Raw genomic sequence first — 57671 nt, 5'->3', positions numbered from 1 at the left:
CACCACGCCCAAGGCGCGCCCGAGCTTGATGACCTTCTCGCAGATCTCCCCGGCGTCCTTGCCATGCTCGCGGTGGGAGAACAGCTCTTGGATCTCGTCAATGGACACGATCAGCGGATGCAGCCCGGACCCCTTGAGCGAGGCGAGTTCCGGGGTGACCTTGTTCTCCGGCGCCTTGCCGAGGGCGGCGTAGTGGTCGATCCGCTTGGAACGCCGTTCGCACTCCTTATAGAGCCAGGCCAGCATGGCCGCACAGCGGGCGATCGTCTCATCGTCGAACCCGTTGCCGTACTCGGTGCACACCGGCTCCATGACCTTGAAGTCACCGACGCCCTTGAGCTCATAGACGCGCAGCTCAGCGCGGGGGTCGAGCGCGGCGGCCAGCACGGCCAGCCGCAGAGCGAAGGTCTTGCCCGATCCGGGCTGGCCACCGACCAGCCAGTTACGGAACATCAGGTCACCATGGATCACGTCCATACGCGGGGTGGTCGCGAACGGGAACGGCTTGAATACATCCACCTTGCCGTCCCGCAGGAGAGGCCAGGCGGGCTGGCGCATCTGGCCGGCGGGCTCGTAGCCGACCCACAGCGCGAGCCGTCCGGGGTGGCCGACACCGGGCTCGGGCCAGACCTGATCGAGCGGGAGCCGCATCGCGGACGCCAACCGGCCCCGGCGGGCGATCACGTCAGCGGCCTCCACCCCGAACGGCAGGTCAACGATGGCCATGTGACCGGGGCCGTCGCGGTGGATCTCCTGCGGAAAGCTGATCGCGTTCGGGTCTTTGCTCACTGCTTGGTTGATGCCGGGGATGCCGCAGGCCAGAAGCGCCCGGCGGACCAGTTCCGCGGTCAGCTTGCGGTAACGCTGGCCTTCGGTGACCCGGTCGGTGATCGGCTTGTCCGCCGGACGACCCGCGCGGGCCAGCAGCGGCACCGCACCCGCCAAAGCGGCGAGGCGGACCCACCCGGGCAGGTCAACGGCCAGGAAGACCAGCAGACCGACCAGGGCAAGGATGCTGCCGAACAGCAGGACCGTCCAGCGCCACCGGGACTGGCGCTGACGCTGCTTGTCCAGCTTGAGCCACGTCTCGGGGTCGTTGCGGTCGGCGGCGTACTGGCGCAGCGCCCAATTGCCCTGTTCGGCTGTCGCCCAGGTCAGCAGCCGGCCGCCCGTGGACAGCAGCCCGACCGGGGCATACACCGCGGTCTTGGCCACGTACTTCGGGGACCGCAGGGCGTGGTAGCCAACCAGGTATCCGGCGTCCTTTGCCTTCCACGCTGCCGCGGCGCGAAGCGTCGCCCAGGTCCGCGCCCAGCCGGGGACGATCGGCGGACGCTTGGACGTGGCCTGGGGGCGGTGCGGGGCGGCGGTCTCGTCCGGCGGGTCCACCGGCGGGCCGACGATCCGGCCCGTGATCGCCACCGTCTCGCGGTCGAAGAAGTCGTCACCCTCGTCCGGCTCACCGTTCGGCACGTGAGTCGGCTCGCTATCGGGGACAGCGGGCGGGAGCGGGGCAAGCCGGTCACGTTCGGCGCGGGCGGCGTCGAGCTGGACCACGTCCGCGCCCTGCCCGGTGCTCTGCCCGGCGTCCTGCCCGGCATCGTGGGGCGGCCGGTCGGCGGGGTTCTCGTCGGGTTCGAAGGGGTTGTAAGTCATGCTGTGTGCACCTCGTGTCCATTGACGGTGGCGGGGTGGCAGGGCGCGGCCGTTGTCTTGGCGGATGGGGTCGCGCCCTGCGTGCTGTCGGGAGTGGTCGGGGACGATGCGCGGTCGGACCGCGTCACGTCCGTGCGGGCGGCGTGTGAGTTGCGGGTGGGGATGACGGCGGTCGGACCGTGCGGGCCGTCCGGCCGGTAGTGGAACGGGGCCATGCGGGCGCGGATCTCGGCGCGGACCTTCGGCCCGGTGACCCGCATGCGGATGACGGTGGCCGCGAGCAGGGCCAGATAGGCCAGGGCGATGCAGCCGGCGGCGATGAAGAAGAACATGGCAGGGCGCTCCTTTCGTGGTCAGGCGTGGTCAGGGACCGGCACCGGGTCAGGGGCCGGGGCGGGGATCATCGGGGGTTCGGTCCGCAGTCGGGCCAGCAGCGCCCCGGCGCGGTCGGTCGAGATGGTCTGACCGGTGCCGCGGATCGCATCCCTCAACCGGTCGCGGGTGAGGGTGATCCCGCGCGCCTCGTGGTCGGCGGCGATCGTCCACCCGAGCGGCATCAAGTCGTCCACGTCCGGGACGGCAGCCGTCCGGCGCGGCCGGGCGGGTGCCTTCTTGGTCGCGGACCGGACCGACTTGCGCGCCGTGCTCGGCCGAAGGGCCGGAGCCATCGTGGGCGGGACGGCGGGAGCGAGTGAGCCACTACCGGCCGAATCCGCCACCGGGGCGGCCTCGCTCTCCGCCGCGGTGGGGGCGGACTCGGGGGTGGTGTGGGCGTCGCGGGACAGCAGATGCCCGAGCGCGGCGCCCATGCCGAGCACGAGCACGGGCAGACAGGAAACCAACGTGGTCACGGCCACCGGGGCGTGTTCCTGGTTGAACACTTCCAGCAGGTGATAGGCGACCTGCCCGAGCATGCCGAGCACGAGCGCGCCGATCGCTGACCATTTGGCGAACGCCCGGGTGCCAGGGCTGACCGTGCGAGTGTGTGACAGCCACGCGCCCAGCGCGTAGGCGGCGTAGGTCTCCACCCCGATCGGCAACGTGATCGCGGTGTTGATCTGGAAACCGTCCGCGATACCGGGCAGCGGGGTGACCATGCCGAAACCGGTCTTCTCCCCCAGCCCGACCCAACCGGACCAGGTGGCCACCCCGGCAGGCAGCGCGAGCAGCAGCAGCGGCCACCGGGCCGGAGCGCGGGCCGGCGGATCAGGCGGCGGGTTGGTGGTGTTCATGGCGGGGGTCTCCTCAGACGGCGGGGCGCTTGAAGTAGAGGGCGACGATCATTCGGTCGGTGTCGTAGACGGCGGACACGAGTTCCCACCCCTGCGCACCGAGCTGGTTGAGGTCGGATTCGCTACGGACAGCGCAGACGCGGTACTCCCAGCGGGTCACGCGGCCACCTCCGCGAGGTCGGCGCAGTCCAGGCAAGTGCCCAGGTGGCGGGGCAGCACGTAACCGGCATCCCGCTTGCAGTCGGGGCAGGTCCGGCGGGCGGCGTTCGCCTTGGCCAGCGCGTCGAGCTGTGCCGGCGTGGCGGTCCGCTTCGGCAGGGCCAGGCGCACGTCATACAGGTAGGCGGCGCGCACCCCGCCGGGGGCGCCGTAGCGGCGGGAGCGCCACAACACCTGCGCTTGCACGCCCTGCCCGCCGGGCCGCAACCCGTGGGCGGCCAACTGGCGCAGCGTCATCAGGTGCGGCGGGGCCATCCGCCACGGCCAGGTAGCGATGCCGTACCGGGAACCGGACGGATCCCAGAACGCGGCGCGGATACGGGAGGACATCACTGGCCGTCCCGCTCCTGTGCGTCGTGCCAGGCTTCCTCACGCTCGTGCAGGCGCTGGCTCGCTTCCCGGTACGCGATCCGGCCCGCCTCAACGGCGCCCAGCCCGCTTTTGCGGAGTTCGGCCTTCCTGGCCTTGAGCTTGTCCATTTCGCTGGTCATGAGGGGGGCTCCTGGTCAGAATCCGGACTGGGAACGGGCGAGGCTGCGGCACGGCCGGCAACCGGCCGCGTGGCCGTCACCGTGGACGTGGCAGATCTCCACCTGCCGGCGGGACGTGCCGCAACGCGGGCACCCCGTCGCGGTGGCGTGGTCCCGGTCGCACTCGACGCACTGGAAGCGACGCATCAGGCCACCGCCGTGTTCTGCGGGAACCTGTCGGCCAACTCGCCGATCTCTGCGGCGGTGAAGCCGGCCCACACGCCGCTCTCGGGGCGGATGCGCAGCGAGCGGGCCAGGCACAGCGCCCAGACCGGGCACTCGGCGCACACCTCCTTGGCCACCTGCTCACGCGCCGCGCGGTCGTCGGCAGGCTCGTCGGTGAAGGCGTCCGGGCCGGTGTGCAACTCCGGGTCCGCTCCGCACAACGCGCCCTCGGCCAACTGCACCGAAATGCCATCGGTGACCGAGTCGAGCAGCCGCAACGCAGGATGAAGATCCGGGAGCCGGACAGCCGGGGCGCTCATCGGCACCGCCCGCACTGGCCCGTGCCCTCGCACACGCCGCACTGCTGAGTGGACGTCATCCACCCGCCACCGCCGCAGCAGTGGCACGGATCCCGGCGCACATTGGCCGGGTTGGACCCGTAGGTCATGATGAGAACACCTCTCTCAAGGGGTGCCGGGGCGCGGATCTCGTTTGGCGACTTGGGCCGTGCTCCGGCTTACACCTCCTGGCCAGGTTGGCTAGGCAGGTTGTACAACTCAGATCTTGGCTAACCTGCCTAGGCATGTCAATAGACTTGGCAAAGTTGCCTAGGATTGCTGTTCAGGTGCCAGTACGCTGAAGCCATGAAGCTTGATCCGGACGATCCCCGTGCGCCGTACCTTCAAGTGGCCCATCAGTTGCGGGCTGCGATTCTGACCAGGAAGTTCGCTCCAGGAGAGAAGCTTCCTTCTGGGCCTGAGCTGGCCAAGACGTTTGGCGTGGCTCGGATGACGGTGCAGCAGGCCATTCGGGAACTCCGGGACGAGGGCCTTGTGATCTCTCGTCAGGGAAGCGGTATTTTCGTACGAGAGCGCACCGCGCGGCCGGTAGGGCTACGTCCGCACATTGAGCAAGCGTTTAAGAAGCCCGATGTATCGATCGAGTTCGCAGGATTCTCAGGAGAGACCCTGCAGGGCGCTATTCAGGAACCTCTCGACAGCATCCGCGCCGGCCGCCTAGTGCCCGAGAGCATCACGATCCGCATGCTCGTACCGGATACGAGCCGCCCATGGTCTCTGCCTGCGCGTGTGGACAATCTCGAAGACGAGCCCTTGTTCAGAGAGCGCATGGAGCGAATCTCATCGAGGCATGCTCAGGCCATCGTCGATTCTGTCCAAGAGTTGGGCGACCTCGGACTTGTGAAGACCGCATCCGCAGAGGTCCGGATCAACGGAGAGCCCCCGCGCTTCAAGCTGTACATCCTCAACGGTGAAGAGGCCTTCTTCGGCTTCTATCCGGTCTTCGAGCACACCATCAGACTTGGCGGAGAGCCACAGGCCATGTATGACATGGGCGGGAAAGATGCGGAACTCTTCCACTTCGCGGTAAGCGACGGAGGAGACTCCACCTCAGGACAGTTCGTCAACCAGTCCCGCCTGTGGTTCGACAACGTATGGAACACCGTCGCCCGAGAGATCTCGTGACCGCACGATCAGGGCGGCAAGCAGCACAAGAGGTCATGCAGAGGGCTCAGTATGTGCTGCTCGACTTCGACGGGCCAATCTGCGACGTCTTCTCGGGTTTTCCAGCACCCGAAGTTGCCGCCATTCTCCGCAAGATGCTGAAAGACGCCGGCGTAGATCTGCCTCCGGACATCCAAGAGCAGGATGACCCTATGGAGGTCTTCCGCTTTAGCGCGCAACTTGGTAGCAACCTCAACCACGCAACGCTCAAAACCCTAACCGCTCTCGAAGTTGAGGCCGCGGCAACCGCCGAACCCACACCAGGCGCAATAGAGTTGATTCAGCGATCTCACGCAACGGGCAAGGCGATTGCAGTGGTTAGCAATAATTCGGAAGCTGCAGTGACAGCCTTCATACACACGCATGGACTTCTGCCAACCATAGACCTGATCTCTGCCCGGGTAGAGCCCGATCCGAGCCTTATGAAGCCGAATCCCCACTTGGTGCGCCAAGCCATAGCACAACTTGGCGCAGATGTATCACGGTCGCTCCTGATCGGAGATTCAGTAACCGACATGCAGGCGTCCAAAGCTACAGGCATAACCGCAGTAGGCTATGCCAACAAACCAGGCAAGGCAAAGCTACTCGAAGCCGCTGGAGCCGATTTACTCGTGGCGAGCATAGAAGAACTTCTATAGCTCCTTAAGCCACCATCCCCAAGGACAAGAATCCGGCGCAAGAGCTGCAGCGCCCTACACAGCACACCCCCGATGGGCAGGCGTTGTCACAGAAGCCGCAGTGCTGAGCGTCGGTGCCCGTACGGGCTGAGCAATTCGCAACCGCCGAGCCCGATGTCGTTGTGACACTCATGGGTGGATCTACTCCCCGCGCTGTGAGTTTCCCCGGTGTCCCTGGTGCCCCCAAAGTGGGTTCGACGTGCGGAAGCTCGCCCCAACTTGGGGACACCTCGGGGGACAATCCGCCAATTGCGTCCCGGTGCATGGCCCCCAAGGCTGTGACGACTCAAGGACGACGTGGGTGGCTAGCAGGGGGATCACGATCTAGAGTTGGTTTCGTGACCCCCGAAGCTTCAGGCTCTAACGAAGACCTCTCCACACATGAGCTAATCCTAGCCCAAACAGCCTTTTATCTGGACGAAAAGGGCGATCCCGAAGCAGCCGCACTCCTACTGGAGGCGGAGAGCATCGAAATGGATCCATACGTCGAAGAGTGGGGGTGGACTAATAGGGCTTTCGTAAATGTTCCCGGATGGGCGAAGGAACGATTTACCGATGAGATTATAGATCGCATACATGGGGCACTACGCGCGATCAGCAAGCGTTACGATATCTCAGTAGAATCCGTAATCATCGGTGCAGCACTACCACCCGTCGACAGGGATTGGCGACAGTCGCTCTATGCAAGACTGTCAGGGGATTCCGTCACTAATCATGCTCGACGCGTTAAACCCGACCAACGTCTCAGCCGTGACGGGTTTCTCTTTGAATCGCTAGAAGAAATCAAAGTGTACGACGCCCTCAAACGAGCTCAAGCGACGCTTTCAAACACCAACGCGACTAACACCATAACTATCTTTCCGCTTCCCATGGGGCGCTTGGGAGCTGGAAGCGTCTTAACACCCGACTTTCTTGTTATTCGAGAAGGGAAAGTGGGGTTGATCGAAGTCGATGGCCCCCACCATAGAGGTAGGTACGGTGCCGATGCGACCCGCGATCGCCTCTGGAAATACGGAGGCGTAATACATATCGAGCGAATCTTGGTGGAGGAGACAACTCAAGATGATGAACTAGACCAGCTGATTCGCGCATTCCTGGCCCGTTTGAAGAGGGCGTAAGCTTGGAAGCTCGGGCATCAAGACTTCGTAAGTCGATGCAGAAACCGCCTAATAGTCGCCTCCAGCTCGTCCGCGTTATCTACGTCCTCAACGCCAACGCGCTCTACAATAGACACGCCCGCATCCTCTAGCAGCGATTCCCTGCTTTTGTCGTGATCGCGACGGCCCTTGTGATACTTACTGTCAACTTCGATGATTCCCGCGCGCCCTTTGTAGGTGACCAGGAAGTCAGGGAAAAAAGTGCGCCCTTTAACGCGAACGCCAGGTTGAGGGAAAATACCAATCGTTTCGAGATCTGGCTTATCATCCTGCCATCGTTTGAGAGCCTGATACACCTTCAGCTCCCATTCATTGGTGAAGACTAGGCCGTCCTCAGAAGGGAGCTGAGCAGGAGTCTGTTCGTTTGAGGGGACACGAGCTTGCTCGGTACGTAGTCGTACGGCCTGATTTCCGCCCTCAGCATGCAGGCGTTGCCGTAACTGAATGTGCCAGTCCAGGGGTACATCGACCGGCTGTTTACGGACGCTGAACTGCATCTCGTGAATGTCAATCGGCCTAAATGGGAGCCATTCCGGAAATAGCCTCTCCACCGCCAAGTCAAAGGCAACCGCGATGACTTGCTTGTGCGTGTTTAGGACGTCAAAATCGCCGGGCGGCACGACAATTTCCCAGCAATAGTGCGATGACGCACTGAACGCATCGGCCGTATCCTCTATAACTATTTTCTTGATACGTTCAAGCCGAATGGCAATATCTCTCGCCAAGCTTTCATCCTTCAATGTCTCACCCCCTTCTGTCCACATTATTCTTACGGTTTCACCGAGGATTCGGTGCACGTCGTCGGCGATGGCCTCGTGCACCGGCGGTTCGAACGTGTCTTGGGCGTTGACGCCAGCCCAGACAACGGCATAGCTGCGGCTGGATGCAGGCGTGGAAGGTTGTTCGGACATGATTAGATCTTGCACGATCCATCGAAGGAATCACCAGGATTCCGCTCTATCCGATCAGAGACTGATCTCTTGTTCGTCTCAGTCACGCCCCGCCGGGGCTGTACGTCGACCCTCACGGATCCGTGTCTACAGCTGAGCCCGCGGGGCCGGGGGTGCACCATTCGGGGCTTCCCCCAGCGTGTTACAGCGCCCGTCGATCTCAACTCGCCCCCCTGCCCAAGTGACCAACTGCGTGACAACCACCGCAGACTGCTGCGGACCCGGGCGGACCTTCACACACGCTTGAACAGGTCAACGACCCGGGAGACGGTCAGCTGATGGTGTTGGCGCAGGTGCCAGGCGATCGTGTCGGGGGGCCGGCGTCCAGGCTCTGGTCGGACAGGTGCACGGAGTCGGACGATCAGCCCGACCGTCTCGGCCGTGATCGCGATCGGTGAGGTGTGAGCATGGGAGTTGTGTAGGGAGGCGGTCCACGAGTGTCATTGAGCGTGCTGAACGCCGGCTGGCGGATGAGTCACCAGTTACGACGCCCAATGCGTGCCCCAGCTCAAGGTGTATGCACGACGGATATCGGGTTGTCCCAGGTGAGAGGTAGTGAGCGGACTAGTTGCTGCCTTGACTTCTAATCCGACGGTCGCAGGTTCGAATCCTGCAGGGCGCGCTCACCAGACCAGCCCAGATGCCCTCTGAGCTGGTCTTTTTCGTTGCACGGCTCTCGCCCCACATGCAGCGAGGATCATGTCCACCTGTTCCGACTCGTCCAGCAGAAGGCACCAAGCCGCAAGATCTCGTCGCGCTTACGTCAGATGTCTTGCCTTCCGGACGAGCACCCAGGGCAGTTGGCCGAACGGCTTGCAGGAGCTGAGCACGACGGTCACGATCAGCACGCCGCACGCACCCCCGGAGTCCTTGACCAGCGCGAACGGGTCAGCGAGAGCTCGACCGGCGAGCGCCGTGGCGGCAGCGTCTTCGAGGGTGGGCACAAGGACGAACAGGGCCAGGAGGGTGCGGCCACGGCGGGGACAGCAGAGTCCCGGGCCGCCCACGGAGCTGCCGCGCTCCGACCGTCCCGCGCGCGTCAGGCGGCCTCGACCTGCCGTGGGATGCCTGCGTGCCTTGTCCCCTGTCCACTGGAACTCCCTCTGAGTTGATCGCCGGATTCGGTGGGCCACGCCCGGCCAACCGAACCGTCAGCCGGACGTGCCGTGGGGGCAGGTGACGGTTCAGTCGCCGTTCCAGAAGGCGCAGTCATGCTCGATGGCGAGGTCCACCGGCCGGATGCCGTCCGGCCCGGAAGCGAGCGAGAGTGTGGCGCCACCACCGGAGCGATAGGCCGGCCAACGCGGCAGCCCGGGACCGTTGGGGTCGCCGGTCGCGGCGAAGCGTGTCCAGTAGGCGATCATGCCGCGTGACAGCTCCTGCTTCGCAGGGGTGGTGGGCGGCGTGCCCAGGCCGTCCAGGGGCGTGCCCAGGCCGTCCAGGAGGTAGGGCACGTCGGTGCCGTGCGCGGCGCCGAGCGGGAGGCCGACGATCTGCTGTCCGGAGTCTTCGGCGAACTCGAATTCGTATACCGGCATATGGCGGGCCGCCGCCTCGGCGGCCGGAAGCTGGGAGCAGGCGCCGAGCTTACGGCCCCAGTCGCTCAGGACGGTGGCCAGCGCCAGGCTGGGCGTGGCGAAGCGGCCGAGCGGATAGCGATCGAGCACGGCTCTGGCGTCGTCGCCCATGAGGTCGACGAGGATCCGCAGGTACTGCTGCGCCGTTACGGGCAGACCCTGTGCGTCGAACTGCACGGCGACGAAGGGACGCATTTCATCATGCGTGCCGCCCTGGATCAGCGGCACCCGCGCGGTGCGCGCGCGGCGCAGCGCGTCAAGCGGCTGCAGCGGAAGCGCGGGCGTGCCCGCGGTGAAGATCCACGGCATGTCGCCGATGCGGGCGGTCGCGGTGAAGACCCGGTCGGAGCCGATGGGCAACAGATCCATCACGGGCTTTGCCCGCAGGCAGGCCAGCACCTGCGTCGTACACCCGAGGTCGGAGGCGATCTTCGTGGCCCGTGCCCGGGCCTCCTTGAGGGTGACGAAATCGTTGCCGCAGGGACCGCTCTGCACGATCGCCTTCTGGAACAGCCCTCGTGAGCCCGGCGCTTCGAGATGGGCGCACACGCTGAAGCCGCCGGCCGACTCGCCGAAGATCGTGACGTTGGCGGGGTCACCGCCGAAGGCCGCGATGTTGCTCTTCACCCAGCGCAGCGCGGCCTGCTGGTCCGCAAGCGCGTAGTTGCCCGCGTACGGGTCGCGCAGGTCGGGATGGGCCAGATAGCCCAGAGCTCCCAGCCGGTAGTTGAGGGTCACCGTGATGACCTTGCCCTGCGTGGTCAGTCGGGTCGGGTCGTAGTCGCTGCCCGCGCCCTGCACGAACCCTCCGCCGTGGATCCAGACCATGACGGGAAGCGGCCCGGAGGAGCGCGCAGCGGGCGTGGTGACGTTGAGGAAGAGGCAGTTCTCGTCACCGACCACCTTGGGTGGCTGGCCGGGGGTGCTGCCGTCGAGCTGAGGACAGGGGCTGCCGGGTTTGGTGGCGTCGCGCACCCCCGTCCACACCGGAGCGCGGCCCGGGGGTTGCCAGCGCCGCGCGCCGGTCGGCGGCGCAGCGTAGGGGATGCCGGAGAAGGTCCGGACGTCTGAGGTGACGACACCCCCCAGGGTGCCCTCGGTGGTATGCACGGTGGCCCTTTGGGGATCACCCGACGCCTGCGCATGCGTTGTCCCTGGCAGCAGGGCTACGGCGGCAGCCAAGATCAGCAATGGGAACCTTATTCGCATGGAGACAGCGTTTCGATCCTCCCGCTGTTTCGCGTCGTCTCACCGATGTCCCCGCGACTACACCCCCCGTCGTACGAGTCGGCCGGAGCGAACCGACCCACTTCATCGTCGCGCCATTAGCGTGCTATCAGCCATGGTGACGAGAGGTCACCACGGTCGCTCATGACAGGTTGCAGGTTGCGTTGCAGTGCAGGGGGATCCAGAGCCGTTCAGGATGGATCGCGCATACGCGCTGACCTGCATTTAACCGTCCGGAACAGTGCAAGATCGATCTTTTAATCCGCAGGTTCCGGCGCGGGAGACGTAGATTGCAAGATCCGGAATATGTCCGGAACGCGCCCCCTGGAGGAAGGCCGGGGCACTGCTCGGCCGCAGGTCAGCGAGCTTTTCGATCTCGCAACCGCGACGCCCTGTAGAACCGCCGGCAGTTTCACCCGGTTTCATTGACGTGCCAGTGCGGAAGGCGGCGAGCCGCCCGTCCGCCGACACAGGGCTACGAGGCCCCGCCTCCGCGCAAGTGCGGAATCGTCCAGCTCCGACGTGCAGGTGGTCCCGGGCGAGTCTCCCCGCCGCCGGCGCCGACGCTCGGGGGTCGCGTCTCAGAAGAGCCATGTGGGTCAGCGGCTGGAGAGTGATCGCATGTGGGGAGGCGCAGGACGAAGCGGGCTCCTCGTTCGCTGTCCTGGATGGTCAAGGTGCCCTCGTGTGCTTCGGCGATCTCCCGGGCGATCGCCAGCCCCAACCCGGTCCCTCCCGCGTCCCGGTCGCGTGAGGCGTCCAGCCGGGTGAATCGTTCGAAGACCATCTCGCGGTGTTCGGGGGCGATTCCGGCGCCGTCGTCGAGGACCTCCAGGGTCGCCGTGGGTCCGTCGGCCCGCACGCTGACGGTGATCTGTGAGGTGGCATGGCGTTCGGCGTTGTCGAGCAGGTTGACCAGCACCCGGGTGATCCGCAGCCGGTCACAGTTGATGAAGACGTTCTCGTGTAGATCCTTGACGATCGCCGTCCGGTAGGTCCGCCGGTCGAGCTCGTCGTCGACCAGCCGGCCCAGGTCGGTCGGATGGCGGTTGAGGGGGGCGCGCGCGTCCAGCCGGGCGAGGGTCAGGAGGTCGGTCACGATCGCCTGAAGCCGGTCCACCCCGGCGAGCACCCCCGCGGTCATCTTCGGCCAGTGGGTGTCCTGCGGGTACATGAGCGCCTCCTCGAGCTGAGCCCGGATGGCGGTGATCGGGCTGCGCAGGTCGTGGGAGGCGTCGGAGGTGAAGCGCCGTAGCTGGTGGTAGGCGCCCTCGAGGCGGTCCAGGGTGCCGTTCACCGTTTCGGCCAGTGACTTGAACTCTTTGTACTTCCTGGGTACGGGGACCCGACGATCGAGGCCGGTGGCGGTGATCTCCGCCAGTTCCGCCCGGATGGCGTTCACCGGAGCCATGACCTTAGTCAGATCACGGAATATCCAGGCGGTCATCATCGTGGTCACCAGCAGGGACACGCTGATGGCCAGGAACACCGCTGTGGAGTCCCCGTACCAGGGGACGATCGGGACCGCCGCGTAGAGCAGCCAGATCCCGTCCGGCTGGTAGACCTTCCACGAGAAGACGGTCATGCAGCCTTTCAGCCCGGCCGGAGGGCACAGCACCCGTGTGGTACGCACGTTGCTGCTGGTCGAATGGAAGGTGGCCATCGGCGGCTTGCCCACGAGTTGTGGGGTCGCCGCAACCACCCGGCCTTGTGCGTCCAGGACCTGAATCGCTTCGACCCTGCCACTCCGCAATACAGGCGGGAGGGGGCCCTGCGTGATGAGGGGCACCATACGGTTCCAGGTCCCGATGCTCTTCTCCAGGGCGCGGTCGGCCTCCTTGTTGCCCGCGAACAGGAGGAAGAGCACGCTGACCCCGACGCACACCAGTGCCGCGACGGCGCCGGTCACCGCTGTCCTACGAACCCGAAACGATAGTCGATACCAATTCAGCATCTGCTCCCCGAGCGTGAGGCGCTCACCCCTGTAAGTCAAATAACTGCGATATCCGGCCATAACGTCCCGAAGCTAGGCAAAGCTTTGATGCAGGCCCGGCAAGAGACTGGAGTCTCTGGCGAAGGGCTGACCCGGCGTGACCTGGGTCTCAGAGCCGGCTAGACCAATCCGTGGAGGCGCGCGAGCGTGGCACACCGCCCCGCCCGTCCGGGTCCGGAACGGCCGTCCACCGATGTCCGTGCCATGTCCGTCGAGGTGCGCGCGGAGAATGGTCACCGGTTCCGGCGGCGGAGGCGGGGCAGGCCCTCGCTGGTGGCGAAATAGAAGGCCGGCAGCAGCAGGAACACGCCCAGCGCGATGGCCGGATGCACGAGCCAGCCCAGTGCGCCGCCGAGTACGTAACCGATCACGCCCGCGAATGAGCGCAGCCGGCCATGGCGGATGTAACGCCCATGATCCCCACTCGAGAGAAGGCCGGGATTCCGAGCGAGATGGATGTAGATCCACAACCAGCTCGCGCACATGGCCGCCGCGATGAGCGCGTACAGGACGACAGCGGTACGAGCGTCCGCGCTGGCGATGTCGGATTGCACGGCATCGGAGACGACCGCGGTGGGGAAGGCCAGCGCGGCGGTTGTCAGCAGCAGGGTGAGGTTGGCCGCGTGCAGACGGCGGTCGACGGTGCGAATCCGGGTGAAGGCCTGGTGGTGGTTCAGCCAGATCACCCCGATGTAGGCGAACGAGGTGAGGTATCCCAGGTACACAGGCCACTGGTGCCACAGTGCAGGCAGCAGCCCGCCGCTGGAGTGGTGCGGGGTGCGCATCTCCAGGGCCAGGATCGTCATGGCGATGGCGAACACCGCGTCGCTGAACGCCTCGACCCGGCCGGTGCCCGTGAGCGCGAAGCCTTCGTCACCGTGTCCCGTCGAGGGACCGGTGCTCGGATCGGCGTCAGGCACTTTCCGGCTCGGTTCGGTCGATCGTCATCCGCGTACCTTCTCGACGTCCCGCACGGCCTTCTCCAGCAGTACCCGCATGGCGGTCTCGGCAGCGGTCGCGTTCTGCGCCCGGATCGCCTCCACCACCGCCAGATGGCTCGGTACCGGGTCGTCATGCGGCTCGACGCCGCCGTGCACCAGGCGGTCGCGCTCCGCGAGGCCGGTCTCCATGACGACCTCCATGCGTTCCAGCAACTCGTTGTGCGTGGCGTTCAGCAGCGCCCGATGGAAGCTCAGGTCGGCGGCGACGGCCGCGGCCGGGTCGCCGTTCGCGGCGGCCATCTCGTCCAGCGCGCCGGCCAGCGCGGCCAGGTCGGCTTCGGTGGCCCGGCTCGCGGCCAGCCGGGCGGCGGCCGGCTCGACGATGCTGCGGACCTCGTGCAACTTGTCGAACAGCCGCGGATCGGCGCCCTCGGCGAACTGCCAGCGGATCACGTCACCGTCGAGCAGGTTCCAGTCCGCGCGGGGCCGGACGAACGTGCCGCGCTTCTGCCGGGCGTCCACCATGCCCTTGGCGGAGAGCACCTTGAGCGCCTCCCGCAGCGCGGTGAGGCTGACGTCCAGCTCCTCCTGGAGCGCGGTCATGTTCAGCGTTTCACCCGCGGCGATCTCTCCGGCGAGGATGCGCCGTGCGATGACCTCGACGGTCTGCCCGTGGACGCCGCGGCGGGCATACTGTGCCACTGCTCTTCGCACCCTTCTCGCTCGTCTCTATCGATCTTCAGGCTGAGGCATTCACCGCGGTCCAGCCCTTGTCAGCAGCGTACGCAAGCCGGCCGGGCATCCCGACCAGCGCTCGGAGAAACAAAAGTCGCACCCAGATGAATCATCACCTGGGTGCGACTGTCCGTCGGTTCAGCAGCTGGCGTTCAGACCCGCCCAGTTGGCACGGTCGTTGTAGCCGCCGTCGCCCGCGTCGCCGACGACGAGGTCGAGCATCCGGACGCCGGTCAGGTCGACGTCGACCTGACGGACGTCGTCACGGGTCAGCACCCCGCTGTCGAACAGCACCTGGCCGTCGCCGATGACCTGGAAGGTCGACGTGGCCCCCTCGGGCCCGACGTTGCGCACCGCGTCGTCCAGGCCGATGGTCGCGGTCAGCCGGCTGCACTGGTCGCCGACGTAGTAGCGGACCGTGGACGGTGAGGCGACCCCGAGGCCGGTCGGGTACACCTGGCCGAGCATGCTGATCGGTGACCAGCCGCCGACGCTCGCGTCGACCGTCGGGCTCATCCATCCGCTGGTGGCGCTGATCCAGGTGTGGTGGGACAGGACGACCTCGCCGTCCGGGGGCGCCGGCGCGACGACCAGCGCCGAAGCCGTCGTCTGCTGCACGCGGCCGTGGTTGATCGCGTCGTACGACGTGGTGGCGGTCAGTGCGGCGTTGCCGGCGGCCGAGCCGGCCGGGAGGGTCACGGCGAAGGTGAAGGTGGCGGCCTGGCCGGAGTCCAGCAGTTTCGGCGCCCCGCTGAGCTCACGGACCGTCCATCCGGTGGGTGCCGTCAACCCGACCTTCGGCGAGAAGACCGGCCGCGTGCCGTCGTTGCGCACGGCCACCTCGACCCGCGCCTCGTCGCCACCGGCGACGACGGGCGCCGCGCCGTCCGGAACCGGATCGCCACCGACCTTCGTCACCTGCGGCAGACCGGCGACCACGTGCGGGAGGCCCGGCGCGCCGTAGGCCCGGCCGACCCGGAACAGCGCCGCGCCGTGGGCGGGAACGGCCGCGCTGATGGTGCCGGCGCTCTCGGTGACCTGGTCGGTCCACGCGTTCTTGAGGGTGAACCGGTCCCCGGACAGGCCGACCGAGGACGCCTTCGCGGTCAGGGTCTTCGAGCTGTCGCCCCGGTTGAGCAGCACGACTGCCCGGTCGCCGTTGGCGAGCCGCTTCACCCAGGTCTCCGTCGTACCTGCGGGGCCGACGCGTACGGCCTGCACGCCGGCGGGGTCCTGGTTGATCCCGACGACATCAGGGTCGGTGAGGATGTCCACGGAGGTCTGGCTGAGCTTGCGGACGTCGCTGCCGATCACCAGCGGCGCGGCGGCCACGGACCAGAGCGTCATCTGGGTACGGAATTCCTCGTCGGTCATCCCCATCTCGGGGCCGAGGTAGTCCGGGTCGTTGAAGTGACCGGGCCCGGCGACCTCGGGGTGCCGCGCGTTGGCGTCATAGTTGCGCAGCACGTCCTTGAACTTGATGTCGCCGACGAAGCCCACGTCGGTGTAGGTCCGCCAGGACTGCGCGATCGCCGGGGCGTAGCTCCAGGAGAACGTCGACTGCTGCTCCTCCGGGTAGTTGCCCCAGTCGGGCGAGGTCACCGGGTTGCACAGGTTGAAGATGATCGGCCGGTGACTGGCGTTGTTCCGCAGCGCCTGGGCGAACTCGGTGTAGACGGTCTTCGGGTCCAGGTTCGCGGCGATGCCGCAGAGGAAGTCCACCTTCACCGCGTCGAACTTCCAGGCGGCGAACTGGTCCGCGTCGCGCTGGTAGTAGCCGTGACTGCCGAGCCCGCACCTGCCGGGGATGTACGGCCCGGCGTCGGTGTATATGCCGGCCTTCAGGCCTTTGCTGTGGATGTAGTCCACCAGCGGCTTCAACCCGTTGGGGAAACGGGTCCGGTCGGCCTGCAGGTCGCCGGCGGCCGTCCGCGGCTCCGGGTCCTGCCAGCCGCCGTCCAGCCAGACGATGTCGTAGCCGGCCTTGGCCAGGCCGCGGGAGACGAGCGCGTCGGCGACCTCCTTCACGGACTCCTCCGAGAAGGCGCCGCCGAGGCCGAAGTAGGTGTTCCATCCCTGGTACGGCGTCGGGCTGAGCACCTGCTTCCCAGCCTCCTGCGAGCCTGCCACCCCCGCACCCACGCCGGTACCCGCGTCGGCCTGGGCGGTCGCGGGGGCGACCAGCAGACCTGCCACGAGGGCGGTCACAGCGGCGAGCACATGTCGTTTCACATCGGGTTCCTTTGCTGCCGAGGAATGGCGGACGCCACGATGGGCTACTTGCTTCGTGTTCTGGACCTGCTTGAATTTCCGCCTTCACCTCGCTCCAGCGCCTGCGCGGCTTGCGCGCCGGCGCGGGAGCCCGGGGTGGCACCGTGCGTTCTCACCGACGGTGCCAGGAGCACGTCGGTCGTCCCGCTCACGTCGGCCCGATGGGGAGGCCTCGTTCAAGGTGTCCGACGTGGAGATGGCAGGCCAGCCGACGTGAGCCGCGGCGCACAACGACCCCGAGACCTTCGAGGAACGTCCCCGACCGGCTGCCAGACCCAGTCATGTCCGCACTCCTGAGGTGTTTGTTTCCCAGGATCTTGTATCTCGTTACGGCAGTGTGTCAACAATAATTCGTAATTTATGAGTTCTTGCGTTACCTGGAGGTGAGCTCACGAACCCCGACGTGATCAGGTAGGCGAGACCGGACACCGCAGGGCGGCGAGCGGGCCGATTGGTCGCGGTCGACGGTGCCATGTCACCCGCGGGGCCGCTCAGCCGTGACGCTGGACGGTCAACAGGTGGTGCTGGAGCACCAGTGGGCCGCCGCCGGAGCGACACTGTCCAGGCCGAGCGGGGACTCCTGGCCTGGTGGCGGCCGCACGGCCCATCCGCGGCCGGAACGGCCGCTGACCGCGCCTTCCGGACCAGAACGCCGCTGCCACGCAAGCGGGGGCAGCGGCGTTCGGGGTTGGTTTCACTCCGGCAGGAACGACCGGCGGGGATCCGCCTGCGCCTTGGCCCACCACTCCTCGAAGTGTTGCCGGGTGATCTCCTCGGCCCAGCAGTCATCGCGAGCGGCGAGCTCGACGAGGGGCGGCACGGGTTGCCCGCTCAGCACCAGGTGGCCGATGCCGCCGCTCGTGTCGGCCCACTCCGCGTGCTCGTCGTCGAAGTACGCCACCTTGCGCAGTTCGTGTCCGTCAGCGTCGATCTCGCTGACAGTCTCGTACGGCTCATCGGGTGCGTGATGGCGGTGCCATACCTGCACGTACCACTTCTTCGGCTCAGCCCCCTGCCTTCGGCGCAGTTCGCCGGCGAGTGTCTGCTGAAACGGGCGGTACCGGACGCATTCGCTCCTTTCGGCACGGCAGGTCGGCCAGTCACAGCTGCCGCCGCACGGCCCGGCTGGTGTCCAGCCGAACTCCGCCACGAGCTCGGCCAGTGCCGACCGCGTCGCCTCGAACCTGCCTCTCAGCAGGCCAAGGTGACGGGTGAGCGCCGAAGGATCTGTTTCGGCGCTCACCATGGCCTGCCTGTCAGCCTCCTGCCAGGAACGCTCCTCCTGCGCGAAAGCTGAATCCGACAGCGAAACCGCGGGCACTCCCTGCGCCTTCGCCAGGCTGGCATCGAACCTCTGCCATACCGATTCCGCCGCCAGGTAGGGGGACCTGGGCTTCGGGTAGTACCTCGGCCACCGGGCCTCACTGACGAGGATGGCGACGGACGCCACACTCGACTGCAGGTATACCGGGTGATAGACGTCGCCGAGCTCCCCGCAGGCCTGCCGGTAGTCATCCAGCGCTATCAGCACCGCATCAGGCACCGGACTCCCCGACAGAGAACCTTCGACGACGTCCTCCACCGCGGCCTTGATCGGAGAATCCAGCACGTCGAGCAGCGGCAACGTGCGGATCAGGCAGAACACTCCGCCATGCACGGTCGATTTCTCCACTTTGATCCAGCCCCCATGACGGTTGAGAGCGGCTTACTGTTCCCGCCATATGAAGTCGGTCATGAGTCGTGGCACGTCGTGGGTCAGCCGCAGCGCAGCCAGCCGGTCTCGTGCCGCACCAGTACGCCGGCAGGGACCCACGCCTCCTGTCCGCACAACACGATCTCAACAAGATCCGAGTCGAGTGACTGCTCGAGCCAGTACCACGTGCGGTCGTGCAGCAGCGAAACGGTGCTGAACTCGTCGTGCACCGAAAACGATCATCACATCGTCACCGCCGCCGCCATATGTGAACACCGGTTCGTGATCCGGGACGTACAGACGAGGCAACTCATCGATCGTGACGACCCGGGATGCCGCATACGGCTGATACGTCTCCATCTCGTATGGCACGGGCCGAGCGTAGAACCGCCCTCAGCAACACGCGCCGTGGGCGTACGGACCCGTGTGATCTCGCTGACGCCGTAGGCAGAATCTCTCACAACGAGAGCAGGGCTTCGCCGGCCGACTGGTGGACTGGGCGCGCGATACGCTGCGCACCACCATCGAGATCGTGCGCAAACCCGCCGACCAGCGGGGATTCAACGTCATCTCCCGCAGGTGGGTGATCGAGCGGACCCTGGCCTGGCTCACCACCGGATCAAGCGCTAGCCCGCCGCAGAGAGGTCGCGGAAGATGGACATCAGCTTTTCGGCTCCCTCTGGTGAAAGCTTACTGGTGATGAGCGACTTGTGTATGAACAGGTCTCGCTGACCCCCCTGGACATTGAACTTCTGCGCCTTGATCCTCGCCTTGGCCATGCTGCGGTCTTTTGGGTCTTCCCATCGCTCGACGTCCCGCAGCGCTTTATCCAGGCCGGCCGCCGCATCTCGCAGGATGAAGTAATCAGCGGTGTCCGGGAACCGTTGCATGTCAAGGTCGATTCCTCCCCGAAAGGAGACGTTTCGCATGAGCGCCGTGGAGAAATCATTTCCCTGGTACCTGTTTTTCTCGCGCCCCAATTCAGCGTCTCTCGACCAGGGGTCTGCGGAGAAGGTTACCGATTCAATCCGCCCGGAGAAGACGCAGTCCACGAATTCGGCGTCCATGAAGTTGAGGTTGACAAGGCTCGCGTCCAGGAAGGAGCACGAGATGAATGTGGCTCGGCCGGGATCAAGACCATGGCCTTCGAGAGCGCTTCCATCGAACACGCACTCCGCATATACGCTCGGGCGGAGTCCGCCCCCCAAGCAGCCGTCCGTGGCGCGGATGCCGCGAAAATCACACTTGGTAAGACGGCTGCCGTTCGAAACGGAAATGTAATTGAAAGTCCGCTCAGAATAGTCTGCGCCCTCCAGTTGGGCTCCATCGAGTCTTAGCGCGCCGCTCGCTCTCACTGGCCGACCTCTCTTCACCGACTGATCCCGCATGGCGGTAATCGGCCGCAAGAGAGCCGATACCACGAAGCCTCAGTCACACATCCGTTATTTTACCGCACTTCCTTTCGGGGGAGCCGAAGGCGTGAAAACGCGCCGAAATCCGGGCGCATCCCTGTTGGACGAGCTCTGCATCGGTTAGAGCGCCCAGCTCAAAGCCTGAGACGCTCCCGAACGGAGGTCAGGAGCGTCTCAGGCTTCAATCAGCTAGTGCGTTGGAAGGCGGCCGACGCTATACAGCACGTACGGCACCCGGCTGTACCCTCCCGTCCGACCAAGGTGGTTCGCATAATCCTTGACCGTGGTGAATTCGACCCAGTTCATCAAGCGTTGGTCGTATAGATCGATGCCCCAGCTGGCTTTGTAGGTCCATCGTCCCGGATCTATCCTGTTCAGTTCCTGATGCAGCGCGCGATGATATGCCGTCCCGAAGAATCGGCGCGCACCACGGAAGTTGCCCTCGTCGATCAGTCTGAGATATTCCTCAAGCTCATCGTCTCCGAGAGTCCGGAGAATGTCCCGGGGCCGTTGCGCGAGCTGCTTCGCGGCTTCTTCGACCGCGGCGACGGATTCGGCATAGCGGGCCCGGATTCCGGCGGGAAGCTTCTCATACAGCCGCGTACTGATGACTATTCCACACCGTGAATTCGCATTGTGTACCAGTACCGGTGTGGCACCCGCCAGCACGTAGTAGGTGTGGAGGTCGGCGATGGTCAGGTTGTGGACGCGCTGGTGATGAGCGGTCCACTTCTTGATCGCTGTGATCTGGACGTACGTCCCCGACGAGGTGCGCAGCCACATGCCGGCCTTGAGGTCCTTGGCGTCGACCCATTCGCCGAGTTCCGAAACCCAGAAGGGGTGCCCGTCGGTGGCGGTGATCTTGCCAGTCTTGCCGCCCTTCTTACCGTCGGTGTCGACCGTGATCTCGACCAGGTTCTTGTCGCCCTCACCCTTGATCAGGTCGGTCACGGGCTTGGCCTCGGTCTTGCCGGTCTCGGCATCGGTGGCCAGCACCTTGTCTCCGAGCTCGACCTTGTCGATGTCCTTGGTGGTCCCGTCGGCCATCTGGACCTTCGTGCCGGGCACGAAGCTGTTGGGCGTACATCCGATGGCTCGTGAGAAGGCACCCGCGCCGAAGAGCCTGCCGACCCCGAAGGTAAGCGCACTTATCGCGGCGCCGGAAAGGGTCTCCAGAGCGAAGTCGCCGGCGTTGAAGCTGCGGTTGGGGTCCATGGCGACGTCCACGCCGTAGCTCGCGGAGGCGCCCGCCGCCCCGGCCGCCCCGGCGATCGCCAGCGGGCAGGTCACTCCGGTCTCGGGACACAGCACCGCGAGCGAGCCGACCCCCAATCCGACCAGCAGCCCGGTGCCGAGGGACGCCAGTTCCCTCTTCCAGTCCACCGGCGGGGAGTAGCGCAGGTTGGCGATGGAGTTGCCGGCGGCGAAGCCGTAGCGGTTGCTCGTGGCCGGGTTCAGGCTCAGCCCCTGGTCCGCGCCCGAGTCGTAGCGGGAGTCGGGAGTCAGGAACTGGTGACTGATGGGCTGGTAGTTCCGTGACCCCATCTGGTAGGTGTCCGACACCTGGTCATATCGCCGGGCGTTGAACCAGTACGGGTTGTAGGGCTCCCGGTAGGGATCGGCTTCGTCGGGGGTATCCACACCGCTGACCGCTCCCGGCACGAGGGAACCGAAGGCGCTGTAGCCGTAGGTGGCCCGGTTGTCGCCGGCGTCGGTGGTGAGGATCTCGACATTGCCGCGGGGGTCGTAGCCGTAGACGCTCCGCTCGGCCGTCCCGCCCGCGTCGAACTTCGCCATCGACAACCGCTCGTCCCAGGCCGAGTACTCGTACGAGCGGGTGATCGCTCCGTCGACCTCCTCGTCCAGCACCTCTCCCGACATGCCCAGATAGGAGTAGATGGTCTTCTTACCGCTGTTGTCGGTCGTGGAGGAGGTACGGCCCAGCGGGTCGTAGCCGTAGCGGGTGGTCCGGTTCACACCGTCGACCCCGACCTGCTCGGTCTGGACGGTGTGATCGAACGCGTCGTAGACGTAGGAGGCCGTCGGCGTCCCGGATGCGCCGCCGGTGATCTGCTGGAGCCGGCCGGACGGGTCGTAGCCGTAGTCGGAGGAGCTGGTGCCGGTGGGGTCGGTGGTTTTGACCAGCCGGTTCCAGTCGTACATGAAATGGGTCGGAGTGCCGGCGACGGACTGCCAGATCACGTTGGAGTTGGCGTCGTATTCGTACTCCTCACCCCATCCCGGGCGGTTGTACTCAACCTTCGTGACCCGGTCCCGGGGATCGTAGGAGTAGGTCTTGGTCACATCCGGATACAGGCACTTGAATTCGACGCACTGCACCTTGACGTGGTCGCTGGAGACCTGCAGGTCGGTCTGGTAGTTCAGGGTGTGTTCGGCCTGCACGGCCCCATCGGGCTTCTTCTCGACCGAATGCTGCAGCAACCCGTCCAGGAAGTAGTCGTAGGTCGCGACGTTGCCGTTGGACTTGGTCTCCTGGCGTCGTTCTCCACGCGGGCTGTACTCGAAGGTCGTGTGACGCTCTGTCCCGCCCTCGGTGTTGCGCACCGAGTACATCAGGTCCCGCGCGTCGTAGGTGAAGTCGTCGGTACCCCGGTCGTGCGTGCGATGGATCAGGGCACCGTTCTCGTCATAGCCGTACGAGGTGAGGTTCTTGATGGTCCCGGCAAGACTCTCGGTGACCTTTTCGACCTGGTTGCGCTGGTCGTAGTCGAGAGTCCACAGGTCGATCGTGGCGTCGGCCGTACGGTCCTTGAGCGTCTTGAGGTTCCCGGTGGCGTCGTAGGCGTAGTCGAACGCGGTGAACTCCGGCGGATCGCTCGTGCCGCCGTTGTCGGCTTGGTACTTCAGCTTGCCGTCAGGGTTGTAGTCCCACTGCAGGAACCGCTGGTCGGTGCTGTCGGCGGCGGTGACGGTCCGCTTGGTCTGCTCGCCCAGGTCGTTGTATTCGTAGCTGACGGAGATGCCGAAGGGATCCGTGGACTTCTTGATCCAGCCGTTGTCGTAGTACTCGGTCGTGCTGGTGATGCGCCCCCGGTGGTCGGGGTTGGGGGTGTGATCGGGATCGGGGGGCGGCAACGCCACCGAGGTCAGGCGTGACGCCGCGTCGTAGGAGTACAGCACGCTCTGCGGGGTGCGGTAGGGGTAGTAGGGCGCGCCCTGGGCGTCGTCCTTGTCGAACGGGTAGACCTGCTCGATCGGACGGTTGAGTTTGTCGTAGCGGGTCTCGGTGAGGAAGTCCGCCGGATCGTCGGTTGTCTCCACTCCCCGTGGGCTGATCACCTTGGTCGGGTTGCCGACCTGGTCGTACTCGAACCGGCTGATCGTCTCCTTGAGGTTTCCGTCCACGACCGCATGCGGAGCCCGGGTCTCGACCACCTTGCCCCGCGGGTCGTACACCGTTGTGGTGACGGTGCCGTTCTGGTCGGTGAGGGTGGTTCGCAGCCCGTCCCGGTCGTAGCCAGCGCCCGTGGAGTATCCGCCCGCGTCGGACACCGCTGTCACCTGGTGATTCAGGTCATAACTGATCCTGGCGGTGTAATCGAGCTGGTCCGCGGTGGCGTTCTTACGAGGGTCGATGAGCCAGGACAGGTCGCCCACGCTGTCGTAGATGTATCTGGTCGTGAAGCCCTTGGCGTCGGTCACGCCGGTGAGCTGGTAGATCTCGTCATAGGCGTTGGTCGTGGTGAAGTCGCCCTCGGTGGCCGTCAGGTTCCCGTTGGGCTCGGTGACCGTCACCTGGTTGCCGACCTTGTCGTAGGTGAACGAGGTCTTGCGCTCGGGCGCACCCTCCTGGTCGTCCTTAGGCTTGAGGGTGTAGGTGAGCTGGTCCTTCGCGTCGTAGACCGCCGTGGAGACGGCTCCGTTCGGCGCGGTGGCCCGGGTGATGTTGTCGTTGGCGTCGTAGACCGGCGCGGGCGTGACGATGTTCACGCCGGAGACGTGATCCTTCTGCACCGTGGTCGTCAGTAGCCGTCCGAACAGGTCGTAGGACCGCCAGGCGGCCGTGCCCAAGGGGTTGGTCACCGTCCGCAGGAGACCACGCCAGTCATAGCCGACGTAGGTGGAGTAGCCGTACGGATCGGTGATCGTCTGCGGCTGGCCCGTCGCGTCGTAGTCGCCGAAGGTGGTGGCGTTGCCGTTGGCGTCGGTCGCCCGGATCGCCTGCCCGTAGATGTCGTAGGCGTAGTTGGTGGTGTAGTCCCCCGTGGTCTCGGTGGTGTTGCCGAGGGGATCGGTCACCGACGCCAGGTTGCCCCACGGGTCATAGGTGAAGGTGTAGCGGCGGCCCTCCGGGCTGGTCTGGGCGATCAGATCGGCGATGCGCCCGTTCATCCCGCTCTGGTAGGTGTAGACGGTGGCCGCAGTGCCGTTCTTGTTGGCCTCGGCGTCGGTGGTCCAGAGCAGATACCCGGTATACGGGTCGTAGCTGGAGGTGGTGACGGCGCCGTTGGCCTCCTCGACGCGGACCACGTTGTGGTCGCCGTCCCAGCCGAAGTCGGTGGCGTGGCTCCGGGCGTCGGTGACCCGGGTGGGCCGCCCGTACTCGTCCAGGTGGAATGCGGTCGCGTGGTTCTCCGCGTCGGTGACGGTGGTGTCGATGGTGGAGCCCGTCGCTCCGTCGGGATCCACGTAACCGAACGCGGTGTCGCCGCCGAGCCTGTCGGTGATGGTCTTGACCGACCAGTGGAACCGCGGGTCGTCCCCGGTCTGCGGGTAGTAGTAGGCCAGCTTGGTGTCGTGGCCGCGCGGGTCGGTCACCTCCACCAACTTGGCGTTGTTGTTGCCCTGCGTCATGTCGTAGGCGAACCGGAACGTCTTCGCCTGGGCGTCGCCCGCACCGTCGACCATCTTGGCCATCAGGCCCTTGCCGGTATAGGTGAAGGTGATCTTCCGGCCTTCGATGTCGGTGATGGACTTGACGTGGTCGATGATGAACGGGTTGGTCAGGTTGGTCGCGTTGACCTCCTGCCAGGTGTCGTCGTCGATGTAGGTGTAGCTGTCGCCCTTGGCGTAGTAGTCGACCGTGAGCGTCTGCCGTCCCGCCGGGTCGGTGATGTACTGCAGGAACTTGACCGGCTTGTTGTTCGACTTACGCGAGGCGTAGGTGAAGGCGGCAGTGTTGATCATGCCGTTCTTGTCCTGCGTCGCCGACAGGTAGCCGTCGCAGTCGAAGTAGAACTGGGTGCGGTCCGGCCGGGTCATCACCCACGCCCGCGACTCCTCGGTCTTCGGCCCGCAGGTCACCAGGCGCTGCAGGTACAGGTGCACGCCCTTCGGGCTGACCCACTGGCCGGTGGTGGCGTCCCAGGAGAAGGTGTGGCTGGTTCCGTCCCCATCGGTCAGGGTCACCGTGGTCGGGTTCGCGTTGGGGTGGAAGTCGAGCGGCGAGCCGAGCCGCATCAACGTGGAGGCCTGCAAGGACCAGCCGAATCCCATGGAGCTGTTGGAGGTGTCCTTGGCGTTGTAGGCCAGGCTGACGAACGTGGAGAAGTCGCCGCGGGACGGGTGGGACCAGGGGTCATAGGTCCAGACAGGGTTGCCCGAGTACAGGTTGGTGTGCAACTCGCCGCCGGCGCCGGTGCCCCCTTCCGCGTACTTGTAGAAGGGCTCCAGCCCCAGCTGATTCGAGGTCGGCTTGTCCACCGCCACGGCCTGGTCCAGCGACGGAATCGCCGCGCTGGCCGACAACCAGGTCGCGGTCGTCTTGTTGTACAGATCCGACTGCAGCACATAGGTCGTGCGCTTGTTGCTGTCGTCAGCCGTCACCGGTGCCTTGACCTGCGCCTTGATGGTGACCGTGTCCCCCGGAGCCACGTCCCTGGGCAGCGGGGTCTGCAGCTGGTTGCCCCCATTGGTCACATCGGTGCCGTCCGGCAGCGTCCAGCGATACGACAGCACATAGTCCGACGCCTTCCACGTCGCCGCGGTGGTGTTGGTGATCGTCACATCGGTGGTGGTCTGAGCGCCCTCGGCCACCCGGGTCGCCGTCGACGGCGCGTAGTACGTGCTGTCGGTGGTCGTCTCCAGGTACGTGACGCGTAACTGGGGTCGCAGCTGCAGCTCGTCGGCCTCATCGGACAGGAACAGGACCCGTTCGGCCGGGGACGTCTCGTTGGCCAGCTTGACCAGCATCCCGTGATTCGACGAGGGAGCGGAGACCCAGCTCTGCGCGATCGCGGTGGCGTTCAGGGTCCGCCGATAAGGATCGTTGGAGATCCCGGTGTAGCTGCCGGAGACGGTGGCCGAATAGTCTCCGCCTCCCGTCGTCCATGCCGTCGAGGAGGTGGCCCTGTTCCAGGTGGCCGTCTTCTCGTCGAAGGCGCGGTTCAAGGCGCGCAGCTCGTACGTGGCCGTGCCCGACCCCACCATGGTCACTGCCCACAGATCCAGCGATGCGTCAAGCACGCGGGCGCTCGAGGGGATGGTGGAGACCCCTGGGAACTGGAGCACGGCGCGGGTCTTGCCGTACGTGCCTGAGTTGTTGCCGACCGACAGCCACGGCGCACCCGCCAGCACGTCCTGGTTGGTGTCCGGTTGGGTGCTGGACAGCGTCGTGTCGGGGTTGCCGCCTTGGAAGAACTTGACGATACGGCCGGCCTTCGGCAGTGAGGCGATCTGGGTGGGGCCGGGAGTGATCTGCCCGTCCTTGGTCTTCACGGCGACCATGTAGTAATAGACCTGGCCGAATGGATCCGTGGAGTCGGCCGGAGTGGGTTTGGCCGTCGTGTCCGCAAACGATGTGGTCCCCGACGCCACCGGCGAGACGAGCGTGGCGGCCGACGGGGTGAATGTCTGGTAGACGCTCCGGTGGACCTGGTACTCGACGATGTCATCCGACGTGCTGGTCGAGGGGTCCTTGTACGCAGGCCACGACAGCTCCGCACCCGTGGCGTGGATCGTGGTGAGTGGGTCGAGGGTGACTCCCTGGCGGCCGTACGTCACCACCAGGCGGGGATAGGTCGCGATCTCGCCGCCGTAGGCGTACAGGCTGCCCTCGTACCGCACGCCGCCCTTGTCGAGGGTCTCATCGGCCGCCTTCAGCACGAAGCCGTAGTTGGGGGCGCCGTCGAGCCATGACTGGACGATGCTGCGCACCGCGAACGAATGCCAATGACTGCCGTTGTCCGAGGCAGGCTTCACCTGAGTGGCGTCCTTGGTCAGTCGTACGGCGTCCGCGATCACCCCGACGGAGGCCGAGACGGGGCCGTCGCCCAGGACGACCTTGCCGGTGGTGCCGGCCACGAAGGGGTGGGTGCCCAGCGTCTTCCATAGCCCGTTCGTGGTCGAGGCCGCGTACTGGTTGACCGAATACGCCTTGGTGCCGCCGTTGTAGGTGACGGTGTACGGCGCGGCGGTGGCCCGGTCGGACGCTTCCACGTAGTGGACGTCGACCCGGTAGTCGCCGTCCTCGGTGACACGCGGGACCCAGGTGTAGGTGTCGCCGGGGACGGCGTCCTTGTTGTACAGATAGTCGCCATTGATACCGTTGGCGGCCAGGGTGCTGGTGGACGTCGGCCAGGCGCCGGTGGCCGCGGTCTTGCCGGCGTCGCCGTCATCGACGACTTCGGTGTTGTTGCCCAACTCGCCGGTGAGGTTCTTGGCCGTGTTCCAGGTGGCGGTCGTCTCATCCCAGGCTGCCGTCGCGCGGTGCGCCTCCACGGTGACGTTGTTGGTCGCCCCCGTGCTGGTGTCGATGTCCTGGTCGTAGTAGACCTGGAGCTGCGCCGAGTCGATCTTCGTACCGGATGGTACTCCGGTCAGTACCGGGAACTTCAGCAGCGAACGGGCGACACCGACCGACGACGTACCCGTCGACAGGCGCCAGCTGTCTTCATAGTTGGTGTCCGGAGAGTCCGAGACGATCATGGTGTCCTGCGAGTCGCTGGGTGTCGGCGCGATCTTGATCGTCGGATCGATGATGACCGGGTACTGGCGGGCCGGGTCGGCCAGCCAGGCCCTGTCCGGGGTCACCGTTATGCGCAGCAGTCCGGCCGGGCCGTCCCACTGCATGCTCTGCGACACCTTGTCGCTGAACGCCTTGCCGTAGGGCGAGGAGGCGTCGTCGCGGTCATCGGTCATGTACGGCTTGGGTATCTCCATGACCGGCGTGCCATCGAAGTCACCGCGGTAGAACGCGATCGACCCGTCCGGCCGTTGCCATGCCCGCAGCCCGTCCACCTTCATGGTGAAGGTGTAGGCGGCCTCCTGCGGCGCCGACGCCAGGATGATCTGCTCCTTGGCGCCCTCCGGCGTCACCTGGTAGGACAGCCGCGCTCCGCTCTCGCCGTACCCATAGGTAGCGGTGTTGCCCTTCACCTGTGGCTTGCCGGGCTTCACCTTCTCCGCACCGAGCGTCACCGACACGTCGTCCAGCGCCACATGAAGAATCGAGTCCGGCGTGTCGCCGAAGAAGCTGCTGAATGCATTGGTCTGATTGCCGTACGGGAATCCCGGCCGGTCAGTAGCCGAGATCTTGGTGTCGATCGGCTGCCATTTCCCAGCTTGGTCACGGTAGTTCAGCGGCTCCGCCGACACCTCCGCCTGCTGCCGGCCATCCTCAAGCTGGAACACCCGGCCGTGGGCGGTCCGCTTGCCGGTCAGTTCCTTCACGCGCTTGGCGGGCGGAACATTCTTTCCCTTGGGCACCGGGTCATGCCGCGGCACCGCGTTCACGCCGAGATCACGCGCCTCCGGCTTGTTGTCGCTGCCGGTGAACCAGTCCTTGACGTTGTCCAGCCAGCCGCGTTCGCTGTCCGGCTTCCATCCACCTCGTGCATCCTCCATCGGAGGGGCACTGGACGCGGCAGCCTCCACAGGAGGCTGCGCGCCCAACATGACACCGAGTACCAGAAGGCCGGCCACCAGCCGACGGGGTCTACGCGTTGTCTTACGTCTGAACACTGTCCGGTCTCCAATTCGGCAGGCATGAAATGCAGCACGAAACCAGGGCCGTGGGCATACGGAAATAACATCGCAGCGATAAAGGAATGAAAGGAAACTGCTGAGCCGGACAGCGGCGATCGATAGTCCGAAGAGGGGCCACCTCAGCCGGAAAGTCAAATGCGAACGCCGGCGAACACTCAGTGTCTACACCAGACCTCCAGCCAAACGTTCACGCCCCGCCACCCGCCGGACAGGGACATACGGACGGATCTTGACTCTCTGAAGAATCCCTGTCAATCAAGCAGTCAAAGCGTGATCGCCTCTAGTTGGGCGATCCGAGCTTGGGCTGAACCACCCCCTTGTTACGACGTCGTCGACCCCTGGGGCGTCACACCTACTCGGAAGTAACAACGAAAAAATCACGAATCTCGACAGCCGGTGACAACATAATCACATATTGTAAAGAAATCAGTCAGAGAATAACGATTGGACAACGGATCATGTTGCGCCGGCGCGATACCGCAGGCCTTCCCCTAAAGCGGCGGAATTTGTTAACATCCAGCGGCCTTTAAATGCGTGAAATCTCCGCCACGTGGTGGCATGCATACGAGGAGGCACTCATCGTGTGGGGGAGAGATCAGACAGAGCGCCTGAACGACAGGGCACTACGAGATCAGCTTTACGACCACGGCGAGCCATCCGAAGCGGCCAAGGGCAGATGGGCCGCATCCGCCGACCTGGCCTCCTGCCTCGAGCGCGCCCGGCAAGGCGACGAGGTCGCGTTCGAAGTGCTGTACCTGGACATCCAGCCAAGGCTGTTGCGGTACCTGCGGACCCTCGTCGACAACGACGCCGACGACGTGGCCGCCGAGGCCTGGCTACAGATCGCAACCGCTCTGCCCACCTTCACGGGCGACTCAAGCGCGTTCCGCAGCTGGACCGCCACAATCGCCCGCAACCGTGCCATCGACCACCTGCGCCGACGAAGACGGCGACCCGTCAGCACGTTTCAACTCGAGGCGCTGAACGACATAGCGGGCCGCGACGGCGACCCCGAACGCCTCATCCTCGACAAGGACGCCACCGACGAGGCCCTCGCCCTCATCGGACAACTCCCCCGCGACCAGGCCGATGCCGTTCTCCTGCGCTTCATCGTCGGCCTCGACCCCGAAGAGGCGGCCAGGGTTCTGGGCAAGCGTGCCGGTGCGATTCGCACCGCGACCTATCGGGGCCTGCGCAACCTCGCAGCGCGACTCAGACCCTCGCCTGACGCGGCGCGGCACAGCACCCCGGCACAATGAGGACCGCCATGATCAACGAGCCTCCTGAGAACGACCGAACGACGGCCGAGCAACTGATCCGCGCCGCCGCAGCCGACGTCGGCTCCGACGCGGCTCCGCTCGCCGAGTTGCTCGCCGCGGCGACGGCACCGGCGCGACCCGACGAAACAGCCGGACTGCACGCCGCACTGACCGCCTTCCGGCAGGCACGGCGCACCGGCACGATACCGAGTCACCGCCGTGGGATCATGACGCGGATCCTGAGCATCAAGGCCGCCACGATCGCACTCGCCATCGCGCTCCTTGGAGGTGTCGCCACCGCCACCGGACCGTCGCCCATGCCGCCTGCCGAACAGCCCACCGCACCACAAAGCCACGCCGGGTCCGGCACGCCGTCCTTCATGCCATCGGGCGATGCGCGGACAAGACAGTCGTCACTGTCCCCGACCGCGTCGCCGTCCCCGTCTTCACGATCGGCGCCCGTCGAACCGTGCACCACCCACAGCGCTACCAAGCCGACAGACAAACCAGACCTCTCGCCGCCGGGGAAAGCCTCCAGGGGTAAACGGAAAGTGCACGGCCACTGCGCCGACCCAGCGCCGCACGGCAAAATCTCGCACCGCAAGGCCACGCCCCCGGCTCGCAAATCCGAGCGGGACCATCGACCACCCCGGCATGACAAATAGACAACAGAGTGCGAGCGGGCGCGACGTCGACCGCTGATGTCGCTGTGTGGTCGTGCATGTCGAGGACCGCGGTCGCAACGACTCCGTCACCGCATGAAGATCAGGATTCACAACGGACAGAGCAGCCAGGCCAAGCGACCGTACCGACGCGGGGAAGGCAAGGCACGATCGTCACGCCGGCTCGGCCGGGAATACGATGACCTCACCTGATCATCGAAGGGCCCGTGAGAATGGCAGCCGGATCGACATGCGTCGACTGAACGCTCTCGCCGAGCGTGTCGCGACGCGCCTCGACCTGCTCGCCATCCGGATGGTCGACGCCTTCGTGGCGGAGATCCCCCTCTACGCCCACCTGCCGGGAGAGCAGTTGGAGGGCGAGGTCCTCCAGATCTGCCGACACAACCTGCGGCTCTTCTTCCGGGTCCTCAGCCACGACGAACTGCCGGACGAGCGAGAACTGCTGACCGTCCGCCGCAGCGCCGCCCTGCGGGCGGAGGAGCGGGTGCCGCTGGAGACGGTTCTGGCGGCCTACCGCGTGGGATCGCGAATCGGGTGGCAGGCGCTCTGCGACGATGCGCATCCCGACGAGCGTGCGGACCTGTTCGAGGCCGCGCACATGGTGATCACGTTCAACAACGTTGTCACCGGCGCGGTCGCCGCGGCGTACCTCGAGGAGCGGCAGGCGATCCACGACGAGGATCGGGAGGCGCGCCGCCGGCTGGCGGAGGCGCTCCTCGCCGGGACGCCCGCACGCCAGCTGGCCGAGCGCGCCGACCACTGGCTGGCCGCCGGGTACCACGTGCTGGCGGTTCGGGTCGAGTCCTCCGTCGACGAGCGCGACGAGGAGGTGGAGAGCGCCGTGGCGGCCCGCCGCAAGTTGCGGCGGATGGAGCAGAGCCTGTCCGACGACTCCGGTCACGAGTCGCAGCCGCTGAGCGTGCTCGCACCCGGCGGCGGCGTGGTCCTCCTCCCCCGCACGGACCCGGACGACCGCGACGCACGTGCCGCGGACCTGGTGGCGCGCATGGCGAAGGCAGCCGATGCGCCGGTGCTGGCGGGGGTCGCCACGGGAGCGGACCTGGGCGGCGTGCCGTCGGCGGCGGCGGAGGCCGACCACGTGCTCCGGCTGGCCGTACGGCTGAACGCCGAGCCTGGAACGTACACACTCGACGACGTCCTGTTGGAGTACGTGCTGACGAGCGCCGGGGAGGTGGGCAGGCGTCTGGCCGATGTCCTCCAGCCGCTGGAATCCGGGCCCGAACTCGTGCAGACGCTCGCCGCGTGGTTCGCCAACGATTTCCACCGGATGCCCACGGCGGCCGCGCTGCACATCCATCCCAACACCCTCGACTACCGGCTGACCCGGATATGTGAACTCACGGGCTACTCCGCCGGGTCGGGGCGCGGCGTCCTCGTGCTGGGTGCGGCGTTGACCCTGCAGGCGCTTGGGAGAAATCACAACGAACGGTCCTGAACTCTCGGGTGAACGCCAATAGTTGTCGGACGTGTGATCGGGCTAACATCCCACGACGCCGATTCTGGCTTTAGCCGAGGAAATCGCATGAATCGCTCGTTCGCTTTATTCAGCGCGCTGGCCGTCACGGCCGCCCTGATGGTGAGCACTCCTGTCGCCGCGGCTGCAGGAGCACCGGCCCCGCCCTCCAGTCCCAGTGCCGGACACGGTCCCGACCACGGCGGACCGCAACCCGGTTGCGATCCGATCGACCCGTCCGCCTGCCTGCTGCCGTTTCCCAACGACTATTTCACCGTTCCCGACCGATCCACGGAAACCGGCCGGCGGATCGCCTTTTCACCGGGGATGATGCCGCAGAACGTCGCCGGAACTCCGATCGACCCGACCGAATGGAATCGAAACGACGGGTTCAGCCCCGGCACGCCGATCCTCACCAGGGTGCCCGGGGTCGATTTGACGAAATCCAAGGCGGCCCCGGTCACCGACATCGGCGCCTCACTCGACGACGACGCGCCGATCGTGCTGCTCGACACCCGCACCGGCAAGCGCACGGCGTACTGGGCGGAACTCGACGCCAACGCGACCGATCCCGCCCGCCAGGCTTTGATCATCCACCCGGCCGCGAACCTCGCGGAGGGGACGCGCTACATCGTCGCGCTCCGCTCGATGCGCGAGGGTTCAGGTCGTCTCATCCCGCCCGGCCCCGCCTTCGCGGCGTACGTCGATTCCGGGCACGGCGCCGGGAAGACCGACCCGGGGCGTCTGGCGCAGATGAAGAAGATCTTCGCGACGCTCGAGAAGGCCGGGGTGAGAAGGCACAGCCTCTACCTCGCCTGGGACTTCACGGTCGCCAGTGAGCGCGGTCTGTCCGAGCGGATGCTGCACATCCGCGATGACGCCTTCCGGCAACTCGGCGACACCGACCTGGACGACAAGCACGTCAAGGGACGCTCTCCGCGGTTCGCCGTCGACTCGGTGCGGGACTTCAGCGCGTGCGGCGCCGACGGTTGCCAGACGGGTGAGAACGACCAGATCGCACGCCGCGTCGCGGGCCGCGTCTTCGTGCCGTGTTACCTCGACGAGAGCGGCTGCCCGTCCGGGGCGACGTTCCACTACTCGAACGGCTCCTCCCTGCCGAGCCAGATCCCCGGCAACGAGCGGGCCGCGAACTTCATCTGCAACATTCCCCGCTCGGCCGTCTCAGGCGGGCACATCCGCAAAGTGCACCCGTCGCTGTACGGCCACGGCCTGCTCGGCAGCGCCGACGAGGTCGACTCCGGCAAGCTGTACACGATCGGCGACGACCACGGCATCATGTTCTGCGCGACCGACTGGATCGGCCTCGCGCGAGACGACCGTGCGACCGCCGCCGACGCCTACCGCGACATCTCGAAGTTCCCGACCGCCGCCGACCGCGGGCAGCAGGGAATGCTCGACTTCCTCTATCTGGGCCGGGCGATGATCCACCCGGACGGCTTCGCGGCGGACCCGGCCTTCCGGTTCGACACGCACGGCCGGACCGAATCGGTCATCGACACCCGCGAACTGCTCTACATGGGCGGCAGCCAGGGCGGCATCATGGGCGGCGCCCTCACCGCGGTGGCGCCCGACTTCACCCGTGGCGTGCTCGGCGTTCCCGGCATGAACTACAGCCTGCTGCTCAACCGCAGCGTCGACTTCGCGCCATTCCAGGCGATCTTCGACCAGAACTATCCCGACAAGCTCGACCAGCAGATCATCTTCGGGCTGCTGCAGATGTTGTGGGACCGGTCGGAGGCCGGCGGCTACGCCCACCACATGACGACCGACACCTACCCGAACACGCCCGCCCACAAGGTGCTCCTGCTCGCGTCCTACGGTGATCACCAGGTGTCCACCTGGTCCGCGGCGGTCGAGGCGCGCACCATCGGCGCCCACATCCGCACGCCGATCCTCGACCCCGGCCGTTCGCAGGAGAAGACGCCGTTCTGGGGGGTTCCCCGGATGGAGCGCTCGCCGTACCGCGGGCCGGCGACCATCACGCTCTGGGACATCGGGCCGCTGCGCACCGTCGACGGTGAGGTCGAAGGGACACCGCCGCCGCCCATCGCGAACGTACCCAACAGCGAGGGCGTGGACCCGCACGGGCCGGACGCCACCGAGACCACGGCCGGGCAGGAGCAACTGGCGACCTTCCTCCTCGACGGCGTGGTCGTCGACACCTGCGGAGACCACCCCTGCTACCTCGACCGCTGGACCGGGCCGTGATCCGCCTCGTGTCCGCAAGCCCCGAGACCCCCTAGGAGTGCACCATGCGGTCCCCTTCCGGCGGGCGGCGCCTGCGCCTCGCCGTCATCGCGTCACTGTCCATGGCCACCCTCCTCACCGCGGCCGGCCCCGCGGTCGCGTCCGCGCCCGACGGCCCGTCCCCCGGCCGGTCGCATGACGAGTCACATGACAAGGCGAACGGCGGAAAGCACGATCTGCAGATCACGGTGGTGTCCAGCCGCCCCGACCAGGTGTCGGGCGGGGACGCACGAGTGCAGGTCCAGGTCCCGGACGACGTCTCCCCCCAGCGCGTCAAGATCCGCCTGAACGGCGCGGAGGTCACGCGCGAGTTCTCCGCGGGCGAGCAGCGGCGGACGCTCGTCGGCCTCGTCGACGGGATGCGCGCCGGCGTCAACGTCCTCACGGCGGAGACGGTCGGTGACCACCACCGTGACGCACGGCTCACGCTGACCAACCACAGCATCACCGGGCCGATCTTCTCCGGCCCCCAGCAGGAGCCGTTCGTCTGCAAGACCGAGCAGTCGGGCCTCGGGCAGCCGTTGGTCGACAACCACGATCACGTGGGCCTGCCGGTCTTCGCGCTCGACGCGAACGGGCAGAAGACCGACCAGATCGTCGGGTGGAGCCGCGACTGCAGCGTCAAGCCGCGCGTCGACCTCGTGTACCGGACCACGAGCGGCGGCTGGAAGCCGCTGCCGGCCGACGGCAGCCGGCCGTCCGACCTCGCCACCACCACGACGTCGGACGGACGCGACGTCGACTTCGTCGTCCGCTGGGAGCGCGGCACCATCAACCGGTTCATCTACAGCATCGCGATGCTGAGCCCCCTGCAGGTGGACGGGGGCCACGCCGCCGACTCCGTCTGGAACAAACGCCTGATCTACAGCTTCAGCTCGGGCGGCGTCGGGATCGGGCACACCCAGGGAGACCTCGGCACCACGATCGATGGCATGTTCAACGCCGAAGAGGGGCTGGCCGCCGGATACGCGGTCGCCTACTCCACGGGCAACGACACCGGGAACCACTACAACCTCCAAGTCGGCGGCGAGACCGCCCTCATGGTGAAAGAGCGGTTCATCGAGGAGTACGGCAAGCCGCTGTACACCGTCGGCGTCGGCGCCTCCGGCGGCGGTCTTCAGCAGTACGTGTACGGGCAGAACCATCCCGGCCTCATCGACGCGGCCATCCCCGTGTACGCCTATCCGGACATGGTCACGCAGGGCATCCACGTCGGCGACTGCGAGTTGCTCGAGTACTTCATGGACGTCACCGACGCGGCCAACCCCAAGTGGCAGAACTGGGACAACCGCCAACTACTCGAAGGCCTGAACTCGAGCAGCACCGTCCGCAACCCTTACACGGGAAAGCCCGGCTCCAGCGAGTGCATCAACGGCTGGCGGGGGCTCAGTCCGTTGACTCTCAACCCGCACTACGGGTCGGCCGGCTCCAATCAGAATCTGATGGAGCCGAAGGGCGTCATGGACACCGTCAAATGGACCCACTTCGATGATCTGCGCAATATCTACGGGGTGAAGCCGGACGGCTTCGCACGACGGACCTTCGACAACGTCGGCGTCCAGTACGGCCTCCAGGCGCTCCGTGACGGCGCGCTCACGCCCGAGGAGTTCCTGCACCTCAACGCCACCGTCGGCGGGTGGAAGGACCCGGAGGACATGGTGCAGGAGGGGGCGCCGTTCGTGCCCGGCGGCACTTTCGACCCGTGGAGCTCGCGCAACATGACCTTGAGCCCGGACGGCGGCGCGACACCGGCGCCGCGCACCGAGGGCGACGTCGGTGCGATCGAGGCGGCCTACCGGTCCGGTCTCGTCTTCCGCGGCCGGATCGACATCCCGATCATCGACTGGCGGCATTACCTCGAGGACGAGCTCAACATGCACAACAGCCGCCAGTCCTTCGCCAGCCGGGAACGCATCATCGAGGCACATGGAAACGCGGACAACCAGGCCATCTGGTTCACGGACGCGCGGCCGGGCGGCGCCCAGTCGAGCCAGCTCCCCGAGGCGTTCAAGGCCATCGACACGTGGATGGAGAACATCCGGGAGCACCCGGAGCGTACCGTCGGTCAGAACAAGCCGTCGGAGGCCACCGATCGATGCTTCGCCACCGATGGCCGGCTCATCGCCTCCGGGCGGAACGTCTGGGACGGAATCCTCGACCACAAGCCGGACGGGGCGTGCACCGAGCTGTTCCCGATCCACTCCACGTCGCGCATCGTCGCCGGTGGACCCTTCGACGAGGACATGTACAAGTGCCGGCTCCAGCCGGTCGACAAGGCTGTGGCGAGGGGCGACTACGGTTCGTGGCGACCCGACTCGACGCAGAGGGCCAGGCTGAAGCAGATCTTCCCGGCAGGCGTGTGCGACTACACCAAGCCGCCAGTGGGCCGCCCGTAAGCCGCTGCCCGGCGACGGGGTGAATATCGCCTTGTCTCCGGCCGTCAGACCGACGGCCGGAGACAAGGCCACACCATGCCGGCGTCACCAACCTTCCGGCCCGCAGCTCGCATCCACTGGATGAGCTACTCGTCGTCATCCGGGTACACCCATGGCTCAACGGTCCACGGGGCGGACACAGACGATCGCCACGCGGCATACCCGGCAGGCAGCGTGGCCGTCTCGCTCAGGCTGGGGTCTCGGGCGACCAGGTGGCTGATGTGCAGGACCACCAGGTTGTCGTCTTCGCCGTCCGTCTCGCCATCGCCGACCAGCCAGTCGTCCTCATCGTCGTGCACCACAACGAGAGCCGGGACCTGACCACTCGCCACCCGACGATTGACCACCGCTCCCAGGCCGGCAGGGAACGTCCCACTCTCGAACGGGAGGTCATGGCGGCGAACCAGTTCAGTCATGACGGAAGCCTGCCAGGACCACTGATCACCGTGCCAGTACTCGGGCTGCCGCCGCAACCGTCGCCGATCCTCCATAACCGCTCGCTACGCGGATTCCCGGTGTCAGTCGGATACGGCACACTTTCCGGCGTGATCGAGCCCCCCTCCCAACTCGTCCGTCATACCGCACGTCCGCTTCGCCGGCTCACGGCCGGCATCATCGACACGGTCGTCCTCGCACTGCTCACGTCCATCGCCGCGGCCTTCATCCCGGTCTCGTCATCTCTCCCCGACGACTCCTCGATCGAGAATCCCTGGGGCAGCAATCCCACGGTCTGGGCCCTTGGCGCGGCCCAGATCATCATCGGCGTCCTGTACCTCGGCCTGGCGCACGCACGCTGGGGACAGACGATCGGCAAGCGAGTGCTGAAGATCAAGGTCGTATCGCTCTCCACCGGCCAGGCACCGACCCTCACCAGGGCCATGGCACGTGCGCTCTTCTTTCTCGGCGCTCCGCTCGTCCCCGTCATCGGCTCGTACGGACGATGGTGATCGCGAAGCCCTGAAATCCCGCGGGAGGGTCAAACCGTCCTGCTACAGCTCGACGACGCACTTGACGAAGCCTGCGGGGCGGTGGCCGAAGTAGCCGAAGCCGGTGTCCACGTCGTCCAGCGAGACGCTGTGGGTGACGAGCGGCTCGAGGGTGAGACGCCGGTCCGCCATCATCCGCAGCCCGTCGGCCAGGGCCGCCATGAGGCGCCATCGCTGGCCGGTGAAGCCGTTGACGATGGTCACCCCGCGATACCAGAGCTCGATGTCCAGATCGCGGGGGCCGTCGTGGTGGTAGCCGGCGACGCACAGCGTGCCGTGCGTCGTCACGAGATCGCCCGCGAGCTTGAGCCCGGCAGCCCGGCCGGAGAACTCGACGACCACGTCGAACGCCCCGGCGAGACTCCCGGTGGCCTCCTCGGGAGCGTGCACCTCGCCGGCCCCGAGTTCGGACGCGAGATCGCGCGCGTACGGCACCGGGTCGACGCCGGCGAGACGCGCGGGAGCACGGTCGGCGGCGACCTGCAGGGCGGTCAGCCCCATGAACCCGAGCCCCACGACGGCGACACGTTGCCCGGACCTCAGGCCACACCTCGACAGGGCCTCGACGACGCAGGCCAGCGGCTCTCCGAGCGCCGCCCGGCTCGGCACGTTCGACGGGACGGGGAGCAGTTCCCTGGCCGGGACGTTCACGGCGTCGGCGAACGCCGGGAACGCGAAGCCGGTGACGCGATCCCCTCGGGACCACCCGTGGACGCCGTGGCCGAGCTCCACGATCTCGCCGCTCAGCTCGTGACCGAGCCGGCGCGGCTCGGCGCCGTCGTGCTCGGCCCACGCGGGCAGCTCGGAGACGCAGATTCCCGAGGCGAGGGTGCGCACCCTGACCTGCCCAGGTCCGGGTGGCGTGTCCGGGGCCTCGACGACCTGCGACCTGCCGGGGGCGACGACCTCTGAAATCCGCATGATCTCCTCTTCGACTTCGGTCCGGGCTCAGTTCCTGGTACGGCGGGCCAGCTCGACGGCTCCCTCGACAGGCGGAGCCTGGAGCAGAGTGGTGGTGACCCCAGGGAGCAGGGATGCCAGCTCGGCCTCGAACGCCGCCAGGAGACGGGGCTGGCCGGTGATGACGCCGCCCGCGACGACCACCGCGCCGACCTCGGCCCCTCGCCTGGCCAGCTGCCCCACGAGACGGGCGAGGGACCGGCCGCCCGCCCTGATGACGTCGCCGGCCGTCTCCGACCCGGCTTCGGCCGCCGCGAAGACGGCTGGAACGTGGGCGCCCCAGGTTTCGACGCCCCCGTTCCAGCTCATCACCGCGGCGAGCTCGGGCAGCCCGGGAACGCCGAAGGCGCGCAGCAGCGCGTCCTCGAGCCCGTCGCCGGGAGTCCCCGCGTCCGCCTGGGAGAGCACCGCCCGGGCCGCGTCACGGACGATCGCGGAGCCCGATCCCTCGTCACCCAGCACCCATCCCCATCCGCCGGCGGACAGGTACGCCCCCGTGTCGCGGTGCCTGCCCACGGCGATGGCTCCGGTGCCGGAGACGACGCCGACGCCGCCGGCCAGGCCGGCCGCCGGAACGAGCAACTCGGCGTCGTTGACGACGGTGGAGGCCACCCCGAGCACCTGGCCGAGCTCGCGGGCCAGGTGGTCGCAGTGGCCGGGAGTCTCACAGCCGTGCGCGCCCACGGCGACGTGCCGTACGGCGTGGCCCGAGCCGAGCAGCGGCTGGAGGCGCTCCGCCAGCCATGCCGCCGCCTGGGGAAGCGAGGCGGTCTGCCAGCCGGAGCTGGGCACCGTCCGGTCGGCGAGGACCTCGCCGGTCCGCACGTCCACCAGACGCATCCGCGTCTTGGTGCCCCCGACGTCCACACCGGCCACCGCCTCGGTCATCCGATCGGCTCCTCGATCTTCGTGTCGGTGTTGTTGAAGACGAAGTCCTCGATCTCCACGCCCCTGGCCTGCGCGAGCGATCCCGCGAGCCGCTGCACGACGGCGGTCTCGAGGACCGTGCGCACCGGCATGGAAACGCCCTCGGGGACGCGCACGACGTGCAGGTGCTCATCGGGCTCGACGGCGGCCGAGGTGACGCAGAGCGTGAGGTGTCGGGCACCGGCCAGACTGCGCGCGAGCTCCAACTCCCGGCCGTCGCCGATCACCACGTGCAGGGTCTCCCCCGCCGACTCCATCTCCCCGTGCAGGTAGTTGCGGGTGACCAGCGCCGAGGCGGGCACCCGGCACACCTCGCGCAGCAGCAAGGCCCCGGACTCCGACGCGGAGCGGGCGGCACCCGACGCGACGACGTCCGCGGCGACGACCCGTCCGCCACGCTCGGCCACTTCGTCGACGACCGGTGCCAGGACGGCCTCGTGGCGTGCCAGGACGTCGGCGATGCCGCCCCATTCGCCGGTGATCTCCGCCGGGGGCCGGCCGAGCATGGTTCGGGCGATCATGGCCAGGGCGACCAGGGTGCCGGTGTAGCCGATGGTCGAGGCGTAGCTGTCGGGCTCGTTGCCGAGGTCGACGCAGTGCGCCACCGAGTCGGCGAGCCGGGAGGGCGCGACGTTGACCACCGCCGCCCGGAGTTCCTCCGGCACGAGGGCGAGCGCGTCCACCGTCTCGGGGCTGCGGCCCGACTGCGAGACGCCGATCACGAGATCCGCGTCGGCGAACCTGATCGGGGAGCCGACCTCGCTGGCCAGTTCCTGGCGGGCCAGCAGCCCGCCGTCGGAGAGCATGCGCATCGGCAGGGCCAGTGCGGCGTGGCTGGCTCCCATTCCGACGAAGACGGGACGCGTGCTGCGTGCGAACACGTCACTCCCTGCGGCGACCTCGGCGAGTTCCTCCGCGACCCGGGTCGCGACCCGCTCCAGGGCGGCCGGCTGGCCCGCCCGGCCGTCGAGATAGGGGATTCGTTCTCCCGGCATTTCCGTCATTTCCCTTCGAGAGACCTGTGAGGACCAACTACTGCCACGAGCTGACCAAAAGGTTCAATATAGATACCTCTGCATACCACATGATGCCGTAATGGATCCTGGTATGCCGCATTGGGGTACCGATCAGGATCTCGCGGACATTTCACAGCCCGGGCAGCACGAAGCCGCGGGACTCACGAGTGACGTGGATCCCACGGTGCCGTAACGATCAGACGGAGCTTCCTCCACCACGGGTGAAGGACGTGCGCAGGCGGTACCGGTCGCCGCGGTAGGTGATGGTCGACACCAGCACGACCCGCCCCACCGCGTCGACCATCGACTGGTGCATCACCAGGACCGGATCTCCGGGGACGAGGTCGAGGTGCCCGGAGATCTCCTCGGGGCAGCCCATGGACTCGATGACCGACTGGGCGACGACCGGCTCGGCCCCCGCGGCGGCGAGTTCCTCGAGCAGGGAGGCCACGGCGAAGTCGGTGTCCGGAAGCCCGGGCGCGAGATTCAGCACCACGCGGGAGGCGTCGACTCCTATGGCGAGGCCGTCCAGCATGCGCACGCGTTCGAGCACGAAGAGCTTGGTGCCCGCCGCCACGCCGAACTGGTCGGCCTCGTCGAGGGACGCCTCCCTGACCTCCGCGCGGATCACCCGGGAGGTCGCGACCAGGGCCTTGCGCCGCGCCGTCTCGGTGAAGGACTCCAGCGAGTTGGGCCAGTCGCGGTCGGGCCGGCTCGCGACGTACCACCCGCGACCATGGGAGGACCGCAGCACACCCTGCTCGACCAGGTGCTGCAGCGCTCGCCGGAGCGTCACCCGGCTGATGCCCATCTGCGTGCACAGCTCGCGCTCGGCGGGCAGGCGCCGCCCGGCGGGAAGCACCCCCTCGCGCACCTGGCGCTCGATCAGCTCGGCCGCCTGCACCCACAGAGGCTCAGGGCTGTCCGAAGCGATGAGAGTCGCCTGAGACACCCTATTCACCGGGTCCACGTCCCTCCCTGCTCCTGCCCGCCTTCCGCGGGCGAACATAATGTCATTCTCACACCGGATCCGTGCGGTCGAGCATCACTCATGGCGATCTCCGACCAGGCGGTCGAATGCCGCGTCCAGCTCCGGGTCCGTCCGGCGTCGCGACTCCGCCTGATCGAACCAGGACAGAATCTCTCGCGCGCCTCGCGCAAATGGCACTTGTGGCAAGAAACCCGGCACAAGGCTCTTAATCAGCGAGTTGTCATAAATAACCGAATGTCGGAAATCTTCTTGCAGGACCGGGCCCATCCACGCGATTTCCCGGCCGATGTCCTCGCTCGACCGGTGCACGATCCTGGGCTCCACGCCCGCGGCCTCGGCGAGGCAGAAGTGGATCTCGTCCCAGGTGAGAAGCTCGTCAGAGGTGATGTGCACGCTCTGCCCCACAGCCTGCCGGTTCCCGAGCAGGCCGGTCAGGCCGCGCGCGAAGTCGCGGGCGTGCAGCAGGTTCCACAACGAGGTGCCGTCGCCGTGGACGACCACCGGCCTGCCCTGGCGCCAGCGCTCGATCGCGGTCCAGCCGGCCAGGATGGGCAGCACCGTCTCGTCGTAGACGTGCGCCGCCCGCACGATCGTCACCGGGAACGCCTCGTAGCGGTACGCCCGTTCGAGCTCCTCCTCGCAGCGGAGCTTCTGCATGGGGTACTCGAAGCCGTTGTTCCGCCGGGCGGAGGACTCCACGATCGGCAACCGGGGGGCCGGCCGCGCGTACAACGACCCGGTCGAGATGAAGACGTACTGCCCGGTGCGCCCGGCGAACCTGTCCACGTCGGCCCTGACGTCCTCGGGGGTGTACCCGATGAAGTTCACCACGGCGTCGAACGTCTCGTCACCGAGGGCCGCGCGCATCGCGGCGTCGTCGCGGGCGTCGGCGTGGACGACGCGCACGCCCTCCGGCACGGGACGCACCGTCGTGCGGCCTCTGGTGACGACGGTCAGGTCCACGCCGGCCGCGACGGCCTCCCGCGCGCAGGCCGCGCTCAGCACGCCGGTTCCCCCGATGAAGAGCACCCGTCGCGCACTCATCGCGTCCCCGCCTCCACCGTCCGCCTGCCTGTGGCGAGACCGCGGCCGACGAGGAAGTCGTAGCAGCGGCGCAGCAGCTCGTACATGTCCCCGCGGGTACGGTCCGCCTCGACGATGTGCCACTTCACGGCCGGATTCGCGCGGGCCACGCCCTCCACGTCGACCACGCCGTCACCGAAGGGCAACATGTGGTCGTCCATCCCCCGTGCCGGGCCGTCCTTGAGGTGGACGAACTCCAGGCGGTCGCCGAGCGAGGCCGCGACGGGGGCCGGCTCGAGCCCCGCCGTACGGACCCAGTAGGCGTCCAGCTCGACGACGACCGCCGGGTCCAGTTCCCGCAGCAGGATGTCGTAGGCCCGCTCCCCGTTCATGACGTTCTCGAACTCCCCGAAGTGGTTGTGGTAGGCGATGCGCATGCCCTGCCCGGCGGCGTTGGCCGCCGCCTCGTTGATGCGCTCGGCCCCCTTCAGCACGCCGTCCAGCGTGGTGAACTCCTCCGGCTCCATGCTCCAGACGAGCGTCGTGACGCCGAGTTCCTCGTTCTCGTCGAGGATCGCCTCGGCGGCGTCACCCACCGGGAACGGCGCGTGCACACTGCAGATCTCCAGGCCGAGGCCGTCGGCCACACGCCGCACGACGGACGGCTGGTTGCCGTACAGGCTGATGGGCTCGACCGCGACGTACCCGAGCGCCGCCACCCGCTCGAGCACACCGAGCAGGTCGCGGGACGCCTCCTCGTGCAGGGACCACAGCTGTGCCGCGATCGGCGCGGGCGCCACCGGACGGCTCACGCCGCACCTCCGATCGTCCGCCCGTTGCCGAGCGGCCAGCGCGTCGACCACGTGAGGATCTCGTCGTCCTCGAGGCCCGCCGCCCAGAGCGTCGCCTGGCGGACCAACTGCCGGAAGCCGGGGTTCCCCCAGGCCCGGGGGTCATGCCCGAGCGCGGTGTAGCAGACCCGGCCGCGGCCGTGGTCGCGCACGTAGACGACCGGCTCGGCGCCGCCGGCGGTCTCGCGCTCGGCGAGCACCCGCACGTCGGGGGCGTACTCGAGGACGTAGAACTCGTCGTCGATGCCGAAGTCCTCCATGTGCCGCGTCACCGGATGGGTGCCGCGCAGCCGCACGTCGAACCGGCCCTCGGAACCGGAGTCCCCGTGCGACAGGTACCGCGAGCCGACCAGTTCGAACGCGACCCGGTCGGCCTCGATGCCGCCTTCGCCGAAGCCGAACAGGTTGCCCGCGTGCAGGACGACCAGCCCCTTGCCTTCGGCGACCAGGTCGGACAGGGCCTGCTGCTCCCTCTGGTCGAAGGTGACGGACGAGCGATAGACGACGTACACATCCGCCTCGGCCGTGGCCGGTGTGAGATCGGCGAAACGGGCCATCCCCATGGCCCTGGCGGTGGGAAGCCCCGCCTCGGTGACGATCTCCTGCAGCGCGAGCGCCGCACCGATCAGGTCGTGGTGGATGTCGGTGCCGTCGACGATCACCATCGCGGACGGTGAGCGTCTCAACTTCATCGTGGTTCCTCCGGTAGTGCGGGAGTCGTCAGGCGAGGCCGGCGACGCGAGCGCGGCGCCGGCCTCCGTGTGGGCGTCTCAGGTCGGGTCCGACCCTCCCTAGCCGGCGTGCGCGGCGGCCTCGGCGTACTCCTTGGCCATCTTGTCGCCGCCGCCCGTCTTCCACTTCTGGACCGCCGCCGTCAGGCCGGAGGCGGGCTCCCGTCCGAGGAACACCGCGGTGACCGCGTCCTGCATCTGCTGCTGCAGGGACGCGCCCTTGGCGTTGAAGGTCTCGGAGTACAGGTGCGCGGCCGGGTTGTCGAGGAGCATCGGGACGACCTTCTGCTGCCAGTCGTGGTTGAGCTTGTCGACGCCGGGGGCGCCCTGCGGGTCGCACAGGACCTGGGGGCCGCCCGCGATGTAGGCCAGGCCGAGGTCCTGCTCGCGCTGCCCGCGCGTGGTCAGCACGGCGACGCCGTCCTTGACCTCGTAGTCCACGCCCTCGACCCCGTAGCTCATGATGAACGACTCGCGGGAACCGAAGGGAGCCGCGATGTAGTCGAGGACCCGGAGGAACATGTCGATCCTCTTCTTGTCCGTCGTCTTCTTGATCATCGTCATCGCGTAGGCGCCGCCGCCGGTCCAGTGCACGGCGTTGCCGCCGTCCTTGCCGAAGGGGACCATGATGTCGAAGACGACGTCCTTGTCGTCCGCCACGATGCCGACCGAGCGGTTGCCGTCGTACAGCATGGCCAGCTTGCCCGACCGGAAGAGCGCGTCCCGCTGGACCTTGTTGGTCATCAGGGTCGGGGTGTCGGGGTGGAAGCAGCCGCTCTTGTAGAGGTCGGCGAGCTCGGACATGGCCGGGATGAACGCCTCGTGCTCCCAGGCCGATACGAAGGTGCCGTCGGCCTTCCGCGTCCACTTGTTGGGCACGCCGAACATCATCATCATGAAGTCGGCGATGTTGCCGCCGAACGCGTACACGCCGGCCTGCGCGTTGGTGACGGCCTTGGCGAGGTCCTTGAACTCCTGGAGGTTCGTCGGCTGGGGGTTGGCGCCTGCGGCCTTGATGACGTCGGTCTTGGTGTAGATCTGCGTGCTGAACACGGGGTCGGACTTGGGCACGCCGTAGATCCGGCCGTTGAGGTAGCCGTTGAGCCAGCCCGCCTTCTGGATCCCCGCGAGGTTGGGGTACTTCTTCACCGCGTCGCCGGAGAGGAACTCGCTCAGGTCGGTGAACTGCGCCTCGGCGAGCTGCGGCAGACGGGCGACGTTCTCGTAGAGGGGGACGGAGACGAACTCGGGCAGGTCGTCGCCGGCCACCAGGGCGGGGAACTTCGTCTGGAAGTCGGCGTACGGCACCTGGTGGGGAATGACGTTGAGGTTGAGCTCCTTGTTCAGCAGCTGCCAATAAGGGCTCTGGTCCACCGGCGGGGACGGCTGGCCGTACGTCATGATCAGCACGTTGAAGTCGCTGCCGTCGCCGATCGTGCCGTTGACCGTGCGCGGCCCGTCCATCGGGAAGGACGCGTAGACGTCCATGACGCCCTCGGCGCTGCCCTCCAGCAGGGCCTTGGGCTTGACCGGCGGAACATAGGTCGGCAGCGGCACCCCCTTGGCCGCGGCGGGCGCGGCGGCGCCGCCGCCCCCGGAGTCGGAACCGCACGCGGCGAGCACCCCGCTCAGCGGGATGAGCGCGGCGGCCAGCCCGGCACTCCTCAGGAGGTTCCGGCGGCTGAGGCCCTCATCCGAGGCCGCGAATCCGGATCGATTTCTGATCTCCATGATCTGTTCCTTTACGGTTTTCGACTAACCCTTGACGGCCCCGGTGAGCATCCCCTTCGACATGTGCTTCGTCAGGAAGGGATAGACGCACAGGATCGGCAGCGTGGCGATCGCCACGAGAGCCATCTGCACGGACTGCGCGGGTGGCGCGACATATCCGGGAATGGCGTGCGCAGTCGAGGTGACGTTGTTCTGCAGAACGAATGTGCGCATGACGAGCTGAAGCGGCCACTTTTGCGTGTCGTTCAGATACAGCAGCGGGCTGAAATAGTTGTTCCAGTAGCCGACGGCCAGGAAAAGGCCGACGACCGCGATGACGGCTTTCGACAGGGGCAGCACGATCGACCGGAGGATTCGCCATTCCCCCGCGCCGTCTATGCGGGCGGCGTCGAAGAGTTCCTTCGGTATGCCCTGGATGAAGCCGCGGACGATGACGATGTTGAACGCGCTCACCGCGCCCGGGATGATCAGCGACCAGTAGCTGTCGAGCATGCCGAGCTGCTTCACCATGAGATAGACGGGGATCATCCCCGGCCCGAACAGCAGGGTGAGCAGCACGAACGACAGCAGGCCACGCTGGAAGAGCGATCCCCTCCGGCTGAGGCCGTAGGCCGCCAGCACCGTGCAGAACAGGCTGAACGCCGTGCCCACGACGGTCACGCCGACGCTGATGACGATCGACCTGGCGACCTGCGTGCCGTTGAAGATCTGGTGGTAGGCCTCGAACGAGATCTGCGTGGGCCACAGGACGTAGCCGCCGTTCGCGTCGATCTGCTTCTTGGTCGCCAGGCTCGTGGAGACGACGACGAGGAACGGGAAGATCACGACGGCGCTGATCAGCACGAGGGCGAGCGCCTTGAGCGCGACCGCCACGGGCTTCGGCTTGCCGAGCCAGACGGGCCGGCCGGGATTGCTCATCGCTTGTACACACCTTCCTCACCGAACCGGTGGGCGATCTTGTTCGCCGCCAGGACGAGAAAGAGGCTGACGACGCCCTTGATGAGGCCGGCGGCGGTCGCGGTCCCCCAACTCCCGTCGACGACGCCGTTGTAGTAGACGAAGGTGTCGAGCACCTCCGCCGAACCCGGGCCGACCGCGTCGCGCTGCAGCAGGATCTGCTCGAACCCGACGGTCAGGGAGTCACCCAGGCGGAGGATGAGCAGCAGCACGATGATGGGCCGCATCCCCGGCAGCGTGATGTGCCAGAACCTGCGCCAGGCGCCGGCGCCGTCCATCGTCGCGGACTCGTAGAGACCGGGGTCGATGGCCGCGATGGCGGCGAGGAAGATGATCGTGCCCCAACCGGCGTCCTTCCAGATCGCCTGGGTGGTGAGCAGCAGCTTGAACGTGTCCGGGTTGGACATCACCTCGAACGGCGTGAGGCCGTGGGTGATCAGGAACCGGTTGACGACCCCCGCGCCACCGAGAACCTGCTGGAACAGCGCGATGATGATGACCCAGGACAGGAAATGCGGCAGGTAGATGACCGACTGGACGAAGTTCTTCGCCATCGGCACCGCCACGGTGTTCAGGAGCACCGCGAGCAGGATGGGGACCGGGAAGAACAACAGCAACTGCAGGAAGGTGATCTGCAGCGTGTTCCACACGGCGCTCCAGAACGCCTGGTCGGAGAAGAGCGCGGTGAAGTTGTCCCAGCCCACCCAGTCGGACCCGGTGAACCCGAGGAACGGCACGTAGTCCATCCACGCGACCACGCTTCCCAGCAGCGGGATGTACGTGAACAGCAGGAGCACGATGGCGGCCGGAGCCACCATGACGAGCAGCGGCGCGTCTCGCCATAACCGCGCAAGAAATGGCATCTTTTGCGGAGTTATCTGACTTTCCGAGCCCTCTGCGGTAACCCGGGGCAATGCCTGCTTCAGCGCCATGCACACCTCTCACCGAGTGCGTGAAACCGCCGGTGTGCCTGTGCCGACGTGGGCAGATACCAGCGAAGTACCGGGAAGATACCACTTGCACCAAAGTAAGACAACAAGTACCTTCGCGGTCACATGATGGTGCGCCGGTGCATGAGAAATGCAGGCCGGATCGACCCCGACGGGATATGCCTTGGACCCCTATTCCACCCTTCTCCCCCAGCCTGAACTGGCCTTTTCTCAACCGGGAACGTGCCTGCTGAATGCACGTACGGCCGTCGAGGTGGCCGGGTCCCCGGAAATCGACGGGCTGTTCCGGCGGTTTGTCGCCGGACTGCCCCTCCCGACCGGCGATCCAGGCAACGATCCAGCTAATACCACTCAGACCACGCTGAGCTTCGTGACCGAGACGGACGACGCACCCGGCGCCTACCGCATCTTGGTCACCGAGTCGGGCGTCGGCATCCGCGCCGGCGGGTTCGAGGGGGCGGTCAGCGCCTTGACGACGCTGCGGCAGCTCATGCCGGCCCACGCCTGGCGGCGCGAGTGGAACGCCGGCGGCGGCTGGGCCGTACCGTGCGGCACGGTGGCGGACCGGCCGGAGTACGGCTGGCGCGGCGCGATGCTCGACGTCGCCCGCCACTTCTTCCCCAAGCGCACGATCCTGCGCTACGTCGACCTACTCGCCGCCCACCGCTTCAACCGCCTGCATCTGCATCTCGCGGACGACCAGGGATGGCGCGTGGAGAGCCGGCGCCACCCGCGGCTGCACGAGGTCGGCAGCTGGCGGCCCTCGACCAGGCTCGGCCCCGACGGTGTCCCCGACGGCACCCCGCACGGCGGCTACTACACGCTGGACGACCTGGCGGAGATCTCGGCCTACGCGCGGGCCCGGGGGATCACGATCGTCCCCGAGATCGACGTGCCGGGGCACACCTCGGCCCTGCGCGCCGCCTATCCCGAGCTCGGACGGCCCGGCCAGGAACAGGCCGTGCTCGACACCGTCTGGGCCGGCGGGTCCTCCCTCAGCCCCACCCGCCCGGTCGTCGCCTTCCTCGAGGACGTCCTGGCGGAGATCCTCGACGCGGTCGACACCCCGTACGTGCACCTCGGCGGCGACGAGTGCGACATGGGCTGGTGGGCGGACGATCCGGCCATCGCGGCCGAGATGGCCGAGCACGGGTACACCGACGTGAAGCAGATGCACGGCCACTTCCTCCGGTCCCTGGGCCGGTTCCTGTCCTCCCGCGGCGTACGCATGGTGGTGTGGGACGAGGGGTTCGTCACGGGTGGCGTGCTCCCCGACACCATCGTCATGGCGTGGCGCGGGCACGAGGTCGCCGGCCGTGCCGCGGCCTCACACGACGTGGTGCGGGCGCCCCTGTTCCCGACGTACTTCAACTTCGACCAGTCGGACCTGCCCGAGGAGCCGCGCTCGGAGGGCGGCCCCATCACGCTCGACGACATCGCGGCCTTCCCCCCGGCCCCCGCGGAGTGGCCGGACGGCATGCGACAGCGGGTCCTCGGCGCCCAGTTCCAGATCTGGAGCGAGTGGGTGGCCACCGAGAGCCGCCTCGACTACCTGGCCTTCCCTCGTGCCTGCGCGCTCGCCGAGGTGTTGTGGCGGGGGCGGGTCGCGGACCCGGTGGACTTCGAACGGCGCCTGACCGTCCATCTCGAGCGGCTCGACGCGCTGGGCGTCGGCTACCGCCCGCCGGCCGGGCCGCACCCGTGGCAGACCGGCGGGACGGGCGTCTGGCGGCGCTCCGGGCCGGGGCGGATCGAGGAGACCAAGAAGTGGGTGGAGTCCATCTCCCGCGAGCCGTAGTCTCCGAAAGATCCTCATTTTATATTGATTGGAACTTTTGACCGATGACGCAACACGCGAACTTCCTGTGGGGCGCGGCGACCTCGTCGTACCAGATCGAGGGCGCGGTCGACGAGGACGGCCGTACCCCCTCCATCTGGGACACCTTCTGCGCGACGCCCGGCACCGTGACGGACGGCGACACCGGCGCCGTCGCGTGCGACCACTACCACCGGATGCCCGAGGACGTCGCGATCATGGCCGAGCTCGGTCTGGACGTGTACCGCTTCTCCCTCGCCTGGCCGCGCGTGCAGCCGGACGGCACCGGTGCGGGCAACCCCGCGGGGATCGCCTTCTACGACCGCCTCGTCGACGAATTGCTGGCCAAGGACATCCGGCCGTGGGTGACGCTCTACCACTGGGACCTTCCCCAGGCTCTGGAGGACGCGGGGGGCTGGCCGAACCGGGACATCGCGTACCGGTTCGCCGACTACGCGGCCATCGCCTATGACGCGCTCGGCGACCGGGTGAGCCAGTGGACGACGCTGAACGAGCCGTGGTGCTCGGCCGTCCTCGGCTACATGACCGGACGGCACGCCCCCGGCCGCCAGGACGCCCGCGCGGCGACGGCCGCCGTCCACCACCTGCTGCTGGGCCACGGCCTGGCGTCGCGGGCGATCCGGGACCTGGCCGCCGCGAGCGGCCGCTCCGAGGCGCTGGAGGTGGGCATCACTCTCAACCTCGCCCCCAAGATCCCGGCGAGCGACTCCCCCGCCGACGTGGCCGCGGCCCGCTGGGAGGACGGGTTCGCCAACCGGCTGTACCTCGACCCTCTGCTGCGGGGTGAGTATCCGGCCGATGTCGCAGACAGGCTCGGCGAGCTGGGCTGCCCGCTCCCCGTCCAGGACGGCGACCTCGAGACGATCGCGCAGCCGATGGACGTGGTCGGCGTCAACTACTACTCCTCCCAGCTGATCGCGGCGGCGCCCACGGGGCAGAACGGCTGGCCGGCCTCGGCCACCCTCCGCCGCGACGTGCCGCGCACCGCGATGGACTGGGAGGTCACGCCCGGCGCGCTGACCGACCTCCTGACACGGCTGGACCGGGAGTATCCGGGCCCCGCCTGGTACATCACGGAGAACGGCGCCGCGTACGCGGACACACCGGACGAAACCGGCTACGTGGACGACGCCGAGCGCGCCGACTATCTGCGGGCGCACATCGACGCCACCCTCGAGGCCCGCGATCTCGGCGTGAACGTCCGTGGCTACTTCGCCTGGTCCCTGCTCGACAACTTCGAGTGGTCCTTCGGCTACGACCGCAGGTTCGGCATCGTCCGGGTCGACTACGACACGCTCGAGCGCACGCCGAAGCGCTCGGCCCGCTACTTCGCCGAGCGCGTCGAGGCCGAGAAGAAGGCCGCCGCGGAGACGGGGCGACTGTGATCACCGTCCTCACCAGCCATCTCGGCTACAACACCGCCGGCACGAAGAAGGCGGTCGCGCTGCTCCGCGGTCCCGCGACGATCGAGGGGGCCGCCCTCGTCGACGAGGAGGACGGCACGCGGACCGAGCTCACCGTCGGCCCGGAGGAACGCGTCGACGGCTGGTCACTCGGCACGTTCCGGCGCATCGACCTCAGCCACGTCCGCGCCGAGGGCCGGTACCGGGTCGAGGTCGTCACCCCGGACGGCGTCCACGCGAGCGAGCCGTTCACGATCGGCACGCGGCGCATCCACCACATGACTTTGTCGGACACGCTCTACTACTTCAAGGCCGTACGGTCGAGCGGCGAGATCGACCGCAAGGACCGGCACGCGCGGTTCTACCAGGACGACTCGGGCCGGACGGTGGACGCACGCGGCGGCTGGCTGGACGCGTCCGGCGACCACAGCAAGTTCCTCAGTCACCTCAACTACAGCCGGATGATGAACCCCCAGCAGACGCCGCTGTGCGCGTGGGCGTTCATGGCGGCCCGCGACAGGCTCGCGGCGAACCATCCGGAGCTGTGCCAGAGCCTGGGCGCGCGGATGCGCGACGAGGGTCTCCACGGCGCGGACTTCCTGGTGCGTTTCCAGTCCGAGGAGGGCTACTTCTACACGGCGATCTTCGATGCGCTCACCAAGGACCTCGATGAGCGCGTGATCAACGCCCCTCTGCAGGACAGCATCAGGACCACCCGCTGGCAGGCCGCCTACCGCCAGGGTGGGGGTATGGCCGTCGCCGCCCTGGCCCGGGCGGCGACGCTCGACGATCACGGCGACTTCACGTCAGAGGAGTACTTCGCGGCCGCTCATCGCGGGTTCGCCCACCTGGAGAAGCACAACCTCGACTACCTCTACGACGGGGAGGAGTCGGTCATCGACGACTACTGCGCGCTCATGGCCGCCACCGAACTGGCCGTCGCCGCCGGCGTCGTGCCCGGAGGCCCCGACCCGGCGGATTTCGAAAAGGCCGCGGATCGGCGCGCGGAGTCGCTGATGAACCGCTACACCACCACGGACATGGGTTTCGGCTACCTGCTCGGCGACGTCGAGGGCCGGCCGTTCTTCCACGCGGCGGAGTCCGGGCTGCCCGCTGTGGCGCTGATGCGGTTCGCGGAGGTGCGGCACGGCTCGGCGCTCGCGGGGAGGGCCCGCGCGGTGGCGCTCACGCTCCTGCGGGACGCGGCCCATCTGGCCGACGAGGTGCCCAACCCCTTCGGCTACGCCAGGCAGTTCACGCAGGCGACCGGCCGGCCGCCGAGGACCACCTTCTTCTATCCGCACGACAACGAGACCGGCTACTGGTGGCAGGGAGAGAACGCCGCCATCTCCTCGACCGCCTACGCGGCGCTGCTCGCGGCCGAGCTTCCCGAGTGCGACCCCGCCCTGCGTGAGCGGCTGCTCAGGCTCGCCGACGACCAGGTGCACTGGGTCATGGGGCTCAACCCGTTCGACGCCTCGATGATCCAGGGCAGAGGGCGGGGAAACGTGGAGTACTCGACGGCGTTCCAGAACGTGCCCGGAGGCATCCTCAACGGCGTGACCAGCGGATTCGACGACGAGCACGACATCGCGTTCATGCCGGACGAGCATCGCACCAGTGGGAACTCCTGGCGGTGGGCGGAGCAGTGGATCCCCCACAGCGCCTGGTTCCTGCTCGCCGTCTCGGCACTCGGGTAGGGGACGGCGATGGCGATCATCCGTCCCTTCCGGCCGTTCGACCTCCCCGGCATGTACCGGGTGTGCCTGCGGACCGGCGACTCCGGCAGGGACGCCACCGGGCTCTATCACGATCCGGACCTGCTCGCTCACGTCTACGCCGCCCCGTACCCGGTCGCGGACCCGGGCCTGACGTTCGTCGCCGCCGACGCCGACGGCGTCCTCGGCTACATCGTGGCGACCGCCGACACCTACCGGTTCGAGACCTGGCTGGAGGAGAACTGGTGGCCGGCGCTGCGCGGGCGGTACCCCCGGGAGCGGGCCGCCGATCCAGGCGACGGAACCGAGGACTGGCAGCGCGTCGCGCACATTCACGACGCGCGGCCACGGCAGGACGAGTTGTACGACCGGTACCCGGCGCACCTGCACATCGACATCCTGCCGCGTGGCCAGGGCGCGGGCCTCGGGCGGCGGCTCATGGCCACGCTCGTCGAGGCGCTTCGGGCCCGCCGGGTGCCCGGCCTCCACCTGGGCGTGGGAAGCGGGAACCCGGGGGCCTTCGCCTTCTACCAGGCCGTGGGATTCAGCGAGGAGCGTCGTGGCGACTGGGGCTCGATCATGGTGATGGATCTGCGCGGCTGATCGAGCTCAAGGTGGCCACCCAGGGGCCATTTCGTGACTTATGGGGGAATTGGTCCTTATCATCACGATTGCGCCAATAGTGTTGCTGGGGTGGTTAAGGAAGCAGAGATCCGGGGCAGCGTGCGCCGGATGCACATCGCAACCCGCCCCACCCTCTCCCCCCAGGCATCCCACGGTGCCCGGCAATCCTGGCTTGACGCCTTACGCGGGTTCGCCGCGCTGATCGTCGTCTTCGAGCACTCACTGGACGCCCTGCTGCCCGAGATCCGGCGATCGGTCAGCCCGTGGTTCGACTTCGGACAGTACGGCGTGCTGGTGTTCTTCCTGGTCAGTGGATACGTGATACCGGCCTCGCTAGAACGCCGAGGCGATGTGCGGGGCTTCTGGATCACGCGCTTCTTTCGCGTCTACCCCCTCTGGGGGCTGGCGGCGATCGTCGGCACCGTGTTCGGCGCCGTCGGGGTCTATTCCGTCCTGCCCGCTCAGGCTGCCCGGCATCCGGTGACGTTCACGCTGGCGCACGTGACGATGCTGCAAGACCTGCTCCAGGTGCCCGGCGTCGTCAACGTCTTCTGGACCCTCTCGTACGAGATGGCGTTCTACCTGCTCGTGACCGCGATGTTCGTGTTCGGCGTCCACCGGGCCGGCACCCGCACCTCGCTGGCGTTCGCGGTGTGCGCGCTCATACTCGGCGCCCTCGTACCGGCGGGCTGGCTGTCCCACACCATGGGACAAGGCGTGATCGGGGTCACGATCGTCGCGCTCATCGGCGGGATCGTCGCCACCCTCAGTGCGAACCATGACATACGGCGGCATGGCGCCATCCTCGTCGCCGCCCTCGCCCTCATCCTCCTCACCCTCAACAGCAGAGTGGGCACGTGGCAGAGCTTGATCATCTTGGCCACCATGTTCGGCGGGACCGCCATCCACCACATGCAGCGGTCACCCGCGAAATGGGACGGACGGCGCTGGACGATCGGGCTGGTGCCCGTCCTCTCCGTTACCGCGGCGGTGATGTTCGGGCCGGGATGGGGCATGTCGGAGGCCGGACAGCATGCGTTCAAGTGGAGCTGGTCCACCGCCGTCGTCGCGGCGTGGCTGACGTTCGCCGCCGCTCTCGCCCTGCGCCGTCGTACGATTTGGCGCTTTCTCGTGTGGCTCGGCCTGGTGAGTTACTCCATCTATTTGCTGCACCCCCTGATCCTCCAGGTCGTCAGGAGGCTGACCACGGATCCTTCCGGGATCCCGCTGCCGGTGCGACTGGCGTGGGAGGCGGCGCTCTTCACGACGGTGATCGGCTGTGCCGCGCTGAGCTACCGCTTCATCGAGAAACCCGCTCAGCTTCTCGGACGCCGCCTCAACCGCGCCGCCGACGAGCGGGAGCGGCACGGGCCACCTCCAGAAGGTGCCGCCCACAGGGATCGTTCCCTGATCGGCTCAAGCAGGTCCTAGAGATGCCGGTCGGCCGGCTGCCCGGGACCCGCCGCGGCGGGTCCCGGGCAGCCGCTTGGTCAGTGCTTCGAGACCTTCAACGGGAAGGTGCCGGGACCGATGTTGCTGAGCGTGGTGGTGTTCGCCGCGAGGTACCGGTCCAAGTACGGCGAGCGGTCACCCTGGGTCGGCACGTCGAACCTCAGGGCCTGCACGTCCAGAACCAGCCGCGCGTCCGAGACCTTGATCGTGTGGTTCGAGGGCACGTCCCGCCAGCCGCGGGAGTCGATGGTCCCGATCTGGACCCCCAGCCGGTGGCCCTGCTCGATGGTCCAGTCGGCCGACTTCAGGTCGAACGAGATGGATCCCCCCTTCAGGAGGGCGACGTTCTCGTCGAACATCGTTGCCGTGCCGTCCGGAGCGACGTCCCACAGGCGGACCATGACGTTACCGCTCGCGCTCGCGTTGAGCCTGATCTTCGGCGTACCGGTGATCCGGACCGTCTGGGACGCGGGCGTGGACCAGGTCCAGAAGCTGGTGTCGGTGGTCTCGGCCTGCCTGGCCTGGTTCTTCTCGGTGTCGGTCAGCGGCTCGATCTGAGGCGCCCGCTCCATGTCCCAGCGGCCGTCGTCCGCCAGGGTGCTCACCGCCGAGCCACCGCCGTTGTCGACATACTGGCCGGAGGCGAGCCGCGAGTCGTACGACGTCGTGGTCACGGGCCACGTCGACTGGGCGCGCCAGCGGCCGAGGCTGTCCTCGATGGCGTACGCCGGGTCGGTCACCGACGGTTTGACGCCGCGGAGGTACTGGTCGTAGAACCGCATGACCTCGTCGAACCAGCCGGCACGGCCCTGCAACAGTCGGCCGTTCGCGTCGGTTTCGTTGCCCCGCACGTGCTCCCACTGGCCGAGCCAGCCGCGTTCCCGGCCCCGGTGGTTGGCCAGGTACACGTCCATGTCCTCAGGCTTGGTGTTGTTCTCGATGAACCCCTGGGTCACGAACAACGGCGTGCTGGTGCCCTTCGCGTCGGCGGCCAGGTTGCGGGCTCTCCAGTACGCGGAGTCCAGGTCGGGGTTGTTGTTGTTGGTGAGGTTGTCGCTCAGGCACTCCGGGTGGCTTTCCTCGTACTCCGCGTTCGCCTTGTAGCGGTCGCTGTCATCGCCCAACGGAGGCATCACCGCGATCGAGTTGTACGCGTCCGGCGTGCCCGTGACGTTGGGGCGCGCAACCTCGTTGCTGAACAGGTAGTTGTACATGTTCCAGACCGGCTCTTGCGCGACGACCGCCTTCAGGCTTTTCATCTTGAGGTTGTTGCCCACCAGCCCGGTGACGGCGTCGTACGACTTGCCGTACATGCCGACCTTGCCGGTCGACCAGGGCTGGTCGGCCGCCCAGTCGATGGCAGCCCGGACGTCGGCCTGCTCGCCCGGACCGACCCAGTCCAGGCACCCGGTGCTCCCGCCGAAGCCGCGCAGGTCGACCATGACGAAGGTGTAGCCGCGCGCCATCAGGTCGGCGCCGTCGATGAAGTCCTGGAAGCGCGCCGATGGTCCGACCCGGTCCCATCCCTCGGGGCCCGTCTGCCCCGCGTGTGCGAAGTAGGGGCCCACCGAGAGGATCACCGGCGTCTTCGCTTTGGCCGGCAGATGTGCCGGACGTAATACGTCGGCGTGCAGTTCGACGCCGCTGCCGTCCGAGGACGGGAAGTACGCCTCCGTCCACGCAGCGCCCTCGGGAACCCGTGGGTTCTCCTCGTGGGTGACCGGGACCCCGGCTGCCGCGGTCGCCGGTCCGGCTTGGGCAGCTGCGGGCAATCCGCCCGCGGCGAGGGTGGCGATGGTGACCAGTGCACCGGCCGCCGCGGCGGTCGATGTCTTTCGGCGAATGTTCATAGACACTCCCGTGATCATTGGATGCCACGGGAGATTAGCTATTTTCACCGGCTTTGTCTCTACTTGACTTTGACTGTCTGAAGGGGAGGAGACTGATCGAGCCGCATGAGAGGGATCGGCTCCGGTGCGGCTGAATCGCAGGCGACGCCGGTCAAACCGAGCCGCACCCGTCAGGAGACGTTCCGAACCGTCGCCAAACGGGCGACCTCTGCCCACTGGTGGATTGAGGTCGCCCGCCGGCTCAATGAATCACTTGCAGTTACCCTTGCCCGGCTTCGAACAGTCCGAGCCCGACCCGGCCTCGACGACCGTGAACTTCGCCGTGCTCACGTTCGAGGTGTTCCCGGCCTTGTCGGTGGCCCGGTAGTTCACGCTGTGCGCGCCCGGCTGGTTGACCACGAGCGGCTTCGTGTACGCCGCGAACGGCTGCCCGTCGAGCGAGTACTCCACCGTGGCCACCCCGGACCCGGTGTCACTCGCCGAGACCGTCAGCGTGGCCGAGCCCACGTAGTTCCAGGCCCAATCCTGGTTTCCGGTGACCTGCGCCGTCACCTGCGGCGCAGTGGTGTCCTGCCCCTGCGGGGCCACCACCGTGAACGCCACCGACCCCACGGCGGAGGTGTTCCCGGCCTTGTCCGTCG

45 protein-coding genes (1 of these 45 running past the window's edge) are annotated in these 57671 nt (G+C 67.3%); 14 read left to right on the top strand and 31 right to left on the bottom strand.

Annotation, left to right across the window (positions count from 1 at the left end; all coding sequences use genetic code 11):
• From Pph01_RS26475 to Pph01_RS26445, 7 genes are all read right to left on the bottom strand, one after another.
• A protein-coding gene (locus tag Pph01_RS26475) for a cell division protein FtsK (RefSeq protein ID WP_204075879.1) crosses the window boundary here: on the bottom strand, window positions 1-1656 show its 5' portion. It extends 612 nt beyond the left edge of the window; the window shows 1656 of its 2268 coding nt (coding positions 1-1656); the start codon lies at window positions 1654-1656; the stop codon falls past the left edge of the window.
• The gene (locus Pph01_RS26470; protein ID WP_204075878.1) at window positions 1653-1988 is read right to left on the bottom strand and encodes a hypothetical protein; all 336 of its coding nucleotides are present in this window, start codon (window positions 1986-1988) and stop codon (window positions 1653-1655) included. The genes Pph01_RS26475 and Pph01_RS26470 overlap by 4 nt, the downstream gene beginning before the upstream one ends.
• Before the next feature lie 21 nt (window positions 1989-2009).
• A complete protein-coding gene (locus tag Pph01_RS26465) occupies window positions 2010-2888 on the bottom strand; it encodes a hypothetical protein (protein WP_204075877.1) in 879 nt (292 codons plus the stop codon).
• A 13-nt stretch (window positions 2889-2901) separates the two neighbouring features.
• On the bottom strand, window positions 2902-3048 hold the full coding sequence (locus tag Pph01_RS26460; RefSeq protein WP_204075876.1) for a hypothetical protein: 147 nt from the start codon (window positions 3046-3048) through the stop codon (window positions 2902-2904).
• Entirely contained in the window at window positions 3045-3437 is a 393-nt protein-coding gene (locus Pph01_RS26455; RefSeq protein WP_204075875.1) for an RRQRL motif-containing zinc-binding protein, read from the bottom strand. The genes Pph01_RS26460 and Pph01_RS26455 overlap by 4 nt, the downstream gene beginning before the upstream one ends.
• Window positions 3437-3598 (bottom strand): hypothetical protein, encoded by a 162-nt coding sequence (locus tag Pph01_RS26450; protein ID WP_204075874.1) that lies wholly within the window; start codon window positions 3596-3598, stop codon window positions 3437-3439. The genes Pph01_RS26455 and Pph01_RS26450 overlap by 1 nt, the downstream gene beginning before the upstream one ends.
• Window positions 3599-3783: 185 nt before the next feature.
• Window positions 3784-4122: a WhiB family transcriptional regulator gene (locus Pph01_RS26445; protein WP_204075873.1), complete on the bottom strand. Its 339-nt coding sequence runs from the start codon at window positions 4120-4122 to the stop codon at window positions 3784-3786.
• Between the two features lie 324 nt (window positions 4123-4446).
• Here Pph01_RS26445 and Pph01_RS26440 point away from each other — a divergent pair, with 324 nt between their 5' ends.
• The 3 genes from Pph01_RS26440 (at window position 4447) to Pph01_RS26430 (ending at window position 7120) form a co-directional block, all read left to right on the top strand.
• Window positions 4447-5286: a GntR family transcriptional regulator gene (locus Pph01_RS26440; RefSeq protein WP_204075872.1), complete on the top strand. Its 840-nt coding sequence runs from the start codon at window positions 4447-4449 to the stop codon at window positions 5284-5286.
• Window positions 5287-5321: 35 nt separating this feature from the next.
• A complete protein-coding gene (locus Pph01_RS26435) occupies window positions 5322-5963 on the top strand; it encodes an HAD family hydrolase (RefSeq protein ID WP_204075871.1) in 642 nt (213 codons plus the stop codon).
• Window positions 5964-6340: 377 nt separating this feature from the next.
• Window positions 6341-7120, top strand: a complete 780-nt coding sequence (locus tag Pph01_RS26430) for a hypothetical protein (RefSeq protein ID WP_204075870.1) — start codon at window positions 6341-6343, stop codon at window positions 7118-7120.
• Between the two features lie 17 nt (window positions 7121-7137).
• On the opposite strand, the gene Pph01_RS26425 is transcribed toward Pph01_RS26430, so the two are convergent.
• From Pph01_RS26425 to Pph01_RS26375, 11 genes are all read right to left on the bottom strand, one after another.
• On the bottom strand, window positions 7138-8070 hold the full coding sequence (locus tag Pph01_RS26425; protein WP_204075869.1) for a putative endonuclease domain-containing protein: 933 nt from the start codon (window positions 8068-8070) through the stop codon (window positions 7138-7140).
• A gap of 797 nt (window positions 8071-8867) precedes the next feature.
• Window positions 8868-9053, bottom strand: coding sequence for a hypothetical protein (locus Pph01_RS26420; protein ID WP_204075868.1), 186 nt, complete (start codon window positions 9051-9053; stop codon window positions 8868-8870).
• A 240-nt stretch (window positions 9054-9293) separates the two neighbouring features.
• Complete coding sequence (locus tag Pph01_RS26415) at window positions 9294-10796, bottom strand: carboxylesterase/lipase family protein (RefSeq protein ID WP_204075867.1); 1503 nt, start codon at window positions 10794-10796, stop codon at window positions 9294-9296.
• Window positions 10797-11388: 592 nt separating this feature from the next.
• Window positions 11389-12822 (bottom strand): sensor histidine kinase, encoded by a 1434-nt coding sequence (locus tag Pph01_RS26410; RefSeq protein ID WP_239117030.1) that lies wholly within the window; start codon window positions 12820-12822, stop codon window positions 11389-11391.
• Window positions 12823-13139: 317 nt separating this feature from the next.
• On the bottom strand, window positions 13140-13826 hold the full coding sequence (locus Pph01_RS26405; RefSeq protein WP_239117029.1) for a TMEM175 family protein: 687 nt from the start codon (window positions 13824-13826) through the stop codon (window positions 13140-13142).
• Between the two features lie 24 nt (window positions 13827-13850).
• Window positions 13851-14549 (bottom strand): FadR/GntR family transcriptional regulator, encoded by a 699-nt coding sequence (locus Pph01_RS26400; RefSeq protein ID WP_204075866.1) that lies wholly within the window; start codon window positions 14547-14549, stop codon window positions 13851-13853.
• Between the two features lie 171 nt (window positions 14550-14720).
• Entirely contained in the window at window positions 14721-16814 is a 2094-nt protein-coding gene (locus tag Pph01_RS26395; protein ID WP_204075865.1) for an NPCBM/NEW2 domain-containing protein, read from the bottom strand.
• 733 nt (window positions 16815-17547) lie between these two features.
• Window positions 17548-18510, bottom strand: coding sequence for a DUF6881 domain-containing protein (locus Pph01_RS26390; protein ID WP_204075864.1), 963 nt, complete (start codon window positions 18508-18510; stop codon window positions 17548-17550).
• A 98-nt stretch (window positions 18511-18608) separates the two neighbouring features.
• Window positions 18609-18776 carry a hypothetical protein gene (locus tag Pph01_RS26385; RefSeq protein WP_204075863.1) on the bottom strand — a complete coding sequence of 56 codons (168 nt, stop codon included), beginning with the start codon at window positions 18774-18776 and terminating at the stop codon, window positions 18609-18611.
• A 396-nt stretch (window positions 18777-19172) separates the two neighbouring features.
• Window positions 19173-19715, bottom strand: coding sequence for a hypothetical protein (locus Pph01_RS26380; RefSeq protein ID WP_204075862.1), 543 nt, complete (start codon window positions 19713-19715; stop codon window positions 19173-19175).
• Between the two features lie 432 nt (window positions 19716-20147).
• Entirely contained in the window at window positions 20148-28763 is an 8616-nt protein-coding gene (locus Pph01_RS26375) for a DNRLRE domain-containing protein (protein WP_204075861.1), read from the bottom strand.
• Window positions 28764-29485: 722 nt separating this feature from the next.
• On the opposite strand from Pph01_RS26375, the gene Pph01_RS26370 reads away from it, so the two are divergent.
• The 5 genes from Pph01_RS26370 (at window position 29486) to Pph01_RS26350 (ending at window position 36984) form a co-directional block, all read left to right on the top strand.
• Window positions 29486-30163, top strand: coding sequence for an RNA polymerase sigma factor (locus Pph01_RS26370; RefSeq protein WP_239117028.1), 678 nt, complete (start codon window positions 29486-29488; stop codon window positions 30161-30163).
• An 8-nt stretch (window positions 30164-30171) separates the two neighbouring features.
• The gene (locus Pph01_RS26365; RefSeq protein WP_204075859.1) at window positions 30172-30828 is read left to right on the top strand and encodes a hypothetical protein; all 657 of its coding nucleotides are present in this window, start codon (window positions 30172-30174) and stop codon (window positions 30826-30828) included.
• Window positions 30829-31075: 247 nt separating this feature from the next.
• Window positions 31076-32302: a PucR family transcriptional regulator gene (locus Pph01_RS26360; RefSeq protein WP_204075858.1), complete on the top strand. Its 1227-nt coding sequence runs from the start codon at window positions 31076-31078 to the stop codon at window positions 32300-32302.
• Window positions 32303-32389: 87 nt separating this feature from the next.
• Entirely contained in the window at window positions 32390-34549 is a 2160-nt protein-coding gene (locus Pph01_RS26355) for a hypothetical protein (RefSeq protein ID WP_204075857.1), read from the top strand.
• Between the two features lie 44 nt (window positions 34550-34593).
• On the top strand, window positions 34594-36984 hold the full coding sequence (locus tag Pph01_RS26350; protein WP_204075856.1) for a DUF6351 family protein: 2391 nt from the start codon (window positions 34594-34596) through the stop codon (window positions 36982-36984).
• A 125-nt stretch (window positions 36985-37109) separates the two neighbouring features.
• Here the strand turns inward: Pph01_RS26350 and Pph01_RS26345 are convergent, their stop codons facing one another.
• Window positions 37110-37439 carry a hypothetical protein gene (locus Pph01_RS26345; protein WP_204075855.1) on the bottom strand — a complete coding sequence of 110 codons (330 nt, stop codon included), beginning with the start codon at window positions 37437-37439 and terminating at the stop codon, window positions 37110-37112.
• 129 nt (window positions 37440-37568) lie between these two features.
• On the opposite strand from Pph01_RS26345, the gene Pph01_RS26340 reads away from it, so the two are divergent.
• Complete coding sequence (locus Pph01_RS26340; protein WP_204075854.1) at window positions 37569-37970, top strand: RDD family protein; 402 nt, start codon at window positions 37569-37571, stop codon at window positions 37968-37970.
• Window positions 37971-38012: 42 nt separating this feature from the next.
• Here Pph01_RS26340 and Pph01_RS26335 read toward each other — a convergent pair whose 3' ends face one another.
• The 10 genes from Pph01_RS26335 to Pph01_RS26290 all read right to left on the bottom strand — a co-directional run bounded on the left by Pph01_RS26335 (window position 38013) and on the right by Pph01_RS26290 (window position 48059).
• On the bottom strand, window positions 38013-38930 hold the full coding sequence (locus Pph01_RS26335) for an alcohol dehydrogenase catalytic domain-containing protein (RefSeq protein ID WP_204075853.1): 918 nt from the start codon (window positions 38928-38930) through the stop codon (window positions 38013-38015).
• A gap of 27 nt (window positions 38931-38957) precedes the next feature.
• The gene (locus Pph01_RS26330) at window positions 38958-39857 is read right to left on the bottom strand and encodes an N-acetylglucosamine kinase (RefSeq protein WP_204075852.1); all 900 of its coding nucleotides are present in this window, start codon (window positions 39855-39857) and stop codon (window positions 38958-38960) included.
• Entirely contained in the window at window positions 39854-40891 is a 1038-nt protein-coding gene (locus Pph01_RS26325; protein WP_204075851.1) for an SIS domain-containing protein, read from the bottom strand. Before Pph01_RS26325 ends, Pph01_RS26330 begins: the two co-directional genes overlap by 4 nt.
• Window positions 40892-41108: 217 nt before the next feature.
• Window positions 41109-41873: a GntR family transcriptional regulator gene (locus tag Pph01_RS26320; protein WP_204075850.1), complete on the bottom strand. Its 765-nt coding sequence runs from the start codon at window positions 41871-41873 to the stop codon at window positions 41109-41111.
• A gap of 84 nt (window positions 41874-41957) precedes the next feature.
• A complete protein-coding gene (locus tag Pph01_RS26315; RefSeq protein WP_204075849.1) occupies window positions 41958-42947 on the bottom strand; it encodes an NAD-dependent epimerase/dehydratase family protein in 990 nt (329 codons plus the stop codon).
• Window positions 42944-43738, bottom strand: a complete 795-nt coding sequence (locus Pph01_RS26310) for a sugar phosphate isomerase/epimerase family protein (protein ID WP_204075848.1) — start codon at window positions 43736-43738, stop codon at window positions 42944-42946. Before Pph01_RS26310 ends, Pph01_RS26315 begins: the two co-directional genes overlap by 4 nt.
• On the bottom strand, window positions 43735-44469 hold the full coding sequence (locus Pph01_RS26305; RefSeq protein ID WP_204075847.1) for a ThuA domain-containing protein: 735 nt from the start codon (window positions 44467-44469) through the stop codon (window positions 43735-43737). The genes Pph01_RS26310 and Pph01_RS26305 overlap by 4 nt, the downstream gene beginning before the upstream one ends.
• Before the next feature lie 99 nt (window positions 44470-44568).
• Complete coding sequence (locus Pph01_RS26300; protein WP_204075846.1) at window positions 44569-46239, bottom strand: type 2 periplasmic-binding domain-containing protein; 1671 nt, start codon at window positions 46237-46239, stop codon at window positions 44569-44571.
• A 24-nt stretch (window positions 46240-46263) separates the two neighbouring features.
• Window positions 46264-47157 (bottom strand): carbohydrate ABC transporter permease, encoded by an 894-nt coding sequence (locus Pph01_RS26295; RefSeq protein WP_204075845.1) that lies wholly within the window; start codon window positions 47155-47157, stop codon window positions 46264-46266.
• Window positions 47154-48059, bottom strand: a complete 906-nt coding sequence (locus tag Pph01_RS26290; RefSeq protein WP_239117027.1) for an ABC transporter permease — start codon at window positions 48057-48059, stop codon at window positions 47154-47156. Before Pph01_RS26290 ends, Pph01_RS26295 begins: the two co-directional genes overlap by 4 nt.
• Window positions 48060-48276: 217 nt before the next feature.
• On the opposite strand from Pph01_RS26290, the gene Pph01_RS26285 reads away from it, so the two are divergent.
• The 5 genes from Pph01_RS26285 to Pph01_RS26265 all read left to right on the top strand — a co-directional run bounded on the left by Pph01_RS26285 (window position 48277) and on the right by Pph01_RS26265 (window position 55159).
• Window positions 48277-49944 (top strand): beta-N-acetylhexosaminidase, encoded by a 1668-nt coding sequence (locus Pph01_RS26285; protein ID WP_239117026.1) that lies wholly within the window; start codon window positions 48277-48279, stop codon window positions 49942-49944.
• 44 nt (window positions 49945-49988) lie between these two features.
• Window positions 49989-51368 carry a GH1 family beta-glucosidase gene (locus tag Pph01_RS26280; protein WP_204075842.1) on the top strand — a complete coding sequence of 460 codons (1380 nt, stop codon included), beginning with the start codon at window positions 49989-49991 and terminating at the stop codon, window positions 51366-51368.
• Complete coding sequence (locus Pph01_RS26275) at window positions 51365-53086, top strand: glycoside hydrolase family 9 protein (RefSeq protein WP_204075841.1); 1722 nt, start codon at window positions 51365-51367, stop codon at window positions 53084-53086. The genes Pph01_RS26280 and Pph01_RS26275 overlap by 4 nt, the downstream gene beginning before the upstream one ends.
• A 9-nt stretch (window positions 53087-53095) precedes the next feature.
• Entirely contained in the window at window positions 53096-53707 is a 612-nt protein-coding gene (locus Pph01_RS26270) for a GNAT family N-acetyltransferase (RefSeq protein ID WP_204075840.1), read from the top strand.
• A 90-nt stretch (window positions 53708-53797) separates the two neighbouring features.
• Window positions 53798-55159: an acyltransferase family protein gene (locus tag Pph01_RS26265; RefSeq protein WP_204075839.1), complete on the top strand. Its 1362-nt coding sequence runs from the start codon at window positions 53798-53800 to the stop codon at window positions 55157-55159.
• A gap of 59 nt (window positions 55160-55218) precedes the next feature.
• Here Pph01_RS26265 and Pph01_RS26260 read toward each other — a convergent pair whose 3' ends face one another.
• Both Pph01_RS26260 and Pph01_RS26255 read right to left on the bottom strand, forming a co-directional pair.
• Entirely contained in the window at window positions 55219-57030 is a 1812-nt protein-coding gene (locus tag Pph01_RS26260) for a CocE/NonD family hydrolase (RefSeq protein ID WP_204075838.1), read from the bottom strand.
• 249 nt (window positions 57031-57279) lie between these two features.
• Window positions 57280-57671: OmpL47-type beta-barrel domain-containing protein (locus tag Pph01_RS26255; RefSeq protein ID WP_204075837.1), on the bottom strand; the 392-nt coding region annotated here is incomplete at its 5' end.

Source organism: Planotetraspora phitsanulokensis, from assembly GCF_016863295.1.
Classification (GTDB): domain Bacteria; phylum Actinomycetota; class Actinomycetes; order Streptosporangiales; family Streptosporangiaceae; genus Planotetraspora; species Planotetraspora phitsanulokensis.
This window is presented reverse-complemented; position numbering and strand designations above follow the sequence as displayed.

Coding starts and splice junctions, on each gene's coding strand:
- Pph01_RS26470 (WP_204075878.1), bottom strand. CDS start 1,988: ATGTTCTTCTTCATCGCCGCCGGCTGCATCGCCCTGGCCTATCTGGCC.
- Pph01_RS26465 (WP_204075877.1), bottom strand. CDS start 2,888: ATGAACACCACCAACCCGCCGCCTGATCCGCCGGCCCGCGCTCCGGCC.
- Pph01_RS26455 (WP_204075875.1), bottom strand. CDS start 3,437: ATGTCCTCCCGTATCCGCGCCGCGTTCTGGGATCCGTCCGGTTCCCGG.
- Pph01_RS26450 (WP_204075874.1), bottom strand. CDS start 3,598: ATGACCAGCGAAATGGACAAGCTCAAGGCCAGGAAGGCCGAACTCCGC.
- Pph01_RS26445 (WP_204075873.1), bottom strand. CDS start 4,122: ATGAGCGCCCCGGCTGTCCGGCTCCCGGATCTTCATCCTGCGTTGCGG.
- Pph01_RS26440 (WP_204075872.1), top strand. CDS start 4,447: ATGAAGCTTGATCCGGACGATCCCCGTGCGCCGTACCTTCAAGTGGCC.
- Pph01_RS26435 (WP_204075871.1), top strand. CDS start 5,322: ATGCAGAGGGCTCAGTATGTGCTGCTCGACTTCGACGGGCCAATCTGC.
- Pph01_RS26425 (WP_204075869.1), bottom strand. CDS start 8,070: ATGTCCGAACAACCTTCCACGCCTGCATCCAGCCGCAGCTATGCCGTT.
- Pph01_RS26375 (WP_204075861.1), bottom strand. CDS start 28,763: ATGGAGGATGCACGAGGTGGATGGAAGCCGGACAGCGAACGCGGCTGG.
- Pph01_RS26365 (WP_204075859.1), top strand. CDS start 30,172: ATGATCAACGAGCCTCCTGAGAACGACCGAACGACGGCCGAGCAACTG.
- Pph01_RS26360 (WP_204075858.1), top strand. CDS start 31,076: ATGCGTCGACTGAACGCTCTCGCCGAGCGTGTCGCGACGCGCCTCGAC.
- Pph01_RS26355 (WP_204075857.1), top strand. CDS start 32,390: ATGAATCGCTCGTTCGCTTTATTCAGCGCGCTGGCCGTCACGGCCGCC.
- Pph01_RS26350 (WP_204075856.1), top strand. CDS start 34,594: ATGCGGTCCCCTTCCGGCGGGCGGCGCCTGCGCCTCGCCGTCATCGCG.
- Pph01_RS26345 (WP_204075855.1), bottom strand. CDS start 37,439: ATGACTGAACTGGTTCGCCGCCATGACCTCCCGTTCGAGAGTGGGACG.
- Pph01_RS26335 (WP_204075853.1), bottom strand. CDS start 38,930: ATGCGGATTTCAGAGGTCGTCGCCCCCGGCAGGTCGCAGGTCGTCGAG.
- Pph01_RS26330 (WP_204075852.1), bottom strand. CDS start 39,857: ATGACCGAGGCGGTGGCCGGTGTGGACGTCGGGGGCACCAAGACGCGG.
- Pph01_RS26325 (WP_204075851.1), bottom strand. CDS start 40,891: ATGCCGGGAGAACGAATCCCCTATCTCGACGGCCGGGCGGGCCAGCCG.
- Pph01_RS26315 (WP_204075849.1), bottom strand. CDS start 42,947: ATGAGTGCGCGACGGGTGCTCTTCATCGGGGGAACCGGCGTGCTGAGC.
- Pph01_RS26305 (WP_204075847.1), bottom strand. CDS start 44,469: ATGAAGTTGAGACGCTCACCGTCCGCGATGGTGATCGTCGACGGCACC.
- Pph01_RS26300 (WP_204075846.1), bottom strand. CDS start 46,239: ATGGAGATCAGAAATCGATCCGGATTCGCGGCCTCGGATGAGGGCCTC.
- Pph01_RS26295 (WP_204075845.1), bottom strand. CDS start 47,157: ATGAGCAATCCCGGCCGGCCCGTCTGGCTCGGCAAGCCGAAGCCCGTG.
- Pph01_RS26290 (WP_239117027.1), bottom strand. CDS start 48,059: ATGCCATTTCTTGCGCGGTTATGGCGAGACGCGCCGCTGCTCGTCATG.
- Pph01_RS26285 (WP_239117026.1), top strand. CDS start 48,277: ATGCAGGCCGGATCGACCCCGACGGGATATGCCTTGGACCCCTATTCC.
- Pph01_RS26280 (WP_204075842.1), top strand. CDS start 49,989: ATGACGCAACACGCGAACTTCCTGTGGGGCGCGGCGACCTCGTCGTAC.
- Pph01_RS26270 (WP_204075840.1), top strand. CDS start 53,096: ATGGCGATCATCCGTCCCTTCCGGCCGTTCGACCTCCCCGGCATGTAC.
- Pph01_RS26260 (WP_204075838.1), bottom strand. CDS start 57,030: ATGAACATTCGCCGAAAGACATCGACCGCCGCGGCGGCCGGTGCACTG.